Source organism: Sphingomonas yunnanensis (assembly GCF_019898765.1).
In the GTDB taxonomy this organism is placed as follows: domain Bacteria; phylum Pseudomonadota; class Alphaproteobacteria; order Sphingomonadales; family Sphingomonadaceae; genus Sphingomonas; species Sphingomonas yunnanensis.
Genome location: NZ_JAIOKB010000001.1, coordinates 171,341 through 227,988, shown reverse-complemented (window position 1 = coordinate 227,988; position 56,648 = coordinate 171,341). Strand labels below are relative to the sequence as shown.

General features: G+C 71.4%; 50 protein-coding genes and 1 pseudogene (2 of these 51 running past the window's edge). 21 read left to right on the top strand and 30 right to left on the bottom strand.

All coding sequences use genetic code 11. The features are described 5' to 3' along the window. Both gatA and gatC read right to left on the bottom strand, forming a co-directional pair. Window positions 1-629, bottom strand: partial view of an Asp-tRNA(Asn)/Glu-tRNA(Gln) amidotransferase subunit GatA gene (gatA, locus tag K7957_RS01005; RefSeq protein WP_223010147.1) — the beginning only. Its footprint begins 856 nt before the window's first position; the window shows 629 of its 1,485 coding nt (coding positions 1-629); it begins with the start codon at window positions 627-629; the stop codon falls past the left edge of the window. A gap of 51 nt (window positions 630-680) precedes the next feature. Beyond that, on the bottom strand, window positions 681-968 hold the full coding sequence (gene gatC, locus K7957_RS01000) for an Asp-tRNA(Asn)/Glu-tRNA(Gln) amidotransferase subunit GatC (RefSeq protein WP_183943896.1): 288 nt from the start codon (window positions 966-968) through the stop codon (window positions 681-683). Between the two features lie 139 nt (window positions 969-1,107). Between gatC and K7957_RS00995 the strand changes: the two genes are divergently transcribed. The 6 genes from K7957_RS00995 (at window position 1,108) to K7957_RS00970 (ending at window position 6,619) form a co-directional block, all read left to right on the top strand. Further along, complete coding sequence (locus tag K7957_RS00995; protein ID WP_223010146.1) at window positions 1,108-2,208, top strand: DUF3089 domain-containing protein; 1,101 nt, start codon at window positions 1,108-1,110, stop codon at window positions 2,206-2,208. A 151-nt stretch (window positions 2,209-2,359) separates the two neighbouring features. Beyond that, window positions 2,360-2,884: a Holliday junction resolvase RuvX gene (ruvX, locus tag K7957_RS00990; RefSeq protein ID WP_223010145.1), complete on the top strand. Its 525-nt coding sequence runs from the start codon at window positions 2,360-2,362 to the stop codon at window positions 2,882-2,884. A gap of 12 nt (window positions 2,885-2,896) precedes the next feature. Beyond that, the gene (locus K7957_RS00985; RefSeq protein WP_223010144.1) at window positions 2,897-3,886 is read left to right on the top strand and encodes an aspartate carbamoyltransferase catalytic subunit; all 990 of its coding nucleotides are present in this window, start codon (window positions 2,897-2,899) and stop codon (window positions 3,884-3,886) included. Continuing rightward, entirely contained in the window at window positions 3,883-5,103 is a 1,221-nt protein-coding gene (locus K7957_RS00980; RefSeq protein WP_223010143.1) for a dihydroorotase, read from the top strand. Before K7957_RS00985 ends, K7957_RS00980 begins: the two co-directional genes overlap by 4 nt. 261 nt (window positions 5,104-5,364) lie before the next feature. After that, window positions 5,365-6,264: a glycosyltransferase family 9 protein gene (locus tag K7957_RS00975; RefSeq protein WP_223010142.1), complete on the top strand. Its 900-nt coding sequence runs from the start codon at window positions 5,365-5,367 to the stop codon at window positions 6,262-6,264. Beyond that, complete coding sequence (locus K7957_RS00970) at window positions 6,221-6,619, top strand: DUF6165 family protein (RefSeq protein WP_223010141.1); 399 nt, start codon at window positions 6,221-6,223, stop codon at window positions 6,617-6,619. The genes K7957_RS00975 and K7957_RS00970 overlap by 44 nt, the downstream gene beginning before the upstream one ends. A 79-nt stretch (window positions 6,620-6,698) precedes the next feature. On the opposite strand, the gene K7957_RS00965 is transcribed toward K7957_RS00970, so the two are convergent. Beyond that, a complete protein-coding gene (locus K7957_RS00965; protein WP_223010140.1) occupies window positions 6,699-9,740 on the bottom strand; it encodes a TonB-dependent receptor domain-containing protein in 3,042 nt (1,013 codons plus the stop codon). Window positions 9,741-9,924: 184 nt separating this feature from the next. On the opposite strand from K7957_RS00965, the gene K7957_RS00960 reads away from it, so the two are divergent. The 6 genes from K7957_RS00960 (at window position 9,925) to nagE (ending at window position 18,167) form a co-directional block, all read left to right on the top strand. Then, on the top strand, window positions 9,925-10,947 hold the full coding sequence (locus K7957_RS00960) for a glycosylasparaginase (protein WP_223010139.1): 1,023 nt from the start codon (window positions 9,925-9,927) through the stop codon (window positions 10,945-10,947). Next, window positions 10,944-11,678 (top strand): copper homeostasis protein CutC, encoded by a 735-nt coding sequence (locus K7957_RS00955; RefSeq protein ID WP_223010138.1) that lies wholly within the window; start codon window positions 10,944-10,946, stop codon window positions 11,676-11,678. Before K7957_RS00960 ends, K7957_RS00955 begins: the two co-directional genes overlap by 4 nt. Window positions 11,679-11,747: 69 nt before the next feature. Beyond that, window positions 11,748-12,806 carry an SIS domain-containing protein gene (locus K7957_RS00950; protein WP_223010137.1) on the top strand — a complete coding sequence of 353 codons (1,059 nt, stop codon included), beginning with the start codon at window positions 11,748-11,750 and terminating at the stop codon, window positions 12,804-12,806. Beyond that, window positions 12,803-13,972: an N-acetylglucosamine-6-phosphate deacetylase gene (gene nagA / locus K7957_RS00945; protein WP_223010136.1), complete on the top strand. Its 1,170-nt coding sequence runs from the start codon at window positions 12,803-12,805 to the stop codon at window positions 13,970-13,972. The genes K7957_RS00950 and nagA overlap by 4 nt, the downstream gene beginning before the upstream one ends. A gap of 29 nt (window positions 13,973-14,001) precedes the next feature. Then, window positions 14,002-16,470: a phosphoenolpyruvate--protein phosphotransferase gene (ptsP, locus tag K7957_RS00940; protein ID WP_223010135.1), complete on the top strand. Its 2,469-nt coding sequence runs from the start codon at window positions 14,002-14,004 to the stop codon at window positions 16,468-16,470. After that, window positions 16,467-18,167 carry an N-acetylglucosamine-specific PTS transporter subunit IIBC gene (nagE, locus tag K7957_RS00935; protein ID WP_223010134.1) on the top strand — a complete coding sequence of 567 codons (1,701 nt, stop codon included), beginning with the start codon at window positions 16,467-16,469 and terminating at the stop codon, window positions 18,165-18,167. Before ptsP ends, nagE begins: the two co-directional genes overlap by 4 nt. Window positions 18,168-18,279: 112 nt before the next feature. Here nagE and K7957_RS00930 read toward each other — a convergent pair whose 3' ends face one another. The 10 genes from K7957_RS00930 to K7957_RS00885 form a co-directional block, all read right to left on the bottom strand. Next, entirely contained in the window at window positions 18,280-18,564 is a 285-nt protein-coding gene (locus tag K7957_RS00930; protein WP_223010133.1) for a virulence factor, read from the bottom strand. Window positions 18,565-18,657: 93 nt separating this feature from the next. After that, a complete protein-coding gene (trxA, locus tag K7957_RS00925) occupies window positions 18,658-18,981 on the bottom strand; it encodes a thioredoxin TrxA (protein WP_132910589.1) in 324 nt (107 codons plus the stop codon). 48 nt (window positions 18,982-19,029) lie between these two features. After that, entirely contained in the window at window positions 19,030-22,503 is a 3,474-nt protein-coding gene (gene addA / locus K7957_RS00920; protein WP_223010132.1) for a double-strand break repair helicase AddA, read from the bottom strand. Beyond that, on the bottom strand, window positions 22,478-25,474 hold the full coding sequence (addB, locus tag K7957_RS00915) for a double-strand break repair protein AddB (protein WP_223010131.1): 2,997 nt from the start codon (window positions 25,472-25,474) through the stop codon (window positions 22,478-22,480). Before addB ends, addA begins: the two co-directional genes overlap by 26 nt. After that, window positions 25,467-26,222: a nucleotidyltransferase family protein gene (locus K7957_RS00910; protein WP_343228258.1), complete on the bottom strand. Its 756-nt coding sequence runs from the start codon at window positions 26,220-26,222 to the stop codon at window positions 25,467-25,469. The genes addB and K7957_RS00910 overlap by 8 nt, the downstream gene beginning before the upstream one ends. Then, window positions 26,219-27,196: an aminoglycoside phosphotransferase family protein gene (locus K7957_RS00905; RefSeq protein WP_223011056.1), complete on the bottom strand. Its 978-nt coding sequence runs from the start codon at window positions 27,194-27,196 to the stop codon at window positions 26,219-26,221. The genes K7957_RS00910 and K7957_RS00905 overlap by 4 nt, the downstream gene beginning before the upstream one ends. Beyond that, complete coding sequence (gene tsaE, locus K7957_RS00900) at window positions 27,193-27,657, bottom strand: tRNA (adenosine(37)-N6)-threonylcarbamoyltransferase complex ATPase subunit type 1 TsaE (RefSeq protein WP_223010130.1); 465 nt, start codon at window positions 27,655-27,657, stop codon at window positions 27,193-27,195. Before tsaE ends, K7957_RS00905 begins: the two co-directional genes overlap by 4 nt. Then, on the bottom strand, window positions 27,654-29,990 hold the full coding sequence (locus K7957_RS00895) for a sensor histidine kinase (protein WP_223010129.1): 2,337 nt from the start codon (window positions 29,988-29,990) through the stop codon (window positions 27,654-27,656). The genes tsaE and K7957_RS00895 overlap by 4 nt, the downstream gene beginning before the upstream one ends. Window positions 29,991-30,173: 183 nt before the next feature. Beyond that, window positions 30,174-31,673 (bottom strand): adenosylhomocysteinase, encoded by a 1,500-nt coding sequence (gene ahcY, locus K7957_RS00890; RefSeq protein ID WP_246616597.1) that lies wholly within the window; start codon window positions 31,671-31,673, stop codon window positions 30,174-30,176. A gap of 72 nt (window positions 31,674-31,745) precedes the next feature. Continuing rightward, the gene (locus K7957_RS00885) at window positions 31,746-32,306 is read right to left on the bottom strand and encodes a YqgE/AlgH family protein (protein ID WP_223010127.1); all 561 of its coding nucleotides are present in this window, start codon (window positions 32,304-32,306) and stop codon (window positions 31,746-31,748) included. 98 nt (window positions 32,307-32,404) lie between these two features. Here K7957_RS00885 and K7957_RS00880 point away from each other — a divergent pair, with 98 nt between their 5' ends. From K7957_RS00880 to K7957_RS00870, 3 genes are all read left to right on the top strand, one after another. After that, complete coding sequence (locus K7957_RS00880; protein ID WP_223010126.1) at window positions 32,405-32,884, top strand: peroxiredoxin; 480 nt, start codon at window positions 32,405-32,407, stop codon at window positions 32,882-32,884. A gap of 261 nt (window positions 32,885-33,145) precedes the next feature. Further along, on the top strand, window positions 33,146-34,576 hold the full coding sequence (locus tag K7957_RS00875) for an AMP nucleosidase (protein ID WP_223010125.1): 1,431 nt from the start codon (window positions 33,146-33,148) through the stop codon (window positions 34,574-34,576). Between the two features lie 75 nt (window positions 34,577-34,651). Continuing rightward, window positions 34,652-35,266, top strand: a complete 615-nt coding sequence (locus tag K7957_RS00870) for a hypothetical protein (RefSeq protein WP_223010124.1) — start codon at window positions 34,652-34,654, stop codon at window positions 35,264-35,266. A 60-nt stretch (window positions 35,267-35,326) separates the two neighbouring features. Here K7957_RS00870 and K7957_RS00865 read toward each other — a convergent pair whose 3' ends face one another. From K7957_RS00865 to K7957_RS00850, 4 genes are read right to left on the bottom strand one after another with little or no spacing between them, the layout of a single operon-like run. Continuing rightward, the gene (locus tag K7957_RS00865; protein WP_223010123.1) at window positions 35,327-35,896 is read right to left on the bottom strand and encodes a GNAT family N-acetyltransferase; all 570 of its coding nucleotides are present in this window, start codon (window positions 35,894-35,896) and stop codon (window positions 35,327-35,329) included. Next, window positions 35,893-36,684, bottom strand: a complete 792-nt coding sequence (locus tag K7957_RS00860; RefSeq protein ID WP_223010122.1) for a LysR family transcriptional regulator — start codon at window positions 36,682-36,684, stop codon at window positions 35,893-35,895. The genes K7957_RS00865 and K7957_RS00860 overlap by 4 nt, the downstream gene beginning before the upstream one ends. Continuing rightward, on the bottom strand, window positions 36,681-37,079 hold the full coding sequence (gene apaG / locus K7957_RS00855; RefSeq protein WP_223011055.1) for a Co2+/Mg2+ efflux protein ApaG: 399 nt from the start codon (window positions 37,077-37,079) through the stop codon (window positions 36,681-36,683). Before apaG ends, K7957_RS00860 begins: the two co-directional genes overlap by 4 nt. A 14-nt stretch (window positions 37,080-37,093) precedes the next feature. Then, window positions 37,094-38,299: a trans-sulfuration enzyme family protein gene (locus tag K7957_RS00850; protein WP_223010121.1), complete on the bottom strand. Its 1,206-nt coding sequence runs from the start codon at window positions 38,297-38,299 to the stop codon at window positions 37,094-37,096. A gap of 196 nt (window positions 38,300-38,495) precedes the next feature. Here K7957_RS00850 and K7957_RS00845 point away from each other — a divergent pair, with 196 nt between their 5' ends. Then, on the top strand, window positions 38,496-39,737 hold the full coding sequence (locus K7957_RS00845) for a glycosyltransferase family 39 protein (protein WP_223010120.1): 1,242 nt from the start codon (window positions 38,496-38,498) through the stop codon (window positions 39,735-39,737). A 178-nt stretch (window positions 39,738-39,915) separates the two neighbouring features. Here K7957_RS00845 and leuB read toward each other — a convergent pair whose 3' ends face one another. Both leuB and recO read right to left on the bottom strand, forming a co-directional pair. Next, complete coding sequence (leuB, locus tag K7957_RS00840; protein WP_246616596.1) at window positions 39,916-40,968, bottom strand: 3-isopropylmalate dehydrogenase; 1,053 nt, start codon at window positions 40,966-40,968, stop codon at window positions 39,916-39,918. Window positions 40,969-40,996: 28 nt separating this feature from the next. Then, window positions 40,997-41,728, bottom strand: coding sequence for a DNA repair protein RecO (gene recO / locus K7957_RS00835; RefSeq protein ID WP_223010118.1), 732 nt, complete (start codon window positions 41,726-41,728; stop codon window positions 40,997-40,999). A 394-nt stretch (window positions 41,729-42,122) separates the two neighbouring features. On the opposite strand from recO, the gene K7957_RS00830 reads away from it, so the two are divergent. Next, complete coding sequence (locus tag K7957_RS00830; protein ID WP_223010117.1) at window positions 42,123-42,353, top strand: hypothetical protein; 231 nt, start codon at window positions 42,123-42,125, stop codon at window positions 42,351-42,353. Between the two features lie 83 nt (window positions 42,354-42,436). Here K7957_RS00830 and uvrC read toward each other — a convergent pair whose 3' ends face one another. The 7 genes from uvrC to K7957_RS00795 all read right to left on the bottom strand — a co-directional run bounded on the left by uvrC (window position 42,437) and on the right by K7957_RS00795 (window position 49,333). Next, window positions 42,437-44,356 (bottom strand): excinuclease ABC subunit UvrC, encoded by a 1,920-nt coding sequence (gene uvrC / locus K7957_RS00825; protein ID WP_223010116.1) that lies wholly within the window; start codon window positions 44,354-44,356, stop codon window positions 42,437-42,439. A 191-nt stretch (window positions 44,357-44,547) separates the two neighbouring features. Continuing rightward, window positions 44,548-46,365: a DUF885 domain-containing protein gene (locus tag K7957_RS00820; RefSeq protein ID WP_223010115.1), complete on the bottom strand. Its 1,818-nt coding sequence runs from the start codon at window positions 46,363-46,365 to the stop codon at window positions 44,548-44,550. 381 nt (window positions 46,366-46,746) lie between these two features. Next, entirely contained in the window at window positions 46,747-47,364 is a 618-nt protein-coding gene (locus K7957_RS00815) for a F0F1 ATP synthase subunit B (RefSeq protein ID WP_223010114.1), read from the bottom strand. Next, window positions 47,357-47,851 carry a F0F1 ATP synthase subunit B family protein gene (locus K7957_RS00810; protein WP_223010113.1) on the bottom strand — a complete coding sequence of 165 codons (495 nt, stop codon included), beginning with the start codon at window positions 47,849-47,851 and terminating at the stop codon, window positions 47,357-47,359. Before K7957_RS00810 ends, K7957_RS00815 begins: the two co-directional genes overlap by 8 nt. Window positions 47,852-47,913: 62 nt before the next feature. Then, on the bottom strand, window positions 47,914-48,141 hold the full coding sequence (locus tag K7957_RS00805) for a F0F1 ATP synthase subunit C (RefSeq protein WP_019515901.1): 228 nt from the start codon (window positions 48,139-48,141) through the stop codon (window positions 47,914-47,916). Between the two features lie 42 nt (window positions 48,142-48,183). Next, entirely contained in the window at window positions 48,184-48,972 is a 789-nt protein-coding gene (locus K7957_RS00800; protein WP_223010112.1) for a F0F1 ATP synthase subunit A, read from the bottom strand. Window positions 48,973-49,000: 28 nt separating this feature from the next. Beyond that, entirely contained in the window at window positions 49,001-49,333 is a 333-nt protein-coding gene (locus K7957_RS00795; RefSeq protein WP_223011054.1) for an AtpZ/AtpI family protein, read from the bottom strand. A 382-nt stretch (window positions 49,334-49,715) separates the two neighbouring features. On the opposite strand from K7957_RS00795, the gene K7957_RS00790 reads away from it, so the two are divergent. Then, window positions 49,716-50,420, top strand: coding sequence for a PEPxxWA-CTERM sorting domain-containing protein (locus K7957_RS00790; RefSeq protein WP_223010111.1), 705 nt, complete (start codon window positions 49,716-49,718; stop codon window positions 50,418-50,420). 68 nt (window positions 50,421-50,488) lie between these two features. Next, window positions 50,489-50,689, top strand: a pseudogene (locus tag K7957_RS20725) (sterol desaturase family protein); the annotation flags it as partial. A gap of 13 nt (window positions 50,690-50,702) precedes the next feature. Here the strand turns inward: K7957_RS20725 and K7957_RS00780 are convergent. Genes K7957_RS00780 through K7957_RS00770 form a run of 3 tightly spaced genes read right to left on the bottom strand, consistent with a single transcriptional unit; the run spans window position 50,703 to window position 54,379 of the window. Continuing rightward, a complete protein-coding gene (locus tag K7957_RS00780) occupies window positions 50,703-51,077 on the bottom strand; it encodes a YdbL family probable chaperone protein (protein WP_223010110.1) in 375 nt (124 codons plus the stop codon). 12 nt (window positions 51,078-51,089) lie between these two features. Further along, entirely contained in the window at window positions 51,090-51,275 is a 186-nt protein-coding gene (locus tag K7957_RS00775; protein WP_246616595.1) for a YnbE family lipoprotein, read from the bottom strand. 8 nt (window positions 51,276-51,283) lie between these two features. After that, a complete protein-coding gene (locus K7957_RS00770; protein ID WP_343228257.1) occupies window positions 51,284-54,379 on the bottom strand; it encodes an intermembrane phospholipid transport protein YdbH family protein in 3,096 nt (1,031 codons plus the stop codon). Between the two features lie 98 nt (window positions 54,380-54,477). On the opposite strand from K7957_RS00770, the gene radC reads away from it, so the two are divergent. Together radC and purB are read left to right on the top strand one after the other, a co-directional pair. Further along, the gene (gene radC / locus K7957_RS00765) at window positions 54,478-55,167 is read left to right on the top strand and encodes a RadC family protein (RefSeq protein WP_223010109.1); all 690 of its coding nucleotides are present in this window, start codon (window positions 54,478-54,480) and stop codon (window positions 55,165-55,167) included. Between the two features lie 82 nt (window positions 55,168-55,249). Beyond that, window positions 55,250-56,563 carry an adenylosuccinate lyase gene (purB, locus tag K7957_RS00760; protein ID WP_223010108.1) on the top strand — a complete coding sequence of 438 codons (1,314 nt, stop codon included), beginning with the start codon at window positions 55,250-55,252 and terminating at the stop codon, window positions 56,561-56,563. Between the two features lie 74 nt (window positions 56,564-56,637). Here purB and K7957_RS00755 read toward each other — a convergent pair whose 3' ends face one another. Continuing rightward, window positions 56,638-56,648: the 3' end of a bactofilin family protein gene (locus tag K7957_RS00755; RefSeq protein ID WP_246616594.1), read on the bottom strand. The gene runs 478 nt beyond the window's last position; 11 of the gene's 489 nt are visible here — the last part of the coding sequence; its start codon lies beyond the right edge, outside the window; the stop codon is at window positions 56,638-56,640.

Sequence of the window (56,648 nt, the reverse complement as noted above, 5' to 3'; positions counted from 1 at the left end):
ATCACGCCCCAGCGCGAGCAGCGGCCGTAGGTCGGCTTGATCCCGGAGATGCCGGTGAACGCCGCCGGCTGGCGGATCGAGCCGCCGGTGTCGGTACCGGTCGCGCCCGGCGCGATCCGTGCCGCCACGGCGGCCGAGCTGCCGCCCGACGAACCGCCGGGCGCGAGCGGCGCGTTGCCGCCGTCGGCGCGGCGCCATGGGCTGACGACCTCGCCGAAATAGCTCGTCTCGTTGGACGAGCCCATCGCGAACTGGTCCATGTTGAGCTTGCCGAGCATGCCCGCGCCGGCGTCCCACAGCTTCTGCGAGACGGTCGACTCATATTCGGGGGTGAAACCCTCGAGGATATGGCTGGCAGCGGTGCTCGGCACCCCTTTGGTGCAGAACAGGTCCTTCATCCCGATCGGCACGCCGGCGAGCGGCTTGGGCACCTCGCCCGCGGCGCGCGCGGCGTCGGCAGAGTCGGCGGCGGCGAGCGCGTGCTCCGGGGTCTCGACCAGGAAGGCGTTGAGCGGCTTGGCGGCGGCGACCGCGGCCGTGAAGGCCTCAGCCACCTCGCGCGCGCTGAACGTGCCAGCGCGCACGCCGTCGCGGATGTCGCGGATACCGAGATCGGTGAGGTCAGTCACGGGAGGTCGTCCATGCGGGAGGGATGATCGAGCGACGATCCAGCGCGATCGTCACTCGATCACCTTGGGAACCGTGAAGAAGCCGTGTTCGGCCTGAGGCGCGTTGGCGAGCACCGACTCGCGGATGCCACCGTCGGTCACGACGTCGTCGCGCAGCCGCAGCCGATTGGCGATCACCGCGGTCATCGGCTCGACCCCCGCCGTGTCGACCTCGCCGAGCTGCTCGATCCAATCGAGGATATTACCCAGTTCGGGGGAGAGCCGCTCGGCCTCCTCCTCGGTGATGGCGATGCGGGCGAGCCCAGCGATGCGCCGCACGGTTGCGATATCAACGGACATAGCCGGCGCGCTACCGCGAGCCCCGCCGCAACGCAACCGCGCTGGCACGCGCGCGGTTGCGCGGATCGCAACTCTGAGGCACCTCCTTTGCGATTGCGGCGCCGACGCCTTTGCCGCACCGCAGCATGGTGACACACGCTTGGTCCGTAAATTCCTCTACGTCGTCGCCGGCCTGATCGTGCTCGCGCTCGCCGGTATGCTCGCCTATCGCATCTGGGGCGTCTCGCTGATGCGCGCGGCGCTGGTGCCCGCCGAGACCTTCCGCGCGCAGCCGGGACTGAGCGTCGCCGACTATCGCGACGACCGGATGTGGCTGGCGCGCCCGTCGCTGGCGAACGATCCCTCGCGCTGGACCCCGCCCGGCTACCGGCCGCGCCAGACCCATGGCGGCGCGGCGGTGTTCTTCATCCACCCGACCTCGTATCTCAGCCGCGCGCACTGGAACGCGCCGCTCGACGATCGCGAGGCGAACGATCGCGCCGCTCTGTTCCTGCGCGGCCAGGCGAGCGCGTTCAACGAGGCGGGCGAGATCTGGGCACCGCGCTATCGCCAGGCGACCTTCGGCGCCTTCCTCACCGACCAGGCCGCCGCCGAGCAGGCGCTGGCGCTCGCCTATCGCGACCTGCTCGCGGCCTTCGACGTCTTCCTCGCCGAGATCGCGCCCGACCGGCCGATCATCCTCGCCGGGCACAGCCAGGGCGCGCTCCACCTCACGCACCTGCTCAAGGACCGCGTCGCGGGCAAGCCGCTGGCCGGGCGGATCGTCGCGGCCTATGCGATCGGCTGGCCGATCTCCACCGCCACCGACCTGCCCGCGCTCGGCCTGCCCGCCTGCTCCGCGCCCGATCAGCGCGGCTGCGTGCTGGCGTGGCAGAGCTTCGCCGAGCCCGCCGACCCGTCGCTGATCCTCGACACCTTCGACCGCACCAGCGGCTTCGACGGCCGCCCGCGCCGCGGCACGCCGCTGCTGTGCACCAACCCGCTCACGGGCGCGAACGGCGGCAGCGCGCCGGCCAGCGCTAATCTGGGCACGCTCTTCCCCAACGCCGACCTGTCGAGCGCGACGATCCGTGCCGGCACGATCGGCGCGCGCTGCGCGGGCCGGGGCCTGCTGCTGATCGGCAGCCCGCCCGACCTCGGGCCGTACACGCTGCCGGGCAACAACTATCACGTCTACGATTACAGCCTGTTCTGGGCCAACGTCCGCGCCGACGCCGCGCGGCGGCTGGCGGCGCGATGAGCGTGGAGCAGCGGCCTTCCCGGCACCGTCATCCCGGCCTTGAGCCGGGATCGATCGTGCCGCGTACACAGCGGCCGTTACTCTCGCGGCGACATGGATCCCGGCTCAAGCCCGGGGTGACGGGGAGAGTGACGCAGCCGGTGCGCGACCGATGACCGCGCACCGCGTCGCTATCGCCACCACCGCCGCCGCCTTCCGTGCCGCGCTCCCGCACGGCGGGCGGCTGCTCGGGCTCGACGTCGGCACCAAGACGATCGGCACCGCTTTGTGCGACGCCGGCTGGAGCTTCGCCAGCCCGGCGCAGCTGATCCGCCGCAACAAGTTCACCGCCGACAAGGCCGCGCTGCTGGCACTGTCGACCCAGCAGCAGGTCGTCGGCTGGGTGATCGGCCTGCCGCTCAGCCTCGACGGCAGCGAGAGCCCGCGCACCCAGTCGACCCGCGCCTTCGCGCGCAACTGCGCCGATCTCGGCATTCCGCTGCTGCTGTGGGACGAGCGCTGGTCCACCGTCAGCGCCGAGCGCGCGCTGATCGCGCAGGACGTCAGCCGCGCCAAGCGTGCCGAGCGGATCGACAACCACGCCGCCGCCACGATCCTCCAGGCCGCCATCGACGCGCTGGTGCTGACGCCGGTCGAGCAGGGCGAAGCGCTTGCGCCGCGGGGGAGCGCGGACTAGGCACCGCGCTCGATGACCCAGTCGGACCACCGCCCCGGAACCCTGATCCCCGGCGGCGCGGTATTCCCGCATCGCCACCTCACCGGCATCGAGGGGCTCGAGCCGCATGAGATCACCTTCCTGCTCGACGAGGCCGACACTTGGGTCGAGGCCAACCGCACCCGCGCCGCGCCCGACCGCCGCCTCGCCGGCTCCACCCAGATCAACGCCTTCTTCGAGAACTCGACGCGCACGCTGCTGAGCTTCGAGATCGCGGGCAAAAGGCTCGGCGCCGACGTCGTCAACATGCACGCCGCCCAGTCGAGCGTGAAGAAGGGCGAGACGCTGATCGATACCGCGCAGACGCTCAACGCCATGCGCGCCGACGTGATCGTGATCCGCCACATGTCCTCCGGCGCGGTTCGGCTGATCGCGGACAAGGTCGACTGCCCCGTGCTCAACGCCGGCGACGGTCGCCACGAGCATCCCACCCAGGCGCTGCTCGACGCGCTGACGATCCGACGCCGGCTCGGCGGCATCGCGCACAAGCGCGTGGTGATCTGCGGCGACCTGCTCCACAGCCGGGTGGCGCGCTCGAACATCCTCGCGCTCACCGCGCTGGCCGCCGAGGTGCGCGTGTGTGCGCCGTCGACGCTGATGCCGCCCGCGATCGAGCGCTTCGGCGTCACCGCCTTCACCGACTTCGACCGCGCGATGGAGGGCGCCGACGTCGTGATGATGCTGCGGCTCCAGACCGAGCGGATGGAGGGCGGCTATGTCCCGTCGAGCCGAGAGTATCATCTTCGCTACGGGCTCACGCTCGAGCGCCTGGCGAAGCACGCGCCGGGCGCGCTGATCATGCATCCCGGACCGATGAACCGCGGCGTCGAGATCGACTCAGCGGTGGCCGATCACGCCGAGCAATCGGCGATCACCGAGCAGGTGGAGATGGGCGTGGCGGTGCGCATGGCCTGTCTCGACGTGCTGACGCGGCGTGCGCGCGGCGTGGAGGGATGGGCATGAACCGCGCGGTCCTGTTCACCAACGGCCGGCTGGTCTGCCCCGAGCGCGGCGAGCGCGACGGCGAGCTGCTGATCGTCGACGGCGTGATAGCGGACGGCCCCGCCCCGACGGACGTGCTGACGGTCGATTGCCGCCGCAAGCTGCTCGCGCCCGGGCTGATCGACGTCGGCGTAGCGCGGATCGACCGCGCTGCCGCGCGCGCCGGCGGGATCGTCCGGGTCGCGCCGATGCCCGACCAGGTGCCCGTGCTCGACGAGCCCGGCGCGGTGCAGCGACTCGCGCTGATCGGCCGTCCGGACCTGTGGATCCACCCGATCGCGGCGGCGACGCGCGGGCTCGCCGGTGCCGATCTGGCGGAGATGGCGATCTGCCTCTCCGCGGGTGCGCGCGCGGTCGGCACCGGCCGCGGCTGGATCGCCGACTCGGGCGTGATGCACCGCGTGCTGCGCTACGCGCGCGACCTCGACACCGTCGTGATCACGCACGCCGAGGACGGCGGGCTGACGCGCGGTGCGGTGGCGAGCGAGGGCGAGACCGCGTCGCGGCTCGGCCTGCCCGCCGCCCCTGCCGTGGCGGAGGCGCTCGCGATCGCGCGCGACATGATGCTGGCGGAGGAGACCGGCGCGCGGCTCCACTTCCGCGCGGTCACCACGGCGGCGGGCCTCGCGCTGGTGCGTGCCGCCAAAGCGCGTGGGGTGCGCGTGACCTGCGGGATCACCCCGGCGCATCTGCTGCTCTCCGACAACGCGATGAGCGACTTTCGCACCTTCGCTCATCTGTCGCCGCCGCTGCGGAGCGAGGCCGACCGCCATGCCGCGCTGGCCGCGCTAGTGGACGGCACGATCGACCTGCTCTGCTCGGGTCACGACCCGCGCGGGCCGGAGGAGAAGCGCCTGCCCTTCGCCGACGCCAGCCCGGGCGCCGCGGACGCCGCGGCGCTGCTCGCGCTGAGCCTCGGGCTCGCGCGCGACGGGCGCGTGTCGCTGCCGCGGCTGTTCGCGCTCCTCGCGCGCGCGCCGGCGGCGCTGCTGGGGCTGGAGACGGGTGCGCTGCTGCCGGGGTGGCCCGGCGACGTCATCCTCGTCGACCCGGAGGCGCCGTGGCGGATCGACGCGGATACGCTGCCGGGCAGGGCGGGCAACACGCCGTTCGACGGACTGCCGGTGCAGGGCAAACTGCTGCGCATGTGGAAGGGCGGCCGCGAACTGGTCGGGTGAGCCGCGGGCTCGTCGTCGCTGACCGAGCGAACCGACCGCTGCTTACCTTAAGATGACTCGACTGGCATGAGCTTCTCGCTTCAACGTCGTCCCGGTGTTGAACCGGCATGACGGGAGCTCCTCGCGAGAGGAGGTCGAGCAGACCTCGCAATTGACCAGAAATCAGCCGCTTAAATCCGTCACGCTGGCGCAACGAGGGAACCGGCGTGGCCCCCGCGCGATTCGACCCGTATGGAGCTACATAGCAGCTGGGCGGAAGCCATGCGCGCGCGCGACTATGCCGCCGCCTGGGCGCTCGAGCGCGAGGTGATCGCCGCGCGCGATCCGGCGACGCGCGACGACCCGCGCCTGCCGTACCATCAGCGCTGGGTATGGGACGGGCGCCCCGTCGACTTGGCCGACGTGCTGGTACGCTGCTATCATGGCCTCGGCGACACGCTCCAGTTCGCGCGCTACCTTCCCGCGCTCGCGCTTCGTGCGAAGAGCGTGACGGTCGAGGCGCCAGCGCGGCTGCACTCGCTGCTCGCCAGTATCGCCCACGTGAGCCTCCACCGCTTCGATCCCGCACACCCGCTCAAGTCGCACAGCTGCGACGTCGAGATCACCGAGCTGTCCGGCGCGCTCGAACTGGCCCCCGGCGCTACGCCGATCCCTTATCTTCGCGCCGCCCCGGCGCCGATCCCGCCGATGACGATCGGGCTCTGCCACCAGGCCGGCGACTGGGACGCCGATCGCTCGCTGCCCGAGGCGCTGCTCGCCCCGCTCGCCGAGCGCCATCGTTGCCTCTCGCTCGTCGCCGCGCCCTCGACGCTTCCGGTGATCAACCCCGACGGCTGCCCGTTCGATCTCGCGGCCACCGCCGCGCTGGTCGCGGGCTGCGCAGCGGTGGTGACGGTCGACACGATGGTGGCGCATCTCGCCGGCGCGCTCGGCCGCCCGACCTGGCTGCTGCTCAAGCACCAGCCCGACTGGCGCTGGGACCCGTCGCGGCACGACAGCGACTGGTACCCGACGCTCCACCTTCGCGCGCAATCGCGCGCCGGTGACTGGGCGCCGGTCGTGGCCACGGTCGCCCGCGAGCTCGACGCCTTCTTCGACGATCAGGGAGAGACGATCCATGGCCAGCCTGCCCAGCCCGTCGGTGCCCGTCTCCTGGGGTGAGCTGCTCGACAAGATCACGATCTTGGAGATCAAGCGCGAACGCATCGCGCGCGCCGACGCCCGCGCCAATGTCGCGCGCGAGCATGAGGCGCTGAGCGACATCGGCGCCGGCGTGATCGGTCAGCAGGCGATCGCCCCGCTGTTCGGCCAGCTCAGGTCGATCAACCGCGAATTGTGGGAGATCGAGGACGCGATCCGGCAGGAGGAAGCGGCGGCGTCGTTCGGCACCGACTTCATCCAGCTCGCTCGCGCGGTCTATCACAAGAACGACGAGCGCGCGCGGCTGAAGCGCGCGATCAACCTCGCGCTCGAGTCCGAGTTGATCGAGGAGAAGAGCTACGCGGCGATGAACTGACCGCCGCCACGCCGGTAATGATCTACCCGCGTGGCGCGACGCCCCCGAGGCACTGGCCTCGGAAGCGTCATTGAACCGATCAGAACTTGATCGTCGTCGCGATCGCAATGTTGCGGCCGAGCGAGTCGTAGCGCTGCGGGATGGTGTTGCTGCGCGCTAGGCTGATGTTGTACGAGTCAGGCACGATCGGTGCTGCCTTGTCGAGCAGGTTGTTTGCGATCAGCCGCAGCGAGAACTGCTTCGACACCGCGAAGTTGAGCGCGAGATCGAAATAGTCGGCCGGGTCGACGCGATAATAGTCGGTCAGCGCGCGCTCCGGCGTGCCGCCGATCGCCTCGTCCCCCGAGTTGTTGGCGTTGGTGAGCGAGCCGACGTGGCGCCAGTTCAGCGACGCGCCGAATTTCTGGTCGGGCGTGGTGTAGGTGCCGCGCAGACCATGGCTCCACTTCGGGATCAGCTGGCCACAACCGTTGCCGTAATAGCCCGCACAGTTGCGCTTGGGCTGGACCGGCGAGTCCTGCCCACCCGCGTTCGTCGTCAGCGAGCCGTTGAACGACATGTCGAAGCGACCGACCGTCTCGAGGTTGAGCGTGTATTGCGCCTGGAAGTCCCAGCCGCGCGCCAGCGATGTGTAGTAATTGGTCGTGCCCTGGCGGATGAATCCGGTGCTCGACCCCGCCGCCGAGAACAACGTGCCGTTGGCGTTGCGGACGATGCCCTGGCAGAAGAACTGGTCGCCGCCCGAGCGCAGGCAGCCATCGGTGTAATAGCTATAGTCGTTATAGCCGAGCGAGTCGTTGATCTTGATGCGGTAGCGATCGACCGAGAAGACGAAGCCGCGGAGGAAACGGGGCTTCACCACCAGGCCGTAGGTCTGGGTGTACGCGGTCTCAGGGTCGGCGGTGAAGCCGCCCGAGCGCACCGAGCAGGCCGCGGTGCCGTTGGGCGTGGTGCCGTTGCCGCACAGCAGCGTCTGGCTGCCGTAGAGCGCGTCGGACAGGCCCGTGGCGCGGCACACCTCGCGCGACGCCACCGGCGCGCCGTAGCTGACCCCATTGGCGCCGCTGATCACGGTCGGCGCGCAGAAGTCGTTGAACGTGCCCGAGCCGCCAGCGGCGAACTCGACGTTGGTGGCCTGGCGGATCTCCACCACGGTCGGCGCGCGCTGCGCCTTGTTGAACGAGGCGCGGAACGTCAGGTCGCTGATCGGGGCGTAGATGCCCTCCACCTTCCAGGTGGTGAAGGTGCTCGGGTTGCTGCTGTACTTCGACACGCGGAAGCCGCCGTTGAGCTGCACCAGCTCGGCGAAGGGCTTGTGCTCGACCAGCGGCGCCTGGACCTCGATGTTCGACTCCCACACGTCCTGGCTGAGATAGGTGTCGTTGCCGCCCAGCGTGCCGCGATAGGACGCGTCGGCGACCGACTTGAGCGTGTCCTTGCGATACTCGGTGCCGAGCGCGATCGCCAGACCCTGCTCGGCGAGCGGCGAGGTGATGCCGTACTTGCCCAGGTCACCCGTCATGTTCGCCTGGACGTCGTACAGCGTGCCCGTCGTGGTCGAGGTGCCCGTGCCGAACAGATAGTTGATCAGCGCGGGGTCGCTGTTGCCGGCGCTGAAGATGTCGAACGGCACGCAGCCCGCCGCGCCGCTCGCGCAGGTCGGTGACGCCGCGGTGCCGCCGACGCTGACCGCGTCCTGAAGGCGACCCGGGATGCCGAAGCTCGGCGTATAGTCCTGATGGTTGCGGGCGTAGACGCCGCCCACGTCATAGGTCCAGGCGTCGCCCACCTTGCCGCGCACGCCGCCGGTCAGCCGCAGGCCGGTGTTGATGTACGTGTCGGGCCGATCACTGCCCTCGCCGAGGCGATAGCGCAGGTCGACCGGCACGCTCGCCACGCCGCCCGCGCAGCCGATCGCGCCGGCCTGCGCCGCGGAGAGATAGGGGTTGCCGCAGCTGACGTTGACCGTGCCGCTCGCGATCGTCGGGTAGTTGTTGAACGACTTGTCGCGGAACCAGATGCCCGAGGTGTACAGCTCCGCGTCGGGGCCGAGGTCGAGGCTGGCGAAGCCGCCCGCGTTCACGCGCTCGGACGGCCGCTGATAGGCATAGCCGCTGAAATAGTTCGAGGCGTTGCCCGCGCCGGCCGCGAAGGGCATGAAGCTGCGCGTGCCATCGGGGTTGTTGACATATTGCGCGCCCGCGTTGGCGCCCGCGCGCGGCGTGATCAGGCCGCTGGTCGAGCTGCTCGGCGTCAGCCCGCACGACAGCGGGCCATTGGCCTGGAGCTGCGTGAGGTAGCAGCCGGCGTTCGAGCGGTCGGTGAGCCCGACCTCGTCCGTCTCGCGGTAGTTGACGAAGCCGCTCAACCGCAGCGCGCCGTCGAACAGCTTCTTGCCCGCGGTCAGCGTCACGTCGGCGCGGCCGCCGTCGTTGGTCCAGCCGCGCGGGCTGCTGAAGCCGGCCGCGCGCGCCAGCGGCGACACGATCGTGTCCTTGTTCTTGTGGTTATAAAAATTATAGTTGGCGTCGAGCTGCAGCCCCTCGAAGTCCTTCTTGAGGACGAAGTTGACCACGCCCGCGACCGCGTCCGAGCCGTACACCGAGGAGGCGCCGCCGGTCAGCACGTCGACGCGCTCGAGCAGCGAGGGCGGGATGATGCCGACGTCCTGCCCGTTCTGCGTGCCGAGCCGCTTGCCGTCGATCAGCACCAGGGTGCGCTCGAAGCCGAGGCTGCGCAGCTTGATGCGCTGGCGCCCGTCCGAGTCGTTGTAGGTCTGCTGGCTGTCGGGGGCGATCTGCGGCAGGCGGTTGAGCACGTCCTCGACGTTGACCGGTGCCTGCGCGCGGATGTCCTGAGCCGTCACGGAGGTGATCGGCGCCGCCGAGGTGACGTTGGGGCGCTGGATGCGCGTGCCGGTGACCACCACGTCGCCGGTCGAGGCGGCGGCGGGCGCCTGGTTGCCCTGCTCGCCCGCGATCGCCTCGGCGCGCTCCGCGGTCGCCTGCCCCGCGGTCTGGGTCGTATCGGCGGGCGCGTCCGCCTGCTGCGCGAGCGCGGGCGTCGCCGCCAGCAGGGCCGCGGCGAGCGCCGCGAGGGAGACATGGTGCTGCGGCATCATCGGCGGACCCTCGGAATTGTTTTTATTGGTAAAGTTTGCTTTCGCGGCTGTTTCATCAATCTGCCACAAAGGTCAATACCTGACAGGACCACTGACGTGACCAATCACCCGAGCGGTTGCATGGCGGCGTCGATCCGTGCTTGTCATGCGTCGGGCCGCGTGGCGGCGACACGGAGGCGGGCCGATGACGACGAGACGATCCTTGCTGGCGACGGTCGGCGCGATCGGCGGCGCGCTGCCGCTGGCGCGCGGTGCCGCGGCGGCCGACGCGCCGGCGCGCGACGTGCGCGTGCTCTCCACCTGGGACTTCGGCGCCGCCGCCAACGATGCCGCTTTCGCACGGCTGCGCGCGGGCGGGACGCTGCTCGACGCGGTCGAGGCGGGCGCCCGCGTGCCCGAGGCCGATCCCGAGAACCACTCGGTCGGCTACGGCGGCTACCCCGACCGCGACGGCCATGTCACGCTCGACGCGGTGATCATGGACGATGCGGGCGGCGTCGGCGCGGTCGCCGCGCTGGAGGACACGATCCACGCCATCTCGGTCGCGCGGCGCGTCATGGAGAAGACCCCGCACACCTTCCTCGTCGGGGAAGGCGCCACCCAGTTCGCGCGCGAGCAGGGCTTCGAGAAGGTCGACCTGCTCACGCCTCCCGCCGAGAAGGCGTGGCGCGAGTGGCTCAAGACCGCCAAGTACCAGCCCGTCGCCAACAGTGAGACCGGCACATACGGCGGTGGCGAGCGACACCGGACGCCCGGGGGCCCGCTTGACCATGACACGATAGGGCTGCTCGCGCGCACCGCCGACGGGCGCATGGCGGGCGCCTGCACCACCTCGGGCATGGCCTTCAAGATCCGCGGCCGGGTCGGTGACTCACCCCAGGTCGGTGCCGGCCTCTACGTCGAGCGCGGCGTCGGCGGCGCCACCTCCACGGGCGTCGGCGAGGAGGTGACGCGCGTGGCGGGCAGCGCGCGGGTGGTCGCCTCGATGCGCGCGGGCCGGTCCGCGCAGGCGGCGTGCGACGAGGTCGTCCGCCACATCGCCGCGCTGCGCGGCGACGCGATCAGGGGCATGCAGGTCGGCTTTCTCGCGCTCGACACGAAGGGGGATGTCGGCGCCTTCTGCCTGCTGCCGGGCTTCACCTACGCGGTGACCGACGCGCATGGGAAGACGACGGTCCACCCCGCTCCGTCGCTGTACCGCGCGTGAGGCGGCTGCTCGAGGTCTGCGTCGAGGACGCGCACGGCATTGCCGCCGCGGTGAACGGTGGCGCGGACCGGATCGAGCTCTGTGCCGCACTCGACGTCGGCGGCCTGACTCCCGCGCCCTCGCTCATCCGCGCCGCCGCGAGCGCGCCCATCCCGGTGCACCTGCTCGTGCGACCGCGCCCGGGCGACTTCGTCTATGACTCGGTGGAGCGAGGGCTGGTCGAGGACGACATCCGTGGCGCCGCCGACGCGGGGCTCGCGGGTGTGGTGATCGGCGCCAACACACGCGACGGCAGGCTCGACCTCGACGGTCTCGCGCGATGGGTCGAAGTGGCGCGCGAGCGCGGGCTGTCGCTGACGCTGCACCGTGCCTTCGATCTCACCCCCGACCCGCTCGCCGCGCTGGAGCAAGCGGTGGCGCTCGGCTTCGACCGGATCCTGACCTCGGGCGGCGCGCCGCGCGCGGTTGACGCGATCGACACGCTCACGTCACTCGTCGCCGCCGCGAGCGATCGACTTACCCTGCTCGTCGGCAGCGGCGTCTCGCCGACGACCGTGCGCGCCCTGCTCGCCACCGGCGCACGCGAGGTCCACGCCTCGTGCCGCGTCGCCCGCGCGGGTACCGCCGACGCCACGCTGCGTCGCTTCAGCTTCGTCGCGGATACAAGCTACGCGACCGACCAGACCACCGTCGCACGGCTCGCCGCCATGCTCCGCGACGAGGCCGCTTGAACAATACCAATTTATAACTTAACCCTCTGGAACACGCCGCCGCGGTCCCGCGGGGCAGGGGAGCCCAGCATGATCGCGACGACCGACCAGCCACCGGCCAAGGACGCGACCGCCACGCTGATGCACGCCGAGGCGGCCGAGGCCGGCGCCGCGGTGGCGCGGCTGCTCGAGGCGAATCGTACCATCCTCGCCGAGTTGGGCGAGCGGCTCCGCGCCGCCCCGCCGGCGGTGGTGGTCACCTGCGCGCGCGGCTCGTCGGATCACGCCGCGACCTACGGCAAGTATCTGATCGAGACCTTCGTCGGCGTCCCCGTCGCCTCCGCCGCCCCCTCGGTCGCCTCGGTCTATGCCGCCGACGTCGCCCCCTCGGGCGGCCTCTGCATCGCGATCTCGCAGAGCGGGCGCAGCCCCGACCTGCTCGCCAGCGTCGCCGCGCAGAAGGCGGCGGGCGCACACGTCGTCGCTCTGGTCAACGACACCACCTCACCGCTCGCCGAGACCGCGGACACGCTGGTGCCGCTGATGGCCGGGCCGGAGCGCTCGGTCGCGGCGACCAAGTCGTACATCGCCGCGCTCGCCGCGCTGGCGCTGCTCACCGCCGAGTGGAGCCAGGACGCCGCACTCACCGAAGCGCTCGACCGCCTGCCCGAGCGGCTCAGCGCCGCCTGGGCGCTCGACTGGAGCGGCGTGGTCGAGCTGCTAAGCGACGCCAGCAACCTGTTCGTGATCGGCCGTGGCCTCGGCTTCGGCATCGCGCAGGAGGCGGCGCTCAAGCTCAAGGAGACGTGCGCGCTCCATGCCGAGGCCTTCAGCAGCGCCGAGGTGCGCCACGGCCCCATGGCGATCGTCGACGCCGGCTTCCCGCTGATCGCCTTCGCCACCTCCGACCAGGCCGGCGACGGCGTGCGCGAGGCCGCGGCCGAGTTCGCGCAGCGCGACGCCCGCGTCGCGCTCGCCGACGCCGCGCAGGACGGCGCGGGCAGCCCCGCGGCGCTGCGCGACCATCCCGCGCTCGAGCCGGTTCTGATGATCCAGAGCTTCTACCGCATGGCGAACGCGCTCTCGATCGCGCGCGGGCTCGACCCCGACTCGCCGCGCCATCTCAGCAAGGTCACCAAGACGCTATGACGACGCACAGCTTCCGCAACGGCCGGATCGCGACGCGCGACGGCGTGCTCGAGGCGGCGACGATCGAGGTCGCCGCCGACGGCACGATCGCGGCGCTACGCGCCGGCGCCGAGCGCGAGGCGGTCGACCTCGCCGGCGGCTGGGTGATGCCGGGCTTCATCGACTCGCAGGTCAACGGCGGCGGCGGCGTGCTCTTCAACGACACCCCGACCGTCGAGGGCATCGCCGCGATCGGTGCGGCGCACGCGCCCTATGGCACGACCGGCTTCATGCCGACGCTGATCAGCGATCGCCCTGCGGTGATCGCGCGCGGGCTCGACGCCACCGACGCGGCGATCGCGGCGGGCGTGCCCGGCGTGCTCGGCACGCACGTCGAGGGGCCGGTGCTGAGCCTCGCGCGCAAGGGCATCCACGACCCCGCGCTTTTCCAGCCGCTCGACGACGAATTGATGGCGCTGCTGCTCCGGCCGCGTCGCGGCGTGGTCATGGTGACGCTCGCGCCCGAGCGCGTCGACGTCGAGCAGATCGCGACGCTGGCGCGGGCGGGCGTTCGCGTCTGCCTCGGCCACACCGACGCCGATTACGCCACCGCCACCGCTGCTTTCGCCGCGGGCGCTACCGGCGTCACTCATCTGTTCAACGCGATGTCGCCGCTGGTGCATCGCGCCCCCGGCGTCGTCGGCGCCGCGCTCGACGATGAGCGCGCGTGGTGCGGGATCATCGTCGACGGCTTCCACGTCGACGACGCGGCGCTGCGCATCGCGCTGCGCGCGCGCCCGGTCGATCGCTTCATGCTGGTCTCGGACGCGATGCCGTGCGTCGGCGCGGCGCGGAAGGATTTCGTGCTCCAGGGCAAGCCGATCCACGTCGAGGACGGCCGCTGCGTCGGCGCCGACGGCACGCTGGCCGGCTCGGACCTCGATATGGCGGGCGCGGTGCGCAACGCGGTCCGGCGGCTCGGCCTCGCGCCTGAGACCGCCGCGGCGCTGGCGGCGACCAGCCCCGCCGCCTTCCTCGGCCTGGAGGCGGAGCGCGGCGCGCTCGCCGCCGGGCTGCGCGCCGACTGGGTGCGGCTCGACGCCGATCTCCAGCCGCTCGGCACCTGGGTCGGCGGCGAGGAGCGTGTCGCGCTGCCGCAGCGGGCGCCCGGCGAGCCCGTCGCCTGACTTCTCCCCTTCCCCCGTCCGGAGCATCCATGGCCACCATCTCGCTGACCGCACCATTGGAGGGCTGGGTCAGCCCGCTCGACGAGGTCGTCGACGCGGTCTTCGCGGAGCGGATGCTGGGAGACGGGCTGGCGATCGATCCGACCGGCGACGTGCTCGTCGCGCCGTGCGACGCGCGCGTGCTGGTGGTTCAGCCGAGCGGCCACGCGATCACGCTGGAGACGCCCGAGGGCGCGCAGCTGCTGATCCATCTCGGGATCGACACGGTCGCGCTCGACGGGCGCGGGTTCGAGCCTCTGGTCGCGGCCGGGGCGACGGTGACGCGCGGCCAGCCGCTGATCCGCTTCGACCTCGACCTGATCGTGCGCGAGGCGCAGGCCGCGATCACGCCGGTGATCGTCACCAACGGCGAGCGCTTCGCCGTCGCTGAGCGTGCCGAGGCTGGGGCGGTGGCGCTCGGCGCGCCGCTGCTGACGCTCGTGGCGCGCGAGGCGGAGGCGATCGCGGACGCCGGCGACGGGCCCACCGCGCGCCGCACCGTCGCGGTGGCCCTATCGCACGGCATCCACGCCCGCCCCGCCGCCAAGATCGCCGCCGCGGCCAAGACCTTCTCCGCCGATGTCACGCTGACGAAAGGCGAGCGCTCGGCCAGCGCGCGCAGTCCAGTCGGCCTGCTCGCGCTGATCGTCGCGCATCGCGACGAGCTGCTGATCGAGGCGCGGGGTAACGACGCAGAGGCGGCGGTCGCCGCGATCGCCGAGCTGCTCAGCACCGATCTCGACGCGGGGGGGCCCGCCGCTGCGCCCGTCCCCGCCGCGCCCCGCGTGGTGCCGGAGGGCGCCATCGCCGGCGTCACCGCCTCGCCCGGCCTCGCGATCGGCGCGATCGCGCGCTGGCACGTGCGCGACCTCGACGTCCCCGCCGCCGGCGCCGGCATCGCCGCCGAGGAAGCGTGCTTCGAGTCCGCGCGCGCCGCGCTCGCCGACGACCTCGCGGCGCGCGCGGCGCGCGCGACGGGGCCGGCGCGCGCGATCTCCCAGGCACACGCCGACATGCTCGCCGATCCGGCACTGGTCGACGCCGCCCAGCGTTCGATCGCCGCCGGCGCGAGCGCGGCGCGGGCATGGCGCGACGCGATCCGTCCGCAGGCCGAGACGCTACGCGCCGGCGGCGACGCGCGGCTGGCCGAGCGCGCCGACGACATGCGCGACCTCGAGCGCCAGCTGATCGCGCGGCTCATGGGTGTCGAGCAAGAGGGGGCGACGCTGCCCGACGGCGCGATCCTGCTCGCCGACGACCTGCTGCCGTCGCAGCTGATGGCGCTCGACCTCGACCGCGTCGCGGGGCTGGCGATCGAGCGCGGCGGGCCGACGTCACACGTCGCGATTCTCGCCGCCTCGCGCGGCCTCCCCGCGCTGGTGGCGCTCGGTGCCCCCGTGCGCGACCTGACCGAGGGCGCGCGCGTCGTGCTCGACGCGAGCGAGGGGCTGCTCCACGTCGCGCCGCCTCCCGAGCTGGTCGCCGAAGCGGAGGCGCGACTCGCCGCGGTCGCGCAGCGCCGCGCCGCCGCACGCGCGCGCGCCGCCGAGGCGTGCCGCACCGCCGATGGCACGCGGATCGAGGTGGTCGCCAACTGCGGCTCGGCCGAGGACGCGCTTGTCGCCGCCGCCAACGGGGCCGAGGGTTGCGGCCTGCTACGCACCGAATTGCTGTTCCTCGACCGCGCCACCGCCCCCGACGTCGCCGAGCAGACCGCGGCCTATCAGGCGGTCGCCGACGCGCTCGCGGGCAGGCCGGTGATCGTCCGCCTGCTCGACATCGGCGGCGACAAGCCCGCGCCCTATCTGCCGATCGGACCCGAGGAGAATCCCGCGCTCGGCCTGCGCGGCATCCGCGTCGGGCTGGTGCACCCCGACATCCTCGACGACCAGCTGCGCGCGATCCTCGCGGTCCGGCCCGCCGGCCAGTGCCGCATCATGGTGCCGATGGTGGTGGGGCTCGACGAGCTGCGCCAGGTGCGCGCCGCGCTCGACCGCGTCGGCGGCGGCGACGGCGTCGAGCTCGGCATCATGGTCGAGACCCCGGCCGCGGCGGTGACCGCGGCGCAGCTCGCGCGCGAGGCCGATTTTCTGTCAATCGGCACCAACGATCTCACCCAGTACGCACTGGCGATGGACCGCGGCAACGCCGCGGTCGCGGGCGCGCTCGACGGGCTCCATCCCGCGGTGCTGCGCCTGATCGCGCAGACCGTAGCGGGCGGCAACCGCCACGCACGCTGGACCGGCGTCTGCGGCGGGCTCGCCTCCGACCCGCTCGCGGTGCCGATCCTGATCGGGCTCGGCATCACCGAGCTGTCTGTCGCGCCCGCCGCGGTCGCCGACATCAAGGCGCTGGTGCGTGACCTCGACATGATCCGCGTCCGCGACCACGCCCGCGCCGCGCTCGACTGCGACGGCGCCGCCGAAGTCCGCCAGCTCGCACGGGAGTTCGCACGATGAAGTCGGTCCTGGGAACGCTGCAGCCGCTCGGCCGCGCGCTGATGCTGCCGATCGCGGTATTGCCGATCGCGGGCCTGCTGCTGCGGCTCGGCCAGCCGGACCTGCTGAACATCGCCTTCGTCAGCGCCGCGGGCGACGCGATCTTCAACCATCTCGGCCTGCTGTTCGCGATCGGTGTCTCGACCGGCTTCGCGCGTGACGGAAACGGCGCCGCCTGCCTCGCCGGTATGGTCTGCTTCCTCGTCGCCACCGAGGCGTCGAAGGTGCTGTTGACCGTGCCGCCCGAGGTCACCGCCGGGTTGACCGGCGCGAGCATCGACCTCGCGGTCGCGGCGTGGAAGGCCAAGGCGATCGCGCGGCTCGACGTGCCGATCGGGATCGTCTCGGGGCTGGTAGGGGGCGGCTTCTATAATCGCTTCTCCACCGTGAAGCTGCCCGAGTATCTCGCCTTTTTCGGCGGGCGGCGGTTCGTGCCGATCGTCAGCGGGCTCGCCGGGCTGGTGCTGGCGGTCGCGATCGGGCTCGGCTTCGCGGGGATCAGCAGCGGGATCGACCAGCTGAGCTACGCGATCACCGGCGCGGGCAGCATCGGGCTGTTCCTGTTCGGGCTGCTTAACCGGCTGCTGCTCGTCACCGGATTGCACCACCTGATCAACAATATCGCCTGGTTCGTGATGGGCGACTATCACGGCGCCAACGGTGATCTGCGGCGCTTCTTCGCGGGCGATCCGAGCGCGGGGGCGTTCATGGCGGGCTTCTTCCCGATCATGATGTTCGGCCTGCCCGCCGCCTGCCTGGCGATGTACCACGCCGCACCGCGCGACCGGCGCAAGGAAGTGGGCGGTATGCTGTTCAGCCTCGCGCTGACCTCGGCGCTGACCGGCGTGACCGAGCCGATCGAGTTCAGCTTCATGTTCCTCGCGCCATTGCTCTACGCGGTGCACGCGGTGCTGACCGGGCTGTCGATGTCGCTGATGGCGGCATTGGGCGTCAAGCTCGGCTTCGGCTTCTCCGCCGGGCTGCTCGACTATGTGCTCAATTTCTCCAAGGCGACCCGGCCCCTGCTGCTGCTGCCCGTCGGCGCGGTCTATGCCGCACTCTATTACGGGCTGTTCCGCTTCTTCATCGCCAAGCTGAACCTCAAGACGCCCGGGCGCGACGACGCCCCCACCGCGGCCGCGGCACCCGTCGCCGTGGGCGAGCGCGGCGCGGCGTTCGCGCGCGCGCTGGGCGGCGGCGCCAACCTCACCAACGTTGGCGCCTGCACCACGCGGCTTCGGCTCGGCGTGCGTGACCAGGCGGCGGTGGACGAAGCGGCGCTCAAGGCGCTCGGCGCGCGCGGCGTCATCCGGCCCTCACCGACCGCGCTGCAGGTGGTGCTCGGCCCGATCGCGGACAGCGTCGCGGTCGAGATCCGCGACGCGCTGGCGGCGGGCGGCAGCGTCGCAGTCGCGACGACCGAGGCGCCAGCGGCAGCCGCCACGGCGGTGACGCTGGCACCCGCGCTGCTCGCGGCGCTCGGGGGCGCCGGCAATGTGCGCGGCGCGAGCGTCCATGCCGGCCGCGTGCGGATCGAGCTGGACGGCGCGGCGATCGACGAGGCGGCGCTGCGCGAGGCCGGGGTTCGGCAGGTGGCGCGGCTCGGCGAGCAGGTCGTCCACCTGCTCGCGCGCGAGCCGGAGAGGCTGCTGGCGTAACGAGCCATCCATCCGAGCCACCGTGCTCCGGCGCACGCCGGAGCCCAGGGCAACGGATGACGGCCCTCCCGATCCTGGGCTCCTGCCTGCGAAGGAGCCTGGCGACCGCTCCTCACCGAAGCGCGGCGGACAGGTCGCTCTCCTCGTCGATGCGGAGCATGCGGATGTCGAGTACCGACGGCGCGAACCACGCGCAGATCCGGCTGAGGTCCTGCACCGCGAGCACGCAGTCCACCGCTTTGGCCGCCTCGCTGACGTAGAGGCTGGCGCCGTCGCGCTGCGCGAAGCCGTGGTGGCGCAGGATATCGCTCACCTCGCGGTAGGCGTCGCGCAAAGAGGGGCTGGGATAGCGCCGCTCGAGGATGGTCGCGTCGAGGTCGAACACGATCGCGTACATGCATCCCCCTGAAACGCCGTTGCCCGCGCCTATCCCTAGGCGCGGGCAACGGGAGCCGGGAGACCGGGCTGACCCGGTCCGGCGATCAGCCGCTCAGGCGAGCTCGCCCTCGAGCCACGACTTGATACGCCCCTTGGGCTCGGCACCGATCTTGGTCGCGGCCGGCGCGCCGCCCTTGAACAGGATCATCGTCGGGATGCCGCGCACGCCGTAGCGGCCCGGCGCGTCGGGATTGTCGTCGATGTTGAGCTTGGCGATCGTGACCTGCTCGCCCAGCTCCTCGCTGATCTCCTCGAGCGAGGGCCCGATCATCTTGCACGGTCCGCACCACTCGGCCCAGAAATCCACCAGCACCGGCTTGTCCGCCTGGAGCACATCGCTCTGGAAGCTGGCGTCGGTGATCGTCTTGGTGGCCATCGTGTTTCTCCTTCGTTGCCCCCTAGCTAGGGCGCGACACGCCTGCGCTCAACCGCTCAGTCCCAAGCTTTGCTCCGGCCCCGCCAAGCGCCGCTTGACTGGGGCGAGCTGTTCCTCGGGCAGCACGATCAGCCGGGCCGCCGCGGTGTAGAGCAGCGCGGCCTCGACCCGCGCCCCTGGCACGATCACCTCGAGCGCGGCGACGTAGGCGGCCATCTGGCGCAGGTGGTAGTCGGGCACGTCCGCCGCGCTCGCCGGAGCCGCGCGCGACGACTTGTAATCGATCACGCGCACGACGCCGTCGCCGAGCAGCAGCCGATCGACCGTACCCGAGATCACGCGACCCGAGGGTAGCGTCGCGCTGATCGGCGCCTCCGCGAGCGAGTCCGGTCCGAACAGGGGCGCGAGCGCGGGATCGTCGAGCACCGCGAGCACCGCCGCGACCAGCGGCGCCGGTTCCGCGACGCCGCGCTGGGCGAGCCAGGCGGCCGCGGCGTCGGCGCGACGCTCGGGCGCGAGCGGGGGCAACCGCTCGAAGAGAGCGTGCAGCAGCCGCCCGCGCTCGGCCGCTGCGCTGGTAGCGGAGGTCGGCGGCGGGTCCGCGACCAGATCGTCGCCGATCGACGAGGGCGTGAGCGGGCGCGGCGGCTTGGCGTCCTCAGGCGCGGCGCGGTGCGCCCAGTCGGGCAGCGGCGCCGTGGGGGCGCTCGCCGACGCGGCGCGCCGGGGCGCGACGGGAGCGGCCGGCGCGTGGCCGAGGAACGTCCGCTCGCCCGCCTCCGCCGCCGCCGGAACGCCGAGCGAGTCGAGCGTGAGCGCGGTCGCGGCGTACCAGCTCGCCTCGGGTGCCACGCCCTGCCACTTCGCGCTGAGCGAGCCGGCGATCACCAGCCGCTCCTCGGCGCGGGTCGCGGCCACGTAGAACAGGCGCCAATGCTCCTCCCGCTCGCGCTGCTCCGCGGCGGCGAGCGCTTCGTCGATCGCGCCGGCACGCTCGGTCGCGCGCGGGCGAAAGACAGGGACGGCCAGCTCCATGTCGTCGGGCGTCCAGGCGAGCACCGATCGCGGCGTCGCATCGGGGTCCGCGGTGGCATCGGCGAGGATCACCAGCGGCGCCTGCAAGCCCTTCGCGCCGTGCGCGGTCATCACCCGCACCGCGTCGAGCGGCGCGGCGGCGTCGCGCACGATCTCGACCTCGTCGCGCTCGAACCAGTCGAGGAAGCGCTGCAGCGAGGGGGTCGAGTCGAGCTCGAAGTCGAGCGCGGCGTTGAGCAGCTCCTCGATCGGGTCGCGCGCCTCCTCGCCCAGCCGCGCCAGCAGCTTGCGCCGGCCGTCGAGCGGGCCGGACAGCAGCTGCTCGAGGAAACGATAGGGCGTGTCATAGTCGGCGCTGGCCAGCAGCGCGGCGATGGGCGAGACCGAATCGCCGAAGTGGCGCTGAAGATGCCGCCACAGCCCGCCGTCGCGCGGTACCGCGCGCGCCAGCAGCTCGTCCTGGGTCCAGCCGATCAGCGGCGAGACGAGCAGGCTGGCGAGGCTGAGATCGTCCTCGGGCTGGAGCACGAAGCGGATCGCCGCGAGCAGGTCCTGCACCGCGAGCGGCGCGGAGAGCCGGAGCCGGTCGACACCCGCCACCGGCACGCCCTCGGCGTAGAGCCGCGCGACGAGTAGCTGCGCGAGCTCGCCGCGGCGCTTGACCAGGATCATCACGTCCTCGGGCCGCAGCCCGCGTCCCTTGCTGCCGAGCAGCAGACCGCCGTCCTCGACCGGGCGCAGCCAGTCGCGGAGTTGGCGCGCGATGTTCGAGGCGTTTCGCCGCACGGCGTCGTCCGCCCAGCCCTCCTCGCCGTCCTCCTCGGCCTCGTCGGTCCCCGCGGCGATCGCCGGCATCAGCGTCACCGCGCCCGGTCCCGCGACCTGGCTGGCATGGACGGGGATGGTGTCGAGCGAGCCGAGTGAGTCGGCGCCGAGCTGCCCGATCGCGGCGTCGACGAACTCGAGAACCGGCGCGGTCGAGCGGAAGGACTCGGTCAGGGAGAGCCGGTCGAACGGCAGGCCGCGCTCGTCGTCGGGCATGTCGTCGCTGCCGGCCACCTCGCCCGCCTTGCGCTGGAAGTGGCGCTCCGCGGCGAGGAAGGTGAAGGGATCGGTGCCCTGGAAGCCGAAGATCGCCTGCTTCAGGTCGCCCACGGTGAACAGCGTCCGCACCGAGGGCGCGAAGACGCCGCGGCCGACGAAATATTCGTCCACCAGCGCGCGCACGATCGTCCATTGCGCGACGTTGGTGTCCTGCGCCTCGTCGACCAGGACATGCTCGGTCTGCTGGTCGAGCTTGTAGCGGATCCACTCGCCGATGCCGTCCTGCTGGAGCAGCGCGACCGCGGCGCCGATCAGGTCGTCGAAGTCGACCGCACCGGCGCGGCGCTTCGCGGCGGCATAGCCGCGCGCATAGTCGCGCCCGACCTCGAGCGCGGTGCCGAGCAGGTCGGCGTAAGCGGCGCGGCTGCGCAGCAGCAGCAGCTCGCCGCACCAGCCGTGGAGGCGCAGCGCGTGGTCGGCGTAGTCCGGATCGGCGGGGGCGCGACCCTTGCCGAACGACTGCGGCTCGCCGTCCTTCCGCGCCCACACGAGGTGGAGCGTGTCGAGCGTGGCGGCGCGCTCGGAGGGCGCGGCGGCGAGCCAGGCGCCGATCGCCTCGGCCCGCTCGACGCCGCTCTTGGTGCCCCAGCCGCGGTTGAGTGCGGCGAGCCGGTCGAGCGCGGCGCGGTCGACGCGGTCGTCGCCGCAGGCGTCGTGGACGTGCGAGTCGAGATCGCCGAGCGGCACGCCGAGCTGGCCGCGGATGAAGGGTGCGACGCCGCTGGGCAGCGCCTCCAGCGCGGCACCGGCGCGCGCGCAGGCGACGAGGAACTGTTCCGCGCCCTGCTCGCCGAGTCGCAGGCTGAGCCGACCGATCGTGTCGACCGGGCCGGCGCGGCCTGCCCGCTCGGCGTCGACCAGCAGGTCCGACAAGGCCTGGCGCCGCAGCAGCGCCTCCTCGCGCGGCTCGATCGGGCGGAAGCCCGGCACCAGCCCGGCCTCGATCGGGAAAGTCGCGAGCAGCCCCTGGCAGAAGCCGTGGATCGTCAGGATCCGCAGCCCCCCGCCCGGCGCGTCGAGGACCTTGGCGAACAAGGTACGCGCGCGCGCGACCAGCGCGGGCGTGGTGCGCTCGCCGAGCGCGAGCAGGTCGGCGGCGAGCTCGGTCTCGTCCATCCGCACCCAGGCGGCGAGCTGGCGGTTGATCCGACCCGCCATCTCGGCCGCGCCCGCCTTGGTGAAGGTGAGACATAGGATCGCGCCGGGCTCGACGTCGCGCAGCAGCAGCCGGAACACGCGCGCGGCGAGCACCTGGGTCTTGCCCGTCCCCGCCGAGGCAGAGAGCCAGACATGCGCCTCGGGGCGGCTGGCGCGGAGCTGCTCCCCGCGCAGCACTGGCAGGGGCCCGACCGCGCGCTCAGCCACGCGCCTGCTCCCGACCATACCATTCGTCGCGGCGCATCAGCTGATCATACTCGGCGTAGGGCGCGAACTCGGGGTGGAGCTTGGCGGTGAAGGCCTCCTCGCCGGTGAGCCAGCGCGCCGCCGCCTCGGCGAAGCTCGCGCACGCGGCGGCGACGAAGTCGCCGGTCGGGATGCGGCCGCCCTTGCCGGCGGGATCGGCGGGCGAGCTGACCGAGCCGAAGCCATCGCCTTTCTTGGCGAGCGACCAATATTCGAACGCGGTCGCGTCGCCGCGGACACCGTCGAACCCACCCTGCTCCGCGAGCGCGCCGAGCAGCCCGAGCTGGAGGTTGAACCCGCCGCGCACCGCCGCCACCGAGGGGGCCTTGCCGGTCTTATAGTCGACGATCCCGAGACCACCGTCGGGCATGCGGTCGATCCGGTCGAAGCGGCCGTCGAGCGCGATGCCGGAGAGCTCGGCGCGGCCGCGGCCCTCGACCGCGAGCACCTCGCGCCCCTCCGCCCGATCGGCCAGCGTGCGCGCCGCGATCCACTCGAACGCGGCCACCAGCCGCGGCTGCCACAAGGCACGTAGCAGCGGGTGCGCCGCTGGATCTTGCAGCAGCAGCCGGGCGCGCGGCAGCAACGCGGCCGGGTCACAGCGATCGTCGCGCGCCCAGGCCTCGAGCACGGCATGGACCGCGGTGCCGCGCCACGCCGCGCTCGGGTCGGCGTCGACCGGGTCGAGCGGCAGCAGCTTGAGGATCCGGCGCGCGTAGAAGGCGTAGGGATCGGCCTTGAGCCGGTCGACCTCGGTCACCGAGATCGCGCGCGGGCGCAGCGCCGCGGGCGGCAGCGGCGCGGGGCGCGCGGCCGGGCGCGGCACGCCGCCGTGGTCGAGCGCGCGTGCCCAGTCGGCGAGCGCGGTCATGCGCGGGAAACGCTCGCCCGTCATCGCTTCCAGCCGCAGCCAGAAGCGCGAGGCAAGCGCGGGCGAGCGCTGGTCCCGCCGCGCGCGCGTGAGCAGCACGCGGGGCGCGCCGAGCGCCTGCGCGAAATCGTGCGCTGCCGTGCCGATGCCGCGCTCCAGCCCCGGCAGGCCGAGCTCGGCGCGGATGCGCGGCGCGAGCCACGGGTCGGGCGCAGGCAACCCGGGCCACACGCCCTCGCTGAGCCCGGACAGGATCATCAGGTCCGCGGATTGAAGGCGCGCCTCGATCAGCCCGTAAATGGCCAGCCGCGCGTGGCGCTCGCGCGGGAGCAGGCGGACCGCCGATTCGTCCATCAGCTGGCGCAGCATCGTCGCGAAACTGGCCGGCGTGACCTGTGCCGGACCGCGCGGCGCCTGTTCCTCCAGCGCGGCGAGCAGGTCGGCCGCGGCACGCCCGGCGACGCCGCGCCACGCCTCGTCGCCGGCGAGCCGCTGCGCCGCCTCGCGCAGACCCGCGACGAGCGCGGCCAGCGTCGTCTCGCCGTCGCCGAACACGCGCGCGGCCGGGTCGAGCAGCAGGCGCGCCTCGTGCCACCACTCGGCGGCGCGCGAGCGGACCGCGCGCTCGCGCTCGTTGCCCCCCGCGAGATGGCGGTCGATGCCGTCGAGCCCCGGACCCGGCCGCGGCCCGCGCAGCGCGCGGTCGAGCCGGCGCACGCCGTCGAGCCACGCCCCGCGCTCGGCACCCGCGCGGACCAGCGGGTGCTTGAGCAGGGTCAGCAGCGCCGTCGGCGCGAAGTCGTGCGCCGCCGCCTCGACGATCGCGGCGAGCAAGGTGCCCGGCGGCAGGATCGTCAGCGGACGCCCGGCGCTGTCGTCCACCTCGATGTTCCAGCGGCGGCAGTGTGCCGCGACGCGGCGCGCCAAGGCGCGGTCGGGCGTGACGAGCGCGGCGGTGCGGCCGGGCATCTCGACGGCCTCGCGCAGTTTCAGGGCGATCGCCTGCGCCTCCTCGGCCGGCGTGGCGAGCTCGACCGCCTCGACCCCGGCGAGCCGACGGTCGGCGGCGTCGAGCCGCGTCCATTTGCCGGTGAAGGCGGCGGGCGCGAGCGCGTTGGCGATGGCGCGGCCGCGCGCGGCGCCCGCGTCCTGCTCGCTCGCAGCGCCCCAGCGGGTGACCTCACCGCGGGCGGCGCCGATCCGCTCCAGCAACAGCTTGAGGTGGAACTGCGGGTGAACCTCGATCGCGCGGCGGCGCAGCCCGGTGACCGGGTCGGGACGGTGCGGGCCGAGCGCCTCCCATTCCTCCTCGGGAAGGTGCAGGTCGAGGTCGGCGAACACCACCGATCCTTCGGGCAGGCCCGCGACGACGCGCAGCAGCCGCGCCACCGCGGGCGCGGGATCGGTGATTCCCGCGGCGCAGACGAAGCGCGGCGGCGGCTCGTCACGCCACCGCGCCGCCTGGCGATCGAGTAGCTGCACCCGCCGCCACGCCGCGTCGACGCGGCCGAGCCGCTCGCGCTCCTGCGGCCAGCGGTCGAGCAGCAGCCGGAACAGCCGCAGCGACGCTTCCCAATGGTCCGACAGCCCCTCACCCGGATCGATCGCGGCCAGCCTCTCGGGCGGCACCTCCTCGACGATCAGCTGGTCGAGCGTGCGCGCGAGGTCGCCCGCGAGCCGCACCGCCTCCGCAGCGTCGACCGCGCGCCCGCTCCCGGCGCGCTCCTCGCTGACCAGCCGCGCGAGGATCATGCGGCGCTCGAGTGGATCGATCGCGGGCGGCAGCGGCGGCACCGCGTCGGCCGGGTCGAGCGCGGCGCCGATCGCCGCCTCCAGGTCGTCGCCGCCGAGCGCGACGATCCGCGGCAGCAGCAGCGCGCCGCCGCTGGCCCGCACGAAGGCGTCGGTGATCGCCAGGGCGGCGCGGTTGTTGGGCACCAGCACCAGGCCGCGCGCCAGCGCCATCCGGTCGGCACCGTAGCGGCGCAGCAGCCCCGCGACGAGCGCGTCGGCGAAGGCGCGATGCGCTGGGATCGAGTAGAGCCGCAGGCCGCGCTGGCGGCCGGGCGCCTCAGACATCGGCGAGCAGCGCCTCGGTGCGCGCGATCGCGCCCGGCACGTTCACCTCGGACCACAGTCCCTGGTGGACGAAGCCATAGGCGCGCCCGGCCTCGATCGCGCGGTTCCAGAAGAGGTTGGTCGAGAACGGCCCCTCGGGCCAGTCGCGGATCAGCGACGGCGCCATGATCTGCACGCCGGTATAGACGAACGGCGCCACCCGACCTGGCTTGCGCCGCCCCGTCACCCGCCCGTCGGGTGCGAGATGGAAGTCGCCCTGACCGCCGTGGTTGTGCGCGCGCGCGCACGGGACCATCAGCATCAGCGCGTCCATCCTCGCCTCGTCCCAGCGCGCGGCGAGCTGGCGGATCGCGTCGGTCGGCCCGTCGAGCCAGAAATTGTCGCTGTTCACGACGAGAAACGGCTCGTCACCGAGCAGCCGGCGCGCCTGCACCAGCCCACCCCCGGTCTCCATCAGCTGCGCGCGCTCGTCCGACACGATCACCTCGATGCCGCGCACGCGGTGGCGCAGATGCGCCTCGAGCGCGTCGGCGAGATAATGAACGTTGACGACCGCGCGCTCCACTCCGGCCGAGCGCAACCGGTCGAAGACATGGTCGAGCAGCGCGCGTCCGGCCACCTCGACGAGAGGCTTGGGCCGAGTCGCGGTGAGCGGCCGCATGCGCTTGCCGATCCCCGCCGCCATGACCATCGCGGTGCGCGGCACGCGTGCGCCGGGATCGGGGCGGATGTAGCGCGGGCGGGTCACGCGCGCGCGCCGGCGATCAGCATCGGATCACCGCGCAGCTCGGGCGGCAGGTTGTCCGCGAACCAGCGCGCCACCGGCGCCAGCACCGGCTGGCCGAGGTCGCGCTCGAGATAGCCCCAGACGCGCGGGCACAGCGCGGGGTAGCGCGGCTTGCCGTCGCGCTGCCACAGCCGCGTGAAGATGCCGATGATCTTGGCGTTCCGCTGCGCGCCGAGCACGTGATAGGCGTGCAGGAACGGATCTCCCTCGCCGGTCGCGGCGAGATAGCGCGCCAGCATCCGCTCCTCCAACGAGGGATCGACGTCGCGACGCGCGTCCTGCAGCAGCGAGACGAGGTCATAGGCCGGGTGCCCCGCCAGCGCGTCCTGGAAGTCGAGCAGGCCGAGCGACCGCCCGGCACCGACCAGCATCAGGTTCTCGGCGTGATAGTCCCGCAGCACGGTCACCGGCACCGCCGCCTCGGCGTGGCCGAGCACCTCGTCCCAGGCGGCGCGATAGCCCTCGACGTCGACCGTGGCGCGGATCGCGGGGCAGTACCAGTCGGTGAGCAGCGCCGCCTCGCGCTGCAGCTCGGCGCGATCATAGGCGCGCACCGCGGCGGCGGGGTGGCCGCGCAGGGCCACGAGCAGGTCGATCGCGGCCGCGTAGAGCGGCACCGCCGCCTCCGGGTCGGCGTCCGCCGTCTCGCGCAGCCGCTCGTCGCCGAAGTCCTCGAGCAGCACGAGCCCACGCTCGAGATCGACCGCGTGGACCGCCGGCGCCGCGAATCCGCGCTCGGCGAGCCAGCGCGCGACGTCGAGGAACGGGCGCGGGTCCTCGTGCGGCGGCGGCGCGTCCATCAGGATGCCGCGCCGCTCGCCCGCGACGACGCGGAAATAGCGCCGGAACGAGGCGTCGCCCGCGAGCGGGTCGATGCGCGCCTGGTGCCAGCCGTGGATGTCGAGAAAGGCCGCGGCGTCCGCCGGCGGCGTCATCGGGGTCGCCATCGCGCTCCCCAAGCGGGCGGCGCCGCCCAAGTCAAGCGCCGCGCGCCGTCCGGCTCGGTCGCGAGGGTGAGCGCCAGCGCGTCGGGCCAGCGCCCCACCCCACCTCGCTCGGGCCACTCGATCAGCAGCGCTGAATCGAGCCGCGCCTCGTCGAGGCCCAGTTCCTCTACCTCGGCGGGATCGTCGAGCCGATAGAGGTCGACGTGGAGCAGCGCCAGCGACACCTCGGGCGGCGCGTAGGGCTGGACGATCGCGAAGGTCGGGCTCGGCGCCTCCTCGGTGAGCCCGAGCGCCGCCAGCACGCCGCGCGCCAGGCTGGTCTTGCCCGCGCCCAGGCCACCCGACAGCGTCACCACGTCCCCGGCGCGGAGCAGCGGCGCGAGCTCAGCGCCCAGCGCCAGCGTCGCCGCGGCGTCGGCCAGCCGCAGCGATCCCCGCTCGACGCTCATCGCCGCGGAAGCTCGACCGTGATCAAGGTGCCCTCGCCCGGCTCGCTCACCAGCGTGATGATCCCGCCGTGCGCCTCGACGAACTGCTTGGCGAGCGGCAGCCCCAGCCCGAGCGCGCGCTCGCTGCCGGCGGAGACGCCGCTCTGCGCGAAACGGTCGAAGGCGCGCGCGGCAACGTCGGGCGACAGGCCCTCGCCGTCGTCGGACACGATGATCCGCGCATGCTTGGCGTTGCCATCGACGTGCAGCAGCACGCGCCCCTCGCTCCGCGCCGAGCCCACGGCATGGCGCAGCAGGTGCTCGATCACCTCGCGGATGCGCCGCGCGTCGCCGGTGAGCCGGCCGGCCGAGCGCTGCACCTCGATCGCGAGCTCGACGTGGTGGCGCTTGGCCGCGGCGCGCAGCGCGTCCGCCGCGGCGCGCGCCACCGCGGCGAGGTCGACGTCGCCGCGCTCGAGCGGGCGCGCCCCGGTGTCGGTCGAGGTCAGGTCGAGCACGTCGTCGATCAACAGTCCGAGCCGATCGACCGAGTCGAGGATCGCGTCGAGGTAGGCGGTCGCGTCGGGGGTCAGCTCACCGGCATAGCCGCCGTGCAGCATCTCGGCGAACCCGCTGATCGAGGTGAGCGGCGTGCGCAGCTCGTAGCTCATGTTGGCCACGAAGGCGGTCTTGACCCGGTCCGCCGCCTCGAGCGCGTCATTGCGGTCGCGCAGTGCCTGTTCCATCGCGCGACTGTCGGTGACGTCCAGCATCGTGAAGAGCGCATTGCCGTCGGGTAGCGGCACCGCGGCGAACTCGAAGTTGCGCCCGTCCGCCAGCGCGATATGCCCGGCGCGCTGCTGCCGCTCGACGGTGGCGACGCGGACCAGCTCGGCGATCGAGCGCGCGCGGCGCGGGTTGGAGAGCTTGGCCGCGACCTTCTCGGCGATGACGTCGACGCGGGGATGGCCGGTGAGAAACTCCTCGTCGAGATCCCACAACGCGCGAAAGCGATTGTTCCACAGCTGCAACCGCCCGTCCGCCGCGAAGACGCCGAGCGCCTCGAACAGGTTGTCGAAGGTGGCGGTGCGGACGCGCAGCAAGGTGTCGCGCGCACTGGCGAGCTGCACCTGCTCGGTACGGTCCTCGAAGATCAGCAGCAGCCCACCGTCGGGCAGCGGCTGCGCGACGACGCGCAGGTGCGTGCCGCCCGGAAGGTGCCAATTCTCCTCGGTCGCGCCCTCGGCGTCGACGAACCAGCCGCGCCGCTCCGCCTTCCATCCGGGAAAGTCGCGCACCTCGGGCACGCGATTGGCCTCGCGCATCCTTTCCAGCACGCGATCGAACTCGGGACGATCGGCGAGCCATTCCAGCCGCATCGCGAACATGCGGCGGAACGGCTGGTTGCAGAACACCAGGCTGCGATCGCGCCCGAACTGCGCCACGCCGGCGGAGAGCCGATCGAGCATCGCGCGCTGCGCCTCGGCGAAGCGGCGCTCACGCGTGTGGCTCTGCTCGAGCTCCTCGATGTCGATCGCATAGCCGGCGACGCCACCGACCGGCAGCGGCACGTCGTGGATCCGAAGCGAGCGGCGCGCCCCCCCGATCGTCGCGGGGAGCACACGCTGCTGCGGCCGACCCTCGGCGAGCGCCACCTCGGCGCCGGCGCTGGGACCACCCTGTCCCGAGCCGTCGACCAGCTCCAATCCGCGCCCGACCACGTCGGCGGCGTCACTGCCCTCCACCGCACTGACATAGGCCGAGTTGACGATCGCGATCCGCAGGTCGGTGTCGCGATACCACATCGGCAGCGGCGCCGCCTCGACCAGCCCGGTGAGCGCGTCGAAGGCGTCGGACAGCTCGGCATATTCAGCGCGCAGCCGGCGCCGCTCGCCCTCGCTGACCGTCGAATCGTAGAACCACAGCAGCACCGCGCTGCCGCGCCGCTCGCCCTGAACCGTCAGCGTGCGCTGGCCGTCACGCGCGTGCAGGCTGCGCGTGAAGCCGCGCGCCGAGCGCTGGCACGCCGACAGATCGCGCGCCATCGCCTCGGCGTCGGACGAGTCCATGCCCCAACCCGCCGCCTCCAGCTCCTGGAGATAGGACGGCACACCCGAGAGGCCGAGCCAGTCGGCGACCCGACGCGCCATCTCGACCCGACCGTCGGGATGGACCACGACCGGCTGCATCGGCGCTACCGCCAACAGAGCCTCGAGCGAGTCGCGTCCGCGGATTGCCCCGGCCGCCGCAGCGCGCGCGCGCAGGCCGAGCGCGAGCAGTACCGCCCCGGCCACCAGCAGCAGCGCCACGACGGTGCCGACGATCACCGCGGTAGCGGGCGCGATCGTGATCATGGACGCTGCACCATATCACGCAGGGACGGCATGTCCCGTGATTTAGCAAGCCCTTCGCGCGCGAAAAGCGGCTGGACGAGGAAATGCTGCGCAGGTGCGCGCCGCCTGATCCCTTCCACGATCACGTGAAAAGGGGCGGCACCTCGCGGCACCGCCCCTTTGATCTCGCGATCGCGACAGCAATCAGTAGCGATAATGATCCGGCTTGAACGGTCCGGCGACGGGCACGCCGATGTACTTGGCCTGCTTCTCGCTCAGCTGCGACAGCTGGACGCCCAGCTTCTCGAGGTGCAGCGCCGCGACCTTCTCGTCGAGGTGCTTGGGCAGGACGTAGACCTCGTTCTTGTAGGTCTCGCCCTTGGTCCACAGCTCGATCTGCGCCAGCGTCTGGTTGGTGAACGACGCCGACATCACGAACGACGGGTGGCCGGTCGCGCAGCCCAGGTTCACGAGGCGCCCCTTGGCGAGCACGATGATCTGCTTGCCGGCCCCGCCGTTCTCGGCTGGGAACTCGACCAGGTCGGTGCCCGGCTTCACCTCGGTCCACTTGTAGTTGGAGAGCGCGGCGATCTGGATCTCCGAGTCGAAATGGCCGATGTTGCAGACGATCGCCATCGGCTTCATCGCCTTCATGTGATCGGCGGTGATGACGTCGGCGTTGCCCGTCGCGGTGACGAAGATGTCGGAGCGCTTCACCGCTTCCTCCATCGTCACGACCTCATAGCCTTCCATCGCCGCCTGCAGCGCGCAGATCGGGTCGATCTCCGTGACGAGGACGCGCGCGCCGCCGTTGCGCAGCGACGCCGCCGAGCCCTTGCCGACGTCGCCGAAGCCAGCGACGGTGGCGACCTTGCCGGCCAGCATCACGTCGGTGGCGCGGCGGATCGCGTCGACCAGCGACTCCTTGCAGCCGTACAGATTGTCGAACTTGGACTTGGTCACCGAGTCATTGACGTTGATCGCCGGGAACGGCAGCTCGCCCTTCTTGGCGATCTCGTACAGGCGGTGAACGCCGGTGGTGGTCTCCTCCGACACGCCCTTCAGGTTCTTCACCGTCTCGGTCAGATAGCCCGGCTTATTGGCGATGAACGCCTTGACCGAGCGCTGGAACTCGACCTCTTCCTCGTTCTCGGGCTCGCCGAAGCTCTGGCCCGCCTCAAGCTTGGCGCCCCACAGAGCGAACATCGTCGCGTCGCCGCCGTCGTCGAGGATGATGTTGGCGGTCTGCCCGTTGCCGTCGTCCCAGTCGAAGATCGAGCCGACGTAATCCCAGTAATCGGCGAGCGTCTCGCCCTTCACCGCGAACACCGGGATGCCGGCGGCGGCGATCGCGGCGGCGGCATGGTCCTGGGTCGAGAAGATGTTGCAGGTCGCCCAGCGTACGTCGGCGCCGAGCGCGGTCAGCGTCTCGATCAGCACCGCGGTCTGGATCGTCATGTGCAGCGAGCCGGTGATGCGCGCGCCCTTGAGCGGCTGCGCGGCGCCGAACTCGTCGCGCAGCGCCATCAGGCCGGGCATCTCGGTCTCGGCGATCTTGATCTCGGCGCGGCCGAACTCGGCGAGGCCGATATCCTTGATGACGTAATCGTTGGTGTTGAGCGTGCGGTCAGACACTGGGGCGGTAGCCACGGCGTTGTCTCCAGACTGATAGGGCCGACCAAGGCGCCACGCACCGGTCGGCATCCGCGCGCCTTAACCCGCGGCGCGCCGCCGATCAAATATAAAGATATCTTTATATCGTTCCGCGAGAGCGGCTCAGCTGTGCCCGCTCTCGCTGGACAGCAGCCGTGGATCGACGCCCGCCGTAGCGAAGCCGCGTGTCCAGCGCCGCTCCACCGGCGTGTCGAACAGCATCTCAGGCGAGTCGGCGACGTTGAGCCAGCCGTGACGCGTCATCTCGGCGTCGAGCTGCCCCGGCGCCCATCCGGCGTAGCCGAGCGCGACCAGCCAGCGCGACGGGCCGTTCCCCGCCGCGATCGCGCGCAGCACGTCGAGCGTCCCCGACAGCGCCCAGCGGCCGGCGACGTCGAGCGTGTCATGGCCGCCCCAGTCGCTCGAGTGAAGCACGAAGCCGCGGCGTGTCTCCACCGGGCCGCCGAAATGAACGGGGGCGTCGGGCGCTTCGCCGGGCGCAATCTCGAGTTGTTCGAGCACGTCGTGCAGGCCGAGCCCGTTGACCACGGCCCCGACGCCGACACCGAGCGCGCCGCTCTCGTCGTGGCTGCAGATCGCGATCACCGAATGCTCGAAGCGCGGGTCACCGATCCCGGGCATGGCGAGCAGGAACTGCCCGGTGAGGTAATTGGCTTGCTCCATCGGAGCGAACTTAGAGCCTGCGGCCGCGCTTGCCAAAGCTTGAAATCACCCGCCCCGGCTGCGACACCCGAGCCACCCTCGTACTGGAGACCTGCCCCATGACGATCAGCGTCGGCGACACCCTGCCCTCCGTCCGCCTCACCAAGGTCACCGCCGACGGACCCGAGCCTGTCGACAGCGGCGACTATTTCAAGGGCCGCCGCGTCGCGCTGTTCGCGGTGCCGGGGGCCTTCACCCCGACCTGCTCGGCGCGCCACCTGCCGGGTTACCTCGACAAGGCGGAGGAACTGCGCGCCAGGGGCGTCGCCGAGATCGCCTGCACCGCGGTCAACGACGCCTTCGTTCTCGCCGCCTGGGCGAAGCAGAACGACGCCGAGGGCGTGACGATGCTGGCCGACGGCAACGGCGACTTCGCGAGCGCGCTCGGGCTCGAGATGGACGGCAGCAGGTACGGCATGGGCAAGCGCAGCCAGCGCTATGCCATGGTGGTCAACGACGGCGTGGTCGAGGCGCTCGAGGTCGAGGCGCCGGGCGAGTTCCGGGTGAGTTCGGCGGAGCATGTGCTGACGCTGCTGTAAGACTCGATACCTTTCCGCATGGCGGGGTCGTCGCCTGATGGGATCGCGCGCTCCACTATCGTCATCCCGGCCGTGAGCCGGAATCCAATCGTCCGCGAGAGCAACTCGAGCGGCTGTCGCGGCACCATGGATCCCGGGTCAAGCCCGGGATGACGGATGGTCGCGATGATCTCCGCGTGGGAACGGTGTCCTCATCACTCCCCGCCACGCCGGTGGATTGCGCGACTTGCCGCGGTCACACCGCAAATGTAACCGTCGGGAATGACAGCGAACGACATCGTACGGGAACTCGACCGGCTCTACACCGCGTCGGTCGACCGGCTCAAGGCGGCGATCTCCCTCTATATCGCGGAGGGCACGCCGCCCGCCGCCGAGACGCGGCGCGACGGCTCCTTCGCCTATCCCGAGATACGGCTCCGCTTCGCCGGCGGCGACGATCGTCCCACGCCGCTTCGCTCCTTCGGCCGGCTGGTCAGCCCCGGCGAATACCGCATCAGCGTCACCAAGCCAGCGGTCTTCGCCGATTACCTCAGCGAGCAGCTGACCCTCCTGATCGAAGATTATGACGTCACCGTCAGCGCCGTGGCCGGGACGCAGGAGATCCCCTTCCCCTATGTGATCGACGCCGGCCACGCGCTGAGCCTCGACACCGTCTCCGCCGCCGAGCTGGCGCGCTGGTTCCCGACCACCGAGCTCGCCTATATCGGCGACGAGATCGCCGACGGCCTCTGGGCCTCGATCGACGGCACGCGCCCGCTCGCGCTGTTCGACGGGTTGCGCACCGACTTCAGCCTGGCGCGGCTCCGGCATTACACCGGCACACCGCCCGAGCACGTCCAGCGCTACGTGCTGTTCACCAACTATCACCGCTACGTCGACGAGTTCGTGCGCTGGGGCGCGAGCCAGGTCGGCGGCGACAGCCGCTTCACCGCGCTCTCGGGGCCGGGCGGCGTGCTGTTCCAGGCCGGCGATGACCCGGCGCTACTCGACGACAGCGCGTGGCGGCGGCTGCAGATGCCGGCCTACCACCTGATGGCGGACGATCGCACCGGCATCACGCTCGTCAACATCGGCGTCGGCCCATCCAACGCCAAGACGATCTGCGATCATCTCGCGGTGATGCGGCCAGAGGCCTGGGTGATGATCGGCCATTGCGGCGGGCTGCGCCCCTCGCAGCGGATCGGCGACTATGTGCTCGCGCACGCTTACCTGCGCGACGATCACGTGCTCGACGACATGCTGCCGCCCGAGATCCCCGTGCCCGCCATCGCCGAAGTGCAGCAGGCACTCGCGCGCGCGGCCGAGACGGTCAGCGGGCAGACGGGCGACGCGCTCAAGCGGCGGCTGCGAACGGGCACGATCGTCACCACTGACGATCGCAACTGGGAGTTGCGCTATGCGCGCTCGGCACTGCGCTTCTCGCTCAGCCGCGCGGTCGCGATCGACATGGAGTCGGCCACGATCGCCGCGCAGGGCTATCGCTTCCGCGTGCCCTACGGCACCTTGCTGTGCGTGTCGGACAAGCCGCTGCACGGCGAGCTCAAGCTGCCGGGGCAGGCCAACCGCTTCTACGAGCGCGCGATCAGCGAGCATATGCGGATCGGAATCGAGACCTGCGAGGAACTGCGTCGCGAGGGGGCCAAGCTGCACAGTCGCAAGCTGCGCGCCTTCAACGAGCCGCCGTTCCGCTAAGTGCCCGCGAGTGCCTGGGAAACGAAGCGGCGGCCGCGCGTTACGCGGCCGTACCATTTCGCCAGGGAGCAGATGATGGCCGACGACAGCAGCGATACGCCGACCTCCGCGCCGGCACCGTCCAAGCCGGCGACGCCGCGCCGCCGCGCGCCGCGCAAGACCAGCGCGAGCGCGGCGAGCAAGCCGGCGACGAAGCGCAAGAGCGCGAGCGACACGCCCGCACCCAAGCGCCGCGCGGCGGCGAAGGCTGCACCCGGGTCGTCGACGCTCGAGCAGGCCGGCGAGACGGTGACCGCGGCGACCAAGAGCGTCGCGCGCACCGCCGGCGCGGCCCGCAAGCGCGCCACCCGCGCCGCCGCGGACACGCGCAAGAGCGCCACCCGCGGCACACGCGGCGCCGGCAAGGCGGTATCGCGTGCGACCGACAAGGTCGGTGGCAAATGGGGCGCGGCGGCGATCGCGGGCGGCGTGGCCGCGATCGGTGCGGCGGCGACCGCTGCGCTGCTGTCGCTGCGCGGCTCCACGCCGAAACAGCCGCCGCACCCGGCGCCGAAGCCGGAGGGCAAGGCGGGCGGCAAGTCGGAGGGCAAGCCCGGCGCGAAGCACGGCGGCGCGCACCAGCCCGACGGCACGGACTCGAGCAAGTCGTTCGAGGCCAAGATCGCGGACGAGAATACCGTCCCCGAGTGAGGCGCTAGCGATCGCGCCCCGGCGAACGCCGGGGCGCCGTCGGGGAGATCGCGACCCTCATCATGAAGATCCGCCCAATGAGCCCGGGCGCTGACCTTGCCTCGAAGGCCTTTCCACCCGCCACTCGTCGCGCAGCAGCCCCCACAATATTGTGTCGCGCACGCCGATATGCGTCTCCCACTCGGCGCGGAGCAGCCCCTCGCGCCGGAACCCGAGCGACTCGAGCAGGCGGTTGGAGCCGGCGTTGTCGGGATCTGTGTCGGCGAACACGCGTCGATAGCCCTCAGTGAACAGCCGGTCGATCACGGCGCCGACCGCCTCGCGCGCATAGCCTCGCCCCTGCGCCGCGGGCACCAGCAGGTAGCCGATCTCGACCACGCCGGCGCGCCTCTCACCCGCCGCGACGAAGCCGATCGCGACGTCGTCGCCCGCGCGCGTGATCGCCCAACTGCGCCAGACGCCGTCGTCGCGCGCGATGAAACGCTCGCGCAGCGCCGCGACCGACTCCGCCGGCGCGTGCGACCACCAGGTCATCGCCGCCGCGTCGCCCATCGCGGCGAAGAGCGCCTCGGCGTCGTCGGGCACGCGCGCGCGGAGCACCAGCCGCGCGGTCGCGAGCCGCGGCGTCACCCGGCGAGCGCCTCGACCAGCGCCTGCACCTTGCGCTGGCGCCACTGCGGGGTCGGCGCGATCAGCCAATAACCGAGCCGCGACAGCGTCGCCTCACCGACCGTGACCAGCCGCCCCGCGGCGATGTCGCGCGTCGCGAGCAGCTCGGGGACGGTGGCGCGACCCAGCCCCGCGGCGGCGGCGTCGATCGCCAGGCCGGCGTCACCGACGCGCACCTGCGCCGTACTCTCGCCCTGCGGGGCGCCCGGCCAATGGATTACCGTGGCAGCGCCACCGCCCGCCCGCTCGACCGTGACCAGTCCCTCGCTCTCGATCGCCTCGCCCTCGAGCGCACCGGGACCCTCGCCCCAGCGGATCGCGAGGTCGAGGTTGGCCTCGGTGAAATCGACGTTGTCGTCCGCGGCGACGAGCGCGAAGCGCAGCTCGGCGTCACTCGCCGCGATCTCGGCGAGGCGGGGCAGCAGCCACTTCTCGGTCACGTCGCGCGGCGCCGCGATCGTCAGCGACTTGGACGACTGACCCGCCTGCATCGCGCGCACCGCTTCCTCGAACTCGAGGAAGCCCTGTCGCAGCGGCGCGAGCCCGGCCTCGCCCTCAGGGGTCAGCTCCAGCCCCTTGGTGGTGCGACGGAACAGCACCACGCCCAAGGTATCCTCCAGGGCGCGGATCTGCTGGCCGACCGCGGCGGGAGTCACCGCCAGCTCGTCGGCGGCGCGGGTGAAGGAGAGATGGCGCGCCGCGGCGTCGAGCACGCGCAGCCCGTTGAGCGGCAGGTGGGTGCGCTTCACTCCGCCACCGCCGGCGCGGTCAGCGCGAAGCGCGGGATAGCGACGTCGAACAGCTGCCCATTCTCGGCGATCATGCGGTAGCTACCTTGCATCGCCCCGCTCGGCGTGGCGAGCGGGCAGCCCGAGACATAGTCGTAGCTCGCGCCGGGAGCGATCAGCGGCTGCTCGCCGACGACGCCCTCGCCCTCCACGGTATGGCGCGCGCCGTTGCCGTCGGTGATCACCCAGTGGCGCGTGAGAAGCTGCACCGCGCCCGCGCCGTCATTCTCGAGACGAATGTGATAGGCCCAGAACCACCGCCCGCGCGCCGGCTCGGACTGTTCAGGCAGGTAGCTGACCGACACGCGCACCGTCACGGTGCCGGTCGTCGCGGCCAGCGGGAACAGCGCCTCCATCCCGATCGCGCCGCTCATAGACCGACCTGTCGCAGCGCCTGGTCGAGGTCGTCGATCAGGTCGCGGGGATCCTCGAGCCCGACGTTGAGGCGGAGCAGCCCCTCGGTGACGCCCATCTCGGCGCGCGCCTCGGGCGAGACGCCGTAATGGGTGGTCGAGGCGGGATGGGTCATCAGCGAGCGCGAGTCGCCGATATTGTTGGAGATGTCGATCAGCCCCAGCGCGTTGAGCAGCGCGTGCGCCTGGGCGCGATCGGCCACCTCGAACGCGAAGATCGGCCCCGCCGCCGCCATCTGCGCCATCGCCAGCGCGTGCTGCGGGTGGCTCGACAGTCCCGGATGGAGCATGCGCGGCACGCGGCCTTCTAGGAACTGCCCGACCGCGACCGAATTCTCCGACTGGCGCCGGATGCGCAGGTCGAGCGTCTCCAGCCCCTTGAGCACGACCCAGGCGTTGAAGGCACTCAGCGTGGGACCGGTGTTGCGCGTGAAGGGTAGGAGGGTGTTGGTGACGAAATCCTGGCTGCCGCACACCGCGCCGGCGAGCACGCGCCCCTGTCCGTCCATCATCTTGGTGGCGGAGTAAGCGACCACATCGGCGCCGAACTCGAGCGGGCGCTGCAGCGCCGGCGTGGCGAAAGCGTTGTCGACGACGCTGACGATGCCGCGCTCGCGCGCGATGCCGCACACGGCGCGCAGGTCGACCACGTCCATCGTCGGGTTGGCCGGCGTCTCGAAGAAGAAGACCTTGGTGTTCGGGCGCACCGCCGCCTCGAATGCGCCCGCGTCGCGCGCGTCCACGGTCGTGGTCTGGATGCCGAAGCGCGGCAGCAGGGTGTCGACGAGCCAGCGGCACGATCCGAAAGCGGCGCGACCGGCGACGACATGGTCGCCCTGCTGGAGCTGGCACAGCAGCGCCGCTGTCATCGCCGCCATGCCGGTCGCCATGGTGCGGCACGCCTCGGCGCCCTCGAGCAGCGCGATCCGCTGCTCCAGCATCTCCACCGTCGGGTTCTGCAGGCGGGAATAGGTCATCCCCTCCTGCTCGCCGGCGAAGCGCGCCGCGGCGTCCTCCGCGCGGTCATAGCTATAGCCCGAGGTGAGGAAGATCGCTTCCGAGGTCTCGCCGAACTCGGAACGTGCGGTGCCGCCGCGCACCGCGAGGGTGGCGGGGCGCCAATGCTGGGTGACCGACCGGTCCTGTCCGCTGCGCCGCTTCATGGCGGCACGCTTTGCCCCCCGCGCGCCGCTGAGACAAGGGGCAGCCGGCGGATAGGCTTGTCGCGGCGCCGGCGCTGCCGCAAGGAAGGAACGGAACGGCAGCCCAAGTTCCTGCGCACGCAGGAACCCAGGGTCATAACCCGCCACGCTCGCGTCCCTGGGCTCCTGCGTGCGCAGGAGCACAACTGGGGAAAAGATGCCCGCGCGCGACGAGACGGAGACGCCCCCACGACCCTGGCTGCTCGCGCTGGCAGTCGCGCTCGCGTCGGAGCTGTTGTTCCTGTTCCGCTTGGCCATACCCGACAAGCCGGTGTTCGACGAGGTCCACTATCTTCCCGCGGCGCGCGCGCTGCGGGACCTCACCGGGCCGGCCAATATCGAACACCCGCTGCTAGCCAAGGAGCTGATCGCGCTGGGACTGCGGCTGTGTGGCGACACGCCGCTCGGCTGGCGGATCATGTCGACGTTCGCGGGGAGCGCGACCGTCGCGGGGGTATTCGCGCTGACCTGGCTGCTCACCGGGCGTACCCGCGCCGCGCTCACCGGCGCGCTCCTCTCGGTGCTGGGCTTCACGGTCTATGTCCAGGCGCGGATCGCGATGCTGGACACGTTCCTGCTCGCCTTCCTGCTGTGGGGGATCGTCCTGCTCTCCGCCGCGATGCGCGACGGCAGCGCCGCGCGCTGGACGGCGGGCGCGGCGCTGCTTGGGCTGGCCACCGCGTGCAAATGGGTCGCTGCGCCCTACGTGGCGGCCGCTGCGGTGACCTTCGTGCTGATGAAGCGCGAGCGGCCAGGGCGCTGGCCGGGCCTCGGCGCGGTGCGCGCGCTGGCGCTGCTGGGCGGCGTCTCGGTGACGGTGTACTTCCTCACCTTCCTGCCCGCCTTCTCCTACGCGAGCGAGCCGATGACGCTCGCGCGGCTGCTGCCGTTCCAATGGGACATGTACCTGCGGCAGACACAGACGCTGCCGCATCACACCTATCAGTCGAGCTGGTGGACCTGGCCGCTGCTGATTCGCCCGATCTGGTACCTGTACGAGCCGGTCGACGGCGCGCAGCGCGGCATCCTGCTGCTCGGCAACCCGGCGGTAATGTGGGGCGGGTTGGCCGCAGTGGCGGCCTGCTACTGGGGATGGGTTAAAATAGGCTCGGCGCGGCTGCTCGCGCCCGCGGTGCTGTGGACCTTCGCGGTCGGCATCTTCGCGGTGATCCCCAAGTCGCTGGGCTTCTATTACTATTACTATCCGGCGAGCGTCTTCCTCAGCGTCGCGTTGGCGGTGGCGCTCGACCATTGGCGCGAGCGGCTGGGATGGTGGGACGAGGCGTACCTGCTGCTGGCGCTCGCGCTGACGCTCTACTTCCTGCCGGTGCTCACCGCCGCGCCGCTCGCACACGCCGCCGCATTCCACCGCTGGACCTGGTTCGCCAGCTGGGTGTGAGAGGTTAGCGTGGCTGGCGCGGGGTTCTCTCACCTCGCGTCATCCTGAGCTTGTCTCAGGATCCACTGTGCCGCAGGCGCCGCCGCCGCGGACACGGCGGCAAGGTGGATCCTGAAACGAGTTCAGGATGACGCCAGTAGAAGGGTAAGCGCGAGATAACAGCCTTGAACCCCCACCCTCACAGGGCCGCCAGCACCGCGTCTCCCATCGCCACCGTGGTCGCGTCGCCGCCCATGTCGGGCGTACGCAGCCCGCGCGTCAGCGCCGCGGCGACCGCGGCCTCGACACGATCCGCCGCCGCGTCCTGCCCGAGCGAGTGACGCAGCAGCATCGCCGCCGACAGGATCGCGGCGCAGGGATTGGCCTTGCCCTGCCCCGCGATATCGGGGGCGGAGCCGTGGATCGGCTCGTACAATCCCTTGCCCGCGCCATCCAGCGCGGCCGAGGGCAGCATGCCGATCGAGCCGACGCACATGCTCGCCTGATCGGAGAGGATGTCGCCGAACAGATTGCCCGTCACGATCGTGTCGAACGCGCCCGGCTCGCGCACCAGCTGCATCGCCGCATTGTCGACGTACATGTGCGTCAGCTCGACCTGCGGATAGTCCGCGGCCACCTCGATCACCACGTCGCGCCACAGCTGCGAGGTCTCGAGCACGTTGGCCTTGTCGATCGAGCAGAGCTTGCCGCGCCGCCTCGCTGCCGTCTCGAAGCCGACGCGCGCGATACGGCGCACCTCGTCCTCGTCGTAGCGCATCAGGTCATGCCCCTCGCGCCTGCCCTCCGGCGTCGTGCCGCGTCCCTTGGCGCCGAAATAGACGTCGCCGTTGAGCTCGCGCACGATCACCAGGTCGATCGCTCGCGCCACCTCGGGCTTGAGCGTCGAGGCATCCTCCAGGCCGGGGAAGATCCGCGCCGGGCGGAGATTGGCGAAGGTGCCGAGATGCTTGCGGATGCCGAGGATCGCCTGCTCGGGCCGCAGCGCGCGCTCGAGCGAGTCGAACGCCGGATCGCCCACCGCGCCGAACAGCACCGCCGCGGCGCGATCGGCCAGCGCCAGCGTCTCGGGCGGCAGCGGGTGGCCGCTGCCACGATAGGCGGCGCCGCCCACGGGCGCCTCCTCGAAGGCGAGGCCGAGGTCGAGCGCCTCGAGCACGCGGCGCGCCTCGCGCGTCACTTCGGGGCCGATGCCGTCGCCGGGCAGGATCGCGATCAGGGTGGAGTCGGTCATGCCGCACCGCATGGCGCGGCGCGCGCGCTCACGCAACCGCCCGCGCGAGCCGCGCCACCAGCCGCTCCCGCGCGGCGAGCAGGTCGCGGCGGCGGTCGACCAGCACGTCGCGCGCGAGGAAATGCACGGTGAGCGCCAGCGCGGCGAACACCTCGTCCCATGTCGCCGCACCGCCCGACAGCAGGAAGGGCGGCAGCGCGAGCAAGCGCGTCTCATAGCCGAGCGCGCCCGCGCGACTCACCGCGGCGCCGCTGCGCGGGCTGACATAGGCGAGCTCGTCCCGCGCGCCGGTGACGGTACAGGCGCTCAGATCGAGTCCGAAGCCGAGTTCGGCCAGCAGCAGCAGCTCGTAGCGAGCGACGCTGCCCGCCCAGCCCTGCGCGCTCGGAGCCGCCTCGATCGCGTCGAACACCGCGGCGAGCGCGTCGTGCAGCCGCGGATAGGGCTGCGCCTCGGGCAGGGCGCCGGCCGTGAGCGCGCACAGCCACTCGATCGCGGCGGCAGGCAGCGGCTGGGCGAAGAGCGGCGCGCGGCTATGCACCAGCTCGACGGTGAGCGCGGCGAGCTGCTCGTCACTGCGCGCGCGCCAGTCGCCGCGCACGATATTGCCGGGCTGGAGCGAGGGACGCAGGCGGCGCGAGTGACCGCCGCGGACGAAGCCCGGACGCACCCCGTCGTCGCGGGTGAAGCCGCGCACCACCGCGCCGTGCTCGCCGTGCGCGCGGGCGGAGAGGACCAAGGCGTCGGCGGCGAGGTGCATGATTCGACCATAACCACGAAGTCGGCCGCCCGCACCGGGCGCGTGTGAGGTTGCCTCGCTTACCCGGACGACCCGGTGCGGCGAGATCGCGCGCACGCGTGCGCCCATCGCGGATCGAATGACGAGCCGATCCGAATTGACTAGCGCCAGTGACTGCCGCGCTCTCGCATTCTACTCAGCGCGGCGACACCGTCTCGACACCGGCTTGTGCGAAGAGAGCGCACTCTGGTCCAAACGCGCGTTAGCCGGAGCGCGCGGATGCAGGTCAAACGCAAGTGTCAGATCGGCACGGCGCTGGCCGTGGCCGTGCTCCTGTCCGGGGCGATCAAAGCCGACGCGGTGATCGCGCATTTCCGTCTCGGCGGGCCGATCGACGGCTCGGACTGGCAGATCGATGACCTGGACGGCACCATCACGCCGCTCCCGGCTGCACCGCGAGGTGGCAACGGATGTCGATGTCACCGCGCCGCTCCAACGGATCATTGTGCGCGCGGGCGAGATCAACCAGCTGATCGTCGAGATCGCGCGGTCGGCCGAACGCGAGGCGGCGCGGCTACAGCGGGTGAACATGCGCGTCGTGGGGATCAATAACGTCTTGCCCAAACGCATAGCCTACACGGAGTAGGCTGCGCAGCGGCGCCCGACTTGGTCGATCATGCCGGCTGCTCTCGGACGATATCCCCCCGCGCTTCGAGTGAGCTGCCGGCCTCAGCGCGCGTGATAGAAGTCGTAGACCTGCTGCGCCACCGCCGCGCTCACTCCGGGCGCCTTGCGGAGATCCTCCAGGCTGGCGTTGCGCACCGCGCGACCGGTGCCGAAATGCATCAGCAGCGCCTTCTTGCGCGCCGGGCCGATGCCGGGAACCTCGTCGAGCGGACTCGCGCCGATCGCCTTCGCGCGCTTGGCGCGGTGTGCGCCGATGGCGAAGCGGTGCACCTCGTCGCGCAGCCGTTGGAGGTAGAAGAGCAAGGGCGAGTTGACCGGCAGCGTCAGCTCGCGCCCGTCCATCAGATGAAACACCTCGCGTCCCTCGCGGCCGTGATGCGGCCCCTTGGCGACGCCGACGAGGCACACGTCCTCGATCCCGAGAGTCTCCAGCACCGCCTTGGCGGCGTTGAGCTGGCCGCGGCCGCCGTCGAGCAGCACCAGGTCGGGCCAGGCTTCGCCGTCGCGATCCGGGTCCTCCTCCAGCGCGCGCGCGAAGCGGCGCTGGAGCACCTCACGCATCATCGCGTAATCGTCGTCGGTCGCGGCCTGCTTGATGTTGAACTTGCGGTACTGGCCCTTGCGGAATCCTTCCGGTCCCGCGACGACCATCGCGCCGAGCGCGTTGGTGCCCTGGATGTGGCTGTTGTCATAGACCTCGATCCGGTCGGGCGGATCGCCCAATTCGAACAGCTCCGCCAGCTCGCGATGCAGCCGCGCCTGTGTCGTGCTCTCGGCCAGGCGTCGTTCCAGCGCCTCCTTGGCATTGCGGCTGGCCTGGTCGAGCAGCCGCTTGCGCACGCCGCGTTGCGGCACGGTCAGCTCCACCTTGCGCCCGGCCTGCTCGCCCAGCGCCTGGGTCAGCAGCTCGGCCTCCGGCAGCACGCGGTCGATCAGGATGGTGCGCGCGGGCGGCACCTCCTCGTAGAATTGCACCATGAACTGGGTGAGCACTTCGTCCTCGGGCACGTCGGCGGTGTGCGCGGGGAAGAAGCTGCGGTGGCCCCAGTTCTGGCCGCCGCGGATGAAGAAAGCCTCGATCCCGATCAGCCCCTCGTGGCAGGCGAGCGCGAAGATGTCCGCGTCGCCCACGCCCTCCGCATTGATGAACTGCGTGCCCTGGATGAACGTCAACGCCTTGAGCCGGTCGCGCAGCACCGCGGCGAGCTCGAAGTCCATGTTCGCCGCCGCCGCCTCCATCTGCGCGCCGAGCTTGGCCTGGACGTCGGTGGCCTTGCCGGCGAGGAACTTCTTGGCGTCGCCGACGAGATCGGCATAGCCGGCGGGGTCGATGCGGCCGACGCACGGCGCCGAGCACCGCTTGATCTGGTACAGCAGGCACGGCCGGTCGCGCGTCTTGAAGAAGCCATCGGTGCAGCTCCGTAGCAGGAACAGCTTCTGCAGCGCGTTGAGCGTGTTGTTGACGCTGCCGGCGCTGGCGAAGGGGCCGTAATAATCACCCTTGGCGCGCCGCGCACCGCGATGCTTCTGGATGCGCGGGTAGTCATGGTCGGCGCGCAGCAGGATGAAGGGGAAGCTCTTGTCGTCGCGCAGCAGCACGTTGTACGCGGGCCGGTAGCGCTTGATCAGCTGCGCCTCGAGCAGCAACGCCTCGGCCTCGTTGTTGGTCGTCACGATCGTCATCGACCGCGTCTGCGACACCATGCGCTGGAGCCGCTTGGGCAGCCGCTCGACCTGGACGTAATTGGCGACGCGGTTCTTCAGCGCGCGCGCCTTGCCGACGTAGAGCACGTCACCCTTGGCGTCGTGCATGCGGTAGACGCCGGGCTTGAGCGGCAGCGTCTTGAGCACGTTGCGGATCGCCGCCTCGCCCGCCTTGAGGTCGGGAGCGTCGCTGCCGCGGATCGTGAAGGTGGCCTGCTCCTCGTTGAAGCGATCGGGTGGGCCGTAACTGCCGTTCATCACGGGCGATCTAGGGGCTCGCGCGGCGTGGGACAACGGGGGGCGCACGACGTCCAGCTCGCCACGGCCGTCATCCCGGCCGTGGGCCGGGATCCATGGGCCCGCGCACGCATCGGCACTGGTGCGCGCGGCGAGATGGATGCCGGATCATGTCCGGCATGACAGAAGCGGCGACCGAACGCCGCCCGCCCCTACCTTCCCCCGCCTCTCACCCAGTCGCCGATCTTTGCCTCCAGCACCGGCATCGGCAGCGCGCCGGTGTCGAGGACCTGCGCGTGGAAGGCGCGCGCGTCGAAGCGCTCGCCGAGTTTCGCCCTGGCGTCCGCCTTGAGCCGTGAGATCGTCAGCTGCCCGATCTTGTAGGCCAGCGCCTGCCCCGGGATCGCGATGTAGCGTTCCACCTCCGCGGTCGCGTCGGTGCGCGCCATCGGCGAGTGCGAGAGCATGTAATCGATCGCCTGATCGCGCGTCCAACCCTTGGTGTGGATGCCCGTATCCACCACCAGCCGCATCGCGCGCAGCATCTCGTCGTTGAGCCCGCCCATGCGCTGATAGGGATCGGTCTCCATCCCTAGTTCGGGCCATAGCGTCTCGGCATAGAGCGCCCAACCCTCGACATAGGCGGTGTTGCCGCCGAAGCGCATGAACGCCGGCAGCGCCTCATTCTCCTGCGCCAGACTGATCTGGAAATGATGCCCCGGCACCGCCTCGTGCAGGTACAGCGTCTCCATCTCCCACATGTAGCGGACGGGGAGATCATAGGTGTTGTAGTAGAACACGCCCGGCCGCGTCCCATCGGGCGTGCCCGACTGATAGGAGCCGCCAGCGTCGGTCTTCTCCTTGAACGCGGGTACTGGCCGGATTTCGAGCGCCGTCCTCGGAATCAGCGAGAATTGCTCGCGCACGCGCGAGTCGATCCGGCGCCCGATCGCCTCGTAGCCGAGCCGCAGCTGCTCCTTAGACGAGGGTTGGAAGCTTTTGTCCTCGCGCAGGAAGGTGAAAAAGTCCGCGAGCGAGCCGGTGAAGCCGACCTTGGTCTTCTGCGCCTCCATCTCGCGCGTGATCCGCGCCACCTCGCTCAAGCCGAGCCGGTGGACCGCGTCGGCGGAGAGCGGCAGCGTCGTGTTCGCCTCGATGAGATAGGCGTAGAGCTTGTCACCGCCCGGCATCGCCGAGAGGCCGACGCTGTCGCGCGCTACCGGCAGATACTCCTGCTCGAGGAAGTCGCGCATGCGGCGCTGCGCGGGATTGACCACATCGGTGATCTGGCGCGTGTAGGCGGCGCGGAGGCGCGCCTGATCCACCGCCGGGATCGCCGCGGGGAAGGCCTTCACCGGCCCGTACAGCGGCGAACCCTCCGCCCCGCCCTCGAGCAGATGGTCGAACTGCGCGATCATGTTGCGCACCACCAGCTTGGGCTGGACGATGCGCGCGCGCATGCCCTCGCGGAAGCGCGCGATCGCCTGGTCGAGCAGCTCGGCGTAGCGCGCGTTGCGCTTCAGGTTGTTGTCGTAATCCGCGACGGTGTTGAACGGCGCCGCGCCCTGCCCGGAGGCCAGCTCGGGGTAGAAGGTCTGCAGCCCGTAGAAATGGTCGAGCGGGCGGACGATGTTGAGCGCGACCAGGTCGGGCGCGAGGCCGCGCAGGGTGACCGAGCTCTGCTGCCGAAAGACGTCGTAGGCGATCTGGTCGGTGCGGGTCAGCTTGGCGCGGTCGATCCTGCTCAGCGCGGTGAGGTCGCTCTGCGCCGCGGCGCGCTCGGCCGCGAGATAGGAGTCGGAGAAAGGGTCACCGAGCCGGTCGGCGTAGCGCAGGTCGCCGCGGAACAGCGCGTTGACCGGGTTGCGCTGGAGCGACGCCTCGTCGCTGGCGGCGAACAGCGCCTTGAGCTTGGTGTCCTCGGCGGAGTCACCGGGAGCAGCGATGGTGGGGGTCGACTGGGCGAGCGCCGGCAGCGGCGAGGTGACGCCGGACGCGAGCAGCAGGGCGACGGCGAGCGGGCGCGACATCAGGTCACCTCGGTATGGATTGGTGGTAGGTGGTTCTTCATGCAGAGCGAGGTGCGGTGATGCACTGAATGTGTTGCTCGCACCATCCACCTCCCGTCATCCTGAACTTGTTTCAGGATCCACGCTGCGACCATCTCAGCGGCCGTGGCGAACATGGTTCGGTCGATCCTGAAACAAGTTCAGGATGACGCTGGATCGGAGCCGATCGAGCATCTCCCCGCAGGCCACAGCCAATGGCGCGCGCTTGACCAGCACGTTAACCGCCGTGCTCCGGGGAATGCCCGAGCCCAGCATCGCCGGCGATGTTCCTCGTGGCTCTAGGCTCCTGCGTCCGCGGGAGCACGCGGGTGGCGGAGGGACGCGCGAGACGCCCCCACCCGCTCAGTTGAGCCGCCCAACCCCCGCGATCGCGCGATCGACCAGCGCCTTGTCGCTCTCGGCGCCGTGGCGCTCGGCGATCAGCGCCGCGGCGGCGGTGGCGGCAGCCTCGGCGGTACGGGCACGCACCTCGGCGATCGCGGCGCGCTCGGCGGCGGCGATCTTGTCCTCGGCCATGCGCGCGCGGCGGTCCATCAGCTGCTCGGTATCGGCCTTGGCCTTGGCGACGATCTCGGCGGCCTCATGATGCGCGTTCTCGCGCATCTTGGCGGCGTCCGCTTCGGCCGAGCGTGCACGCGCGGCATATTCGTCGCGCAGCGCCTCGGCCTCGCGGCGCAGCGCCGCGGCCTCGTCGAGCTGGTGACGGATCTCGCCGATGCGCTTGTCAAGCATCGCCGCGATCGTCTTCGGTACGCGAACGACCACCATACCGATGAGCACCACTAGAGCGGCGATGCCGACCCAGCCGGTGTCGTTGAAGCCGAGCGCGGTCGGTGCGACGTGGTCGCCCGCGCCGCCATGCTCGGTCGACGCGGCATAGCCGCTGCCGTTGGCGAGATCGTGCGACTCCAGACCCTCGGAGGCAGGGCCCTGGGTCGGTCGGGCGGGAGCGTTAGCCATGATTCAGCTGCCTGCGCACCGCCTCGTTGGCGGCCTCGGTGGGGACGGCGACCCCGGCGAGGCGCTGCACCAGCTCCTGCGCCGCCTCGGCCGCGATCGTCTGGACGTTGACCATCGCCGCGGCCTTGGCATTCGCCACCGCGACGTCGTGGTGCGCGACGCGCTCGGCGAGGTCGGCGTCGGCGCTGCGGAGCTGCGCCTCGGCCGCGGCCGCGGCGCGCGCCTTGGCGGCGGCGACCTCGGCCTGTGCTGCCGCGCGCGCGGCGTCCATGTCGGCGTTCCACGCCGCTTCGGTCGTGTCCGCCGTGACGCGCGCGTTCTCGGCGCTCGCGAGGTCCTGCGCGATCTTCGACTCACGCAGGTCCATCACGCCCTGCACCCTGGGCACCATCAGCTTGCCGATCCCGAAATACAGGATGCCGAAGGTGATGAGCAGCCAGAAGATCTGCGAGGCGTAGGTGGCGGCGATCTGACTGATTTGAGGCATGGTGATCCGCTATCCTTGCGCCCCGCCCGGTGGTCGGGCGGGGCTGGTCCGTCGGCGTCAGGTTACGCGACGAACACCAGGATGATCATCGTCACGAAGGCGAGCAGGCCGAGCAGCTCGGCGCCCGCGAAGCCGATGAAGAGGCGGCCCTGCTGGCCGTCGGCAGCACCCGGGTTGCGCAGCGCACCCTCGAGGAAGGCGGCGAAGACATTGCCCACGCCCAGCGCGGCGATGCCCATGCCGATCGCGGCGAGACCGGCGCCGAGCAGCTTGGCGGCGTTTGCGTCCATGTCAGTAACTCCCGTTCAGAAAACAAAGGTTGGTGTGGAAACTCAGTGCAGGTTGACAGCGTCGTTGAGATAGACGCTGGTCAGCAGCGCGAAGACATAGGCCTGGATCGCCGCGACCAGCAGCTCCAGCAGCGTGATCCCCAGCATCAGCACGAAGCTGGGCACGGTGATCAACACCGCATAGCCCGGCCCGAGGTTGATTCCGTTGATCACGAAGGCGGCGAGCACCTTGAGCAGGATGTGCCCCGCGGTCATCGCGACGAACAGTCGCAGGCCCAGCGAGAAGGGGCGCACCAGGAAGCTCATCAGCTCGACCACGAAGATCAGCGGCACCATCAGCGCGGGCGTGCCGTGCGGCACGAACAGGCTGAAGAAGTGGAAGCCGTGGCGGCCGAAGCCGACGATCAGCACGATCGAGAAGCTGATGATCGCCAGCACGCCGGTGACGGTCAGGTGGCTGGTGACGGTGAACGGATGCCAGCCCGGCACGATGCCGACCGGCATGAGGCCCAGGATGTTGGCGAACAGGATGAACATGAAAAGAGAGAAGACATAGGGCACGAAGCGCTTGCCCTCGGGCCCGACGTTCGAGGTCAGCATGTTCTGGACGAAGCCGGTGAAGCCCTCGACCGCGGCCTGCCAGCGACCCGGGACGAGCTCGCGCTTCATGCCGCCGAGCATGAACAGCCACAGCGCGACGAGCGTGATCACCATCCACAGCGCGGAGTTGGTGAACGACACGTCATAGCCGCCCACGATCCAGCGCTGACCGAGCACGGGCTCGATCAGGAACTGGTGCATCGGATCGATCTTGCCGCCTTCTGCCGCCACGTGCTGGTCCCTGCGCCTAAAATATAGATCAAGCGCCCGGTTCGTCCGGACGCTTGGTCGTCAACCGAATGATCTGCCTGAACGCCACGCCGATCCCGAGGAACAGCATCACGATCAGTACCCAGGGCGTCGTGCCGAACCAGCGGTCGAGGAGCCAGCCGATCAGCGCCGAGCCGACGAGACTTCCGATGAGAGCGGCGAGCACGCGGTTGCCGAGCGCATAGCCCGCGTCACCCCCGTCGCGCACAACCCCCGTGCGAACCGCCTCGTCCCGGCGCGCCTGCTTCAGCCGATCGTCGAGCGAAGTCAGGCGCGGGTCCGCCGCGTCGTGGAAATCCTGTCCGGGGCCGTTCTCCGCCACGCCGCCACCCTCGTCCTCAAGTTCGTTGACCGGGAGAGGGTGCGCGCGAGCGGCGAGCAGCCCCGCCAAGGCGCCGTCCGGTTAGCCGGGGGGTTGGGGGGTGTCAACCTGTGTGGACGCGGGGTTAACGGAGGTTGTCTTGAGGCCGCGGCGCGGCGTGCGCGCCCCTTCTCATCACAGCCGGACCGGCCAGCGCGACTTCGCACGACCATCTTCGCTCCGTTTTCGATGATTGCGCCACCTAATTAGATTGTCACGTCAAAGCATCGCCACGTCGCATCAAGCGTAAGAAAGTTCGTCCATAACGGAAGGAACTTCCTCCGCGCTACCTCCTGCACTTCCCGCTGACCCTACGATGAGCCCACCACTCAGGAGGATTGTCATGCGCATGGCCTTCGCACTATCGGCGCTTCTCTCGATCACAGGCGCTAACGCCGTCTTAGCCAGTAATCTGGTAGCAAACGGGTCTTTTGGATCCACCACCGTCAAAGGTAAGGAGCGGTTTGAAGGTAATGTTGATGGCTCGAGCGGGGGCGGCAATCTGACGTACATCGCCGCCCCCGGAACAGCCGATGACGGCGAAGGAGAGATGTCGTTATACGGCCCCTTCCCGAGAACTAGCCCGGACGGTGGTAAATTCGTCATCGCCGACGGAGACGAACCGTACCGCGACACCATCTGGCAGACGATCGCAGGCCTGACGATCGGAGCGGTCTACGAACTTAATTTCTTCCAAGCCGCGGGTCAGTGGGCAGGTCGCCCATATGCGGCTGACACGACCGAAAGCTGGCGGGTATCGTTCGGTGAAGAGACCAAGCAGTCGGACTCGTACAACCTGCCTTTCCAGGGTGTCGGAGCGTGGCAGCTCGAGAAGATGAGGTTCACTGCGACTTCTACCTCTCAGGTCCTCGCCTTCCTCGCAGACGGCACGCCGTCCGGCGCGCCGCCCATGTCGCTGCTCGACGGCGTCTCCTTGTCCGCGGTCCCGGAGCCCTCGACCTGGGCGATGATGGTGACCGGTCGCGCGGCCGTCGGCGGCGCGATGCGCGCCCGCCGAAGCGATCGACGCGCCGCCGCGCTCGTCTGACGTCGGCGTGCTAAGCACCGTGATCATCGGGCAAGCGTTGCACCTGTGCGTCTGGCTGGCGCTTCGGCTGGTTTGAGCAGCTGGTCGCCACCCCGGCGTTCCACCATTGGCATCATGTCGCCGATGCGCCGCTCAACCGCAATTTCGCATCGACCCTGTCGATGATCGACCGGCTATTCGGCACGCTGCACCTTCCCGCGAGGGCGTGGCCCGCTCACTACGGCATCGGCACGGCAGCGGGCGAGACGAGCCCGAGCACGCCGCCCTAGCCGGCCACCGTCCTCACACGCAGCGCGAGTCGCGCTGCGGGGCGCCAGCGCCGCGCGTCTGCCAGCTGCCGTCGGGGGCCTTGTATTTCTCGCCCGGCTGGGTTTGCGCGATCAAATTGCAGCCGCTGGTGAAAGCGAGCTGTTCCACCGTCGCGCCGCTGGCCTGCGCCTTCTGCGTGTAGGCTGCCTTGCGCTGGATGTTGATGTTGCTGACCAGCGCGCGCAGCTCGGCGCTGCCGCCGCCGACCACGCCGAGGTAGCCGTCGGGCTGCTCGCCGACCTGCCCGGCGGCGCGTGCCGCAGCGTAAGCGGGGTCGCGCTGCGCCAGCGCGGCGGTGGAGAGGCCGGCGAGCGTCACCGCACCGGCGAGCGTCAGAAAGGCCTTCATCGTCGTCACCTTCTAAAAGATCCCCGGGTTCTGCTGGATCAATGTTTTCGCCTCATTGTCGAGGCGATACACCACTTCCTGCGTCACATTGATGTTGAGGTTGATCTGGATCGGCTTGTCGGGCGCGGAGATGTTCACGCACCCCGCGGTGGCCGCCACCAGCGCCGTCGTCATCGCGGTCAAGATCGGGAGGCGCATTGGGTTCGTCAATCCTTGTCAGGGTTTGCCACGGGGGCGCTTGCGGGAGGCTGAACGGGGCCGCCGCCACGGTTCTGCTCCTCGATCAGCGCCTGCAGGTTGCGTTTCACCAGCCGCTGCGGGTCGTAGAAGCTCGCCGCGGAGTCGATCAATCCGCGGAACGGCGCCCGGATGGTGATGTTGAAACGGATCGGCAGTCGCGTGAGCCGACGCAGCAGGAAGTTGCTCTTCGCCCCCTGCCCCTGCCCGATCCCGGCGAAGCGAACGCCCGTGACCATCTCGCCCGCGAGCGGCCCGTTCATCTCCACGGCCAGGTCGCGGTAGGTCAGCGAGCGCAGCGAGTGGAAGGCGAGGTTGCCCCAGAAGCCCAGGTCCTTCTCGGTCAGCTCGCCGAGATAGGCGATACTGCCTCCGCCCGCGCGCGCGACCAGCCGCCCGTCCTCGATCCGACCGCCGCTCGTGTCGAAGAGCATCGGCAGCACGCCGTCGAACGTACCGGTCGCGCTCAGATTCTTGAAATCGAACTGCTGCAGGAACTTGCCCGCATCCATCTGGTCGACGCGGAAGGTCAGCCGGCGCGATTGATCCGTGCCGAAATCGAGCAGAGTCGGCTCGAGCGTCAGCGTCCCGCCCGCGAACGGCCAGCGTCCCTCGGCGACGCGGACGCGCGTGTTGGGCAGCGTCTGGTAGACGATCCGGCCGTCGGTGACCGGCACGCCCGGGTTGATCGAGCGCACCGTCGCGACCTGGTCGGGCGCGCTCGCCAGCGCGAGCAGGTCGGTGAAGCGGATCGTCCCCGCGATGCCCTCGACGGGGCCGAACGCGGCGGCGAGATCAGTGCCCGGCGTGGTGAAGCTGCCCGTGCTGCTCACGCCCTGCGGGCTCCAGGCGATGTCGCCCGCGCCGCTGACGGTGCCGCGCACGTCGGCGATCACGCCGAAGGTGAGCCGGGTCAGCTTCTCGGGCTGAAGCGAGTCGCCGAAGGTGATGCCTGGGACCGCCAGATGCGCGCTACCGATGCCGGCGGCGAGGCGGTGCGCGATCGTCACGTCCGCCACCTTGGTCCCTGTGCTCGGCTCGTGCAACGTGCCCGCCGCCGCGATCGCGCCGTCGCGCAGCGTGAGCGTGACGTCCCGCGCGGCGAGCGGCTCGAACCTCGCCGGTGTCGCCTGGTCGGCGACGGTGAGCCTCCCGTCGAGCGCGAGCGCGCCGCCCGCGAAGCGCCATTGCCCGGAGGCGGCGCTCATCAGCAGCGGCACGTTGGCGATCGCGCCGCTCGCCCCGTTGAAGCCGCCCGTCACGCCGGCGCTGCCGAGCGTGCCGTCGAGCCGCGCGGCGTCGATCCGGGTGACGCGGTTGGGCGGGCCGATCAGCGCGGCGACATCGCTCAGCGCGAAGCCGCGGTCGGCGAGGCGCAGCCGCGCGTCCGACGCGGTGAGCCGCAGCGGCGTCCCGCCCAGCGTGCCGCGCAACGCCACGTCCGCGATCCGCGCGCCGCCGTTCACCCGACCGTCCACGACGCGGACCAGCGCGCCCTCGAGCGGGCAGAGCGTCAGAGCGACGCGCTCCAGAGCCAGGCTCGACACCAGCAGACGGTCGAACCTCAGCGGCGCGCAGCCGGGCGCGAGCGTGAGCGCGCCGCGGCCGAGACGCACGTCGAGCGGCAGGCTGAGCCGCTCGACGCGACCGCCGGGGAGCGGACCCGACAGCGTCGCATTGGTGCGCAGCCGGACGCCGCCGCCGACGGGCGAGAAGGTCAGCGGGGTGAGTTCCAAGGCGGCGCCGTCGCGCATGTAGCGCGCAATCTGCGCGATGCCGCCGATCGCGGCGCCCGGCGCGGCCTGGGTCAGCCGTACCTCGGTCGACGGCAGCCCGCCGCCGCCGAGCGTCAACCGCCCGGCGAGCCTAGGCTCCGCGGGATGGCCGAGCACGATGCCGCCGCCCGCGAGCGCGGCGCGCGCGCCGGTCGCCGCGGCGATCTCGGCGCGGTCGACCGTCAGCAGCGTCGTCGCGCCGCTCGCCAGCGCGAGGTCGGCGGTGACGCGCATCCGCCGCGCGGCGGCATCGAGGTCGCGGGCGAGCGCGGCGCCGAGCGGCGCCAGCGGCGTTCCGCTGGTCGACTCACGCACGACTCGCAACCGCGCGCGTTCGCCGGGCATCACCGCCACCGCGTCGGCCTCGAGCCGCCCGGCAACGGTCGCGCCGCGATCGAGCAGTCGCCAGGTGCCGGAAAAACGACTCGCGCCGCCGCTCGCCGCCGCCCCGCGTACGCGCGCCGCGGTGAGGTTCAGCGTGCCGGCGCTGCGCCGCGCGTCGCCCGCGAAGGTGATCGCCCCGCCGAGCGTATCGAGCCGCCCCGCGGCCGCCGCCAACGTCGCTGCGCCCCATCGCGCGCTGCCGCGCCAGCGGTCGAGCGCGGGCGACAGCGCGGCATCGAACGTGAGCGTCGGCGCGACCAGTCGCGCGCCCGCACAGTCGAGCGCCGCGGCAGTGACCGGCCCGGCGAGCCGCGGCGCCTGTTCCACCACCCGCACCGCCACGCGGGCGTCGAGCCCGCGCAGCGCGCAGCCGCCCGCCTCCCATTTCGGCGCGGCGGCGAGCAGGCGGCCGCTGAACCCATCGTCGAGCCGTCCGCGCCCGCTCAGCCGCAGCGCGACATCGCCCAGCGGAGTTGTTAGTGCGACTCGCGCGTCGGCGACGTCGAGGTCGATCGCGGGTAGCGCGAACCCGCCTCCCCCGCCCGTCGGCAGCAGCCGATCGACGGCGCCGAGCGACAGCTTGCCGCCGGCCAGCCGCGCCGATAGGCGGACGTGCCCCGCGCGCACGCCGACCAGCTTGGCCCCGGAGAGGCCGATGTCGGTCTCGGTCTCGACCCAGTCGGCGACGAGGTCGGGCGCGCGCGGATCGCCGATCACCACGCCTCTCAGCCGCTGGCGACCGAAGCCCAGGTCCTGGATAACGTAGCGCGCGGGCACGCCGCGGCGCGCCAGCTCGCGATCGATCACGTGAGTCGCGAGCGGCACGCGCGACAGCCACAGCGTCGCGCCACCGGCGAGCGCCAGTCCCGAGACCGCGATCAGGGCGCGACGGCGCGCGCTGGTCACCTCGGATCTCCGTCGCGCGTCATTCGATCGCCAGCATAGGCCGTCGCGACCGCCGCGCGCAATTGCGCACGATCGCGCGCTCGCCTAGGCGACCCGCGATGGTCGACGAAGAGACCGCCGCGAGCGACGTCCAGGGCCACCGCAAGCGGCTGCGCGAGCGGCTGCTCCTCGATCCGGATGGGCTGCACGACTATGAATTGATCGAGTATCTGCTCGGCCTCACGCTCCGGCGCGTCGACACCAAGCCGATCGCCAAGGATCTGCTGCGTCGCTTCGGCAGCCTCAACGCCTTGATGGAAGCGGACGCCACGGCGCTGACGCGGGTGGAGGGGCTCGGCGAGGTGAGCGTCGCCGCGCTGCGTATCGCGCGTGCCACCGCGCTCCGACTGCTGCGGGCGCGCGCGACCGCCGCGCCCATCCTGTCGAACTGGCAGGCGCTGGCGGACTATCTTCATGCCGATATGGCGCACGACACCATCGAACGGTTCCGCGTCCTTCATCTGAACACACGCAACATGATCATACGCGACGAGGTGATGGCGAAGGGCACGATCGACCAGACCGCGGTGCACGTGCGCGAGGTGATCAAGCGCGCGCTCGATACCGGTGCGGCGGCGCTGATCCTGGTCCACAACCATCCGTCGGGCGACCCCTCGCCGAGCCGCGCCGACATCGACATCACGCGCGCGATCGTCGCCGCCGCGCGACCGCTCGGCATCTCTGTCCACGACCATGTCATCGTCGCGGGAACGGGCCAGCTGAGCCTGCGCGCGCAGGGGTTGATCTGAGCGCCCGCCGCTCGATTTGCCCCTCGCGCCGCGCGCTGCTACCCGCCCGCGCATCTTCCCGCCTCGCTCCAGGACCGCGCGCATGATCCCCCGCTATTCCCGCCCCGAGATGACCGCGATCTGGACGCCCGAGGCGCGCTACGCGATCTGGTTCGAGATCGAGGCACACGCCACCGAGAAGCTGGCCGAGCTCGGCGTCGTGCCGCAGAGCGCCGCCGACGCGCTCTGGGCGTGGTGGGCGACCAAGCCCGCGATCGACGTCGCCGCGATCGACGCGATCGAGGCCGTGACCAAGCACGACGTCATCGCCTTCCTCACCTGGGTCGCCGAGCAGGTGGGCGATGAGGCGCGCTTCATGCATCAGGGCATGACCTCGTCCGACGTGCTCGACACCACGCTCGCGGTCCAGCTCGCGCGCGCGGCCGACCTGCTGCTCGCCGACCTCGACCGGCTGCTGGGGGTGATCGAGCGGCGCGCGCGCGAGCACAGGCTGACGCCGACGATCGGGCGCAGCCACGGCATCCACGCGGAGCCGGTCACCTTCGGGCTCAAGCTGGCGCAGGCCTATGCCGAGTTCGACCGCTGCAAGACCCGGCTGATCGCCGCGCGCGCCGATATCGCCACCTGCTCGATATCGGGCGCGGTCGGCACCTTCGCCAACGTCGACCCGCGCGTCGAGGAACATGTCGCCGCCGCGCTCGGCCTCGCGGTCGAGCCGGTGTCGACCCAGGTGATCCCGCGCGACCGCCACGCCATGTTCTTCGCGACGCTGGGTGTGATCGCCGGCTCGATCGAGCGCGTCGCCACCGAGGTACGTCACCTGCAGCGCACCGAGGTGCTCGAGGCGGAGGAATATTTCTCGCCCGGACAGAAGGGCTCCTCGGCGATGCCGCACAAGCGCAATCCGGTGCTGACCGAGAATCTCACCGGGCTGGCGCGCATGGTGCGCGGCTATGTCACGCCCGCGCTGGAGAACGTCGCGCTGTGGCACGAGCGCGACATCTCGCACTCCTCGGTGGAGCGCTATATCGGGCCGGACGCGACGATCACGCTCGACTTCGCGCTCGCACGGCTGACCGGCGTGATCGATAAATTGCTCGTCTATCCCGAGCGGATGCAGAAGAACCTCGACCGCATGGGCGGCCTGGTCCATTCGCAGCGCGTGCTGCTCGCGCTGACCCAGGCGGGCGTCAGCCGCGAGGATGCCTACCGGCTGGTGCAGCGCAACGCGATGAAGGTGTGGGAGTCGGACGGCGCGCTCTCGCTGCAGGAGCTGCTCAAGGGCGACCCCGAGGTGACCGCGGCGTTGTCCCCGGCCGAGATCGACGATAAGTTCGACCTGGGCTATCATCTCAAGCACGTCGACACGATCTTCGCGCGCGTGTTCGGCATGTAACTCCGCGAGGGCGCGGGGCGGCGCGATACCGCCTCGCGTCCGCGTCCAAACCCGCGCGATCGAGCGGCGCGCGCTCAGTCGAGGT

Excerpts from the sequence above, each read along its gene's own strand:
- gatC (WP_183943896.1), bottom strand. The coding sequence starts at position 968 with ATGTCCGTTGATATCGCAACCGTGCGGCGCATCGCTGGGCTCGCCCGC.
- ruvX (WP_223010145.1), top strand. The coding sequence starts at position 2,360 with ATGACCGCGCACCGCGTCGCTATCGCCACCACCGCCGCCGCCTTCCGT.
- K7957_RS00985 (WP_223010144.1), top strand. The coding sequence starts at position 2,897 with ATGACCCAGTCGGACCACCGCCCCGGAACCCTGATCCCCGGCGGCGCG.
- K7957_RS00980 (WP_223010143.1), top strand. The coding sequence starts at position 3,883 with ATGAACCGCGCGGTCCTGTTCACCAACGGCCGGCTGGTCTGCCCCGAG.
- K7957_RS00975 (WP_223010142.1), top strand. The coding sequence starts at position 5,365 with ATGCGCGCGCGCGACTATGCCGCCGCCTGGGCGCTCGAGCGCGAGGTG.
- K7957_RS00970 (WP_223010141.1), top strand. The coding sequence starts at position 6,221 with ATGGCCAGCCTGCCCAGCCCGTCGGTGCCCGTCTCCTGGGGTGAGCTG.
- K7957_RS00965 (WP_223010140.1), bottom strand. The coding sequence starts at position 9,740 with ATGATGCCGCAGCACCATGTCTCCCTCGCGGCGCTCGCCGCGGCCCTG.
- K7957_RS00960 (WP_223010139.1), top strand. The coding sequence starts at position 9,925 with ATGACGACGAGACGATCCTTGCTGGCGACGGTCGGCGCGATCGGCGGC.
- K7957_RS00950 (WP_223010137.1), top strand. The coding sequence starts at position 11,748 with ATGATCGCGACGACCGACCAGCCACCGGCCAAGGACGCGACCGCCACG.
- nagA (WP_223010136.1), top strand. The coding sequence starts at position 12,803 with ATGACGACGCACAGCTTCCGCAACGGCCGGATCGCGACGCGCGACGGC.
- ptsP (WP_223010135.1), top strand. The coding sequence starts at position 14,002 with ATGGCCACCATCTCGCTGACCGCACCATTGGAGGGCTGGGTCAGCCCG.
- nagE (WP_223010134.1), top strand. The coding sequence starts at position 16,467 with ATGAAGTCGGTCCTGGGAACGCTGCAGCCGCTCGGCCGCGCGCTGATG.
- K7957_RS00930 (WP_223010133.1), bottom strand. The coding sequence starts at position 18,564 with ATGTACGCGATCGTGTTCGACCTCGACGCGACCATCCTCGAGCGGCGC.
- trxA (WP_132910589.1), bottom strand. The coding sequence starts at position 18,981 with ATGGCCACCAAGACGATCACCGACGCCAGCTTCCAGAGCGATGTGCTC.
- addA (WP_223010132.1), bottom strand. The coding sequence starts at position 22,503 with ATGGTCGGGAGCAGGCGCGTGGCTGAGCGCGCGGTCGGGCCCCTGCCA.
- addB (WP_223010131.1), bottom strand. The coding sequence starts at position 25,474 with ATGTCTGAGGCGCCCGGCCGCCAGCGCGGCCTGCGGCTCTACTCGATC.
- K7957_RS00905 (WP_223011056.1), bottom strand. The coding sequence starts at position 27,196 with ATGACGCCGCCGGCGGACGCCGCGGCCTTTCTCGACATCCACGGCTGG.
- tsaE (WP_223010130.1), bottom strand. The coding sequence starts at position 27,657 with ATGAGCGTCGAGCGGGGATCGCTGCGGCTGGCCGACGCCGCGGCGACG.
- K7957_RS00895 (WP_223010129.1), bottom strand. The coding sequence starts at position 29,990 with ATGATCACGATCGCGCCCGCTACCGCGGTGATCGTCGGCACCGTCGTG.
- ahcY (WP_246616597.1), bottom strand. The coding sequence starts at position 31,673 with ATGCCGACCGGTGCGTGGCGCCTTGGTCGGCCCTATCAGTCTGGAGAC.
- K7957_RS00885 (WP_223010127.1), bottom strand. The coding sequence starts at position 32,306 with ATGGAGCAAGCCAATTACCTCACCGGGCAGTTCCTGCTCGCCATGCCC.
- K7957_RS00880 (WP_223010126.1), top strand. The coding sequence starts at position 32,405 with ATGACGATCAGCGTCGGCGACACCCTGCCCTCCGTCCGCCTCACCAAG.
- K7957_RS00875 (WP_223010125.1), top strand. The coding sequence starts at position 33,146 with ATGACAGCGAACGACATCGTACGGGAACTCGACCGGCTCTACACCGCG.
- K7957_RS00870 (WP_223010124.1), top strand. The coding sequence starts at position 34,652 with ATGGCCGACGACAGCAGCGATACGCCGACCTCCGCGCCGGCACCGTCC.
- apaG (WP_223011055.1), bottom strand. The coding sequence starts at position 37,079 with ATGGAGGCGCTGTTCCCGCTGGCCGCGACGACCGGCACCGTGACGGTG.
- K7957_RS00850 (WP_223010121.1), bottom strand. The coding sequence starts at position 38,299 with ATGAAGCGGCGCAGCGGACAGGACCGGTCGGTCACCCAGCATTGGCGC.
- K7957_RS00845 (WP_223010120.1), top strand. The coding sequence starts at position 38,496 with ATGCCCGCGCGCGACGAGACGGAGACGCCCCCACGACCCTGGCTGCTC.
- leuB (WP_246616596.1), bottom strand. The coding sequence starts at position 40,968 with ATGACCGACTCCACCCTGATCGCGATCCTGCCCGGCGACGGCATCGGC.
- recO (WP_223010118.1), bottom strand. The coding sequence starts at position 41,728 with ATGCACCTCGCCGCCGACGCCTTGGTCCTCTCCGCCCGCGCGCACGGC.
- K7957_RS00830 (WP_223010117.1), top strand. The coding sequence starts at position 42,123 with ATGACCTGGACGGCACCATCACGCCGCTCCCGGCTGCACCGCGAGGTG.
- uvrC (WP_223010116.1), bottom strand. The coding sequence starts at position 44,356 with ATGAACGGCAGTTACGGCCCACCCGATCGCTTCAACGAGGAGCAGGCC.
- K7957_RS00820 (WP_223010115.1), bottom strand. The coding sequence starts at position 46,365 with ATGTCGCGCCCGCTCGCCGTCGCCCTGCTGCTCGCGTCCGGCGTCACC.
- K7957_RS00815 (WP_223010114.1), bottom strand. The coding sequence starts at position 47,364 with ATGGCTAACGCTCCCGCCCGACCGACCCAGGGCCCTGCCTCCGAGGGT.
- K7957_RS00810 (WP_223010113.1), bottom strand. The coding sequence starts at position 47,851 with ATGCCTCAAATCAGTCAGATCGCCGCCACCTACGCCTCGCAGATCTTC.
- K7957_RS00805 (WP_019515901.1), bottom strand. The coding sequence starts at position 48,141 with ATGGACGCAAACGCCGCCAAGCTGCTCGGCGCCGGTCTCGCCGCGATC.
- K7957_RS00790 (WP_223010111.1), top strand. The coding sequence starts at position 49,716 with ATGCGCATGGCCTTCGCACTATCGGCGCTTCTCTCGATCACAGGCGCT.
- K7957_RS00780 (WP_223010110.1), bottom strand. The coding sequence starts at position 51,077 with ATGAAGGCCTTTCTGACGCTCGCCGGTGCGGTGACGCTCGCCGGCCTC.
- K7957_RS00775 (WP_246616595.1), bottom strand. The coding sequence starts at position 51,275 with ATGCGCCTCCCGATCTTGACCGCGATGACGACGGCGCTGGTGGCGGCC.
- radC (WP_223010109.1), top strand. The coding sequence starts at position 54,478 with ATGGTCGACGAAGAGACCGCCGCGAGCGACGTCCAGGGCCACCGCAAG.
- purB (WP_223010108.1), top strand. The coding sequence starts at position 55,250 with ATGATCCCCCGCTATTCCCGCCCCGAGATGACCGCGATCTGGACGCCC.